The sequence below is a fragment of the Ruegeria atlantica genome, from assembly GCF_013032455.1.
Taxonomy (GTDB): Bacteria; Pseudomonadota; Alphaproteobacteria; order Rhodobacterales; family Rhodobacteraceae; genus Ruegeria; species Ruegeria atlantica_B.
Genome location: NZ_WQCF01000002.1, coordinates 340,496 through 395,870, shown reverse-complemented (window position 1 = coordinate 395,870; position 55,375 = coordinate 340,496). Strand labels below are relative to the sequence as shown.

Annotated in this window: 57 protein-coding genes, 2 tRNA genes, 1 pseudogene and 1 riboswitch (2 of these 61 cut by a window edge); of the genes and pseudogenes, 31 read left to right on the top strand and 29 right to left on the bottom strand. The window is 57.1% G+C overall.

Annotation, left to right across the window (positions count from 1 at the left end):
• The 3 genes from GOW93_RS05985 to GOW93_RS05975 form a co-directional block, all read right to left on the bottom strand.
• Positions 1-390: the 5' portion of a C40 family peptidase gene (locus tag GOW93_RS05985; RefSeq protein ID WP_170382212.1), read on the bottom strand. The gene continues 348 nt to the left of window position 1, outside the view; 390 of the gene's 738 nt are visible here — the first part of the coding sequence; the start codon lies at positions 388-390; its stop codon lies beyond the left edge, outside the window.
• Positions 387-1,769 carry a leucyl aminopeptidase family protein gene (locus GOW93_RS05980; RefSeq protein ID WP_170382211.1) on the bottom strand — a complete coding sequence of 461 codons (1,383 nt, stop codon included), beginning with the start codon at positions 1,767-1,769 and terminating at the stop codon, positions 387-389. The genes GOW93_RS05985 and GOW93_RS05980 overlap by 4 nt, the downstream gene beginning before the upstream one ends.
• Positions 1,770-1,832: 63 nt before the next feature.
• On the bottom strand, positions 1,833-2,222 hold the full coding sequence (locus GOW93_RS05975; RefSeq protein ID WP_170382210.1) for a hypothetical protein: 390 nt from the start codon (positions 2,220-2,222) through the stop codon (positions 1,833-1,835).
• Positions 2,223-2,366: 144 nt separating this feature from the next.
• Here GOW93_RS05975 and GOW93_RS05970 point away from each other — a divergent pair, with 144 nt between their 5' ends.
• A complete protein-coding gene (locus tag GOW93_RS05970) occupies positions 2,367-2,840 on the top strand; it encodes a phosphoribosyl-AMP cyclohydrolase (protein ID WP_170382209.1) in 474 nt (157 codons plus the stop codon).
• A 360-nt stretch (positions 2,841-3,200) separates the two neighbouring features.
• On the opposite strand, the gene GOW93_RS05965 is transcribed toward GOW93_RS05970, so the two are convergent.
• The 4 genes from GOW93_RS05965 to GOW93_RS05950 all read right to left on the bottom strand — a co-directional run bounded on the left by GOW93_RS05965 (position 3,201) and on the right by GOW93_RS05950 (position 8,313).
• Positions 3,201-4,820 carry a DUF4139 domain-containing protein gene (locus GOW93_RS05965; RefSeq protein ID WP_170382208.1) on the bottom strand — a complete coding sequence of 540 codons (1,620 nt, stop codon included), beginning with the start codon at positions 4,818-4,820 and terminating at the stop codon, positions 3,201-3,203.
• Positions 4,821-4,946: 126 nt separating this feature from the next.
• Positions 4,947-5,969, bottom strand: coding sequence for an aspartate-semialdehyde dehydrogenase (locus GOW93_RS05960; protein WP_170382207.1), 1,023 nt, complete (start codon positions 5,967-5,969; stop codon positions 4,947-4,949).
• A gap of 113 nt (positions 5,970-6,082) precedes the next feature.
• Positions 6,083-7,120, bottom strand: a complete 1,038-nt coding sequence (locus tag GOW93_RS05955) for a glycosyltransferase family 4 protein (RefSeq protein ID WP_170382206.1) — start codon at positions 7,118-7,120, stop codon at positions 6,083-6,085.
• Between the two features lie 20 nt (positions 7,121-7,140).
• Entirely contained in the window at positions 7,141-8,313 is a 1,173-nt protein-coding gene (locus tag GOW93_RS05950) for an MFS transporter (protein ID WP_170382520.1), read from the bottom strand.
• Between the two features lie 141 nt (positions 8,314-8,454).
• On the opposite strand from GOW93_RS05950, the gene GOW93_RS05945 reads away from it, so the two are divergent.
• Positions 8,455-9,597, top strand: coding sequence for a DUF3095 domain-containing protein (locus GOW93_RS05945; RefSeq protein ID WP_170382205.1), 1,143 nt, complete (start codon positions 8,455-8,457; stop codon positions 9,595-9,597).
• Positions 9,598-9,680: 83 nt separating this feature from the next.
• Here the strand turns inward: GOW93_RS05945 and GOW93_RS05940 are convergent, their stop codons facing one another.
• Positions 9,681-11,093, bottom strand: coding sequence for a pyridoxal phosphate-dependent decarboxylase family protein (locus GOW93_RS05940; RefSeq protein WP_170382204.1), 1,413 nt, complete (start codon positions 11,091-11,093; stop codon positions 9,681-9,683).
• Positions 11,094-11,302: 209 nt separating this feature from the next.
• On the opposite strand from GOW93_RS05940, the gene hpaR reads away from it, so the two are divergent.
• Together hpaR and GOW93_RS05930 are read left to right on the top strand one after the other, a co-directional pair.
• On the top strand, positions 11,303-11,737 hold the full coding sequence (gene hpaR / locus GOW93_RS05935; RefSeq protein WP_170382203.1) for a homoprotocatechuate degradation operon regulator HpaR: 435 nt from the start codon (positions 11,303-11,305) through the stop codon (positions 11,735-11,737).
• A 558-nt stretch (positions 11,738-12,295) separates the two neighbouring features.
• Positions 12,296-12,994, top strand: a pseudogene (locus tag GOW93_RS05930) (fumarylacetoacetate hydrolase family protein).
• A 3-nt stretch (positions 12,995-12,997) separates the two neighbouring features.
• Here GOW93_RS05930 and GOW93_RS05925 read toward each other — a convergent pair.
• Positions 12,998-14,206 (bottom strand): winged helix-turn-helix domain-containing protein, encoded by a 1,209-nt coding sequence (locus GOW93_RS05925; protein ID WP_170382202.1) that lies wholly within the window; start codon positions 14,204-14,206, stop codon positions 12,998-13,000.
• 4 nt (positions 14,207-14,210) lie between these two features.
• Complete coding sequence (locus tag GOW93_RS05920) at positions 14,211-15,236, bottom strand: LacI family DNA-binding transcriptional regulator (protein WP_170382201.1); 1,026 nt, start codon at positions 15,234-15,236, stop codon at positions 14,211-14,213.
• 115 nt (positions 15,237-15,351) lie between these two features.
• Between GOW93_RS05920 and GOW93_RS05915 the strand changes: the two genes are divergently transcribed.
• Positions 15,352-15,428: transfer RNA gene (locus tag GOW93_RS05915), tRNA-Arg, on the top strand.
• Between the two features lie 318 nt (positions 15,429-15,746).
• On the opposite strand, the gene GOW93_RS05910 is transcribed toward GOW93_RS05915, so the two are convergent.
• Both GOW93_RS05910 and GOW93_RS05905 read right to left on the bottom strand, forming a co-directional pair.
• Complete coding sequence (locus tag GOW93_RS05910) at positions 15,747-16,733, bottom strand: DUF3987 domain-containing protein (RefSeq protein ID WP_170382200.1); 987 nt, start codon at positions 16,731-16,733, stop codon at positions 15,747-15,749.
• Between the two features lie 23 nt (positions 16,734-16,756).
• Positions 16,757-17,008 (bottom strand): hypothetical protein, encoded by a 252-nt coding sequence (locus GOW93_RS05905; protein WP_170382199.1) that lies wholly within the window; start codon positions 17,006-17,008, stop codon positions 16,757-16,759.
• 717 nt (positions 17,009-17,725) lie between these two features.
• Here GOW93_RS05905 and GOW93_RS05900 point away from each other — a divergent pair.
• From GOW93_RS05900 to GOW93_RS20835, 4 genes are all read left to right on the top strand, one after another.
• Positions 17,726-19,318, top strand: coding sequence for an Eco57I restriction-modification methylase domain-containing protein (locus tag GOW93_RS05900; protein ID WP_170382198.1), 1,593 nt, complete (start codon positions 17,726-17,728; stop codon positions 19,316-19,318).
• Positions 19,315-20,253, top strand: a complete 939-nt coding sequence (locus tag GOW93_RS05895; protein WP_170382197.1) for a XamI family restriction endonuclease — start codon at positions 19,315-19,317, stop codon at positions 20,251-20,253. The genes GOW93_RS05900 and GOW93_RS05895 overlap by 4 nt, the downstream gene beginning before the upstream one ends.
• Before the next feature lie 302 nt (positions 20,254-20,555).
• Entirely contained in the window at positions 20,556-21,140 is a 585-nt protein-coding gene (locus tag GOW93_RS05890) for a hypothetical protein (RefSeq protein WP_170382196.1), read from the top strand.
• Between the two features lie 335 nt (positions 21,141-21,475).
• Positions 21,476-21,718, top strand: coding sequence for a glycine zipper 2TM domain-containing protein (locus GOW93_RS20835; RefSeq protein WP_170382195.1), 243 nt, complete (start codon positions 21,476-21,478; stop codon positions 21,716-21,718).
• 267 nt (positions 21,719-21,985) lie between these two features.
• Here the strand turns inward: GOW93_RS20835 and GOW93_RS05880 are convergent, their stop codons facing one another.
• Together GOW93_RS05880 and GOW93_RS05875 are read right to left on the bottom strand one after the other, a co-directional pair.
• The gene (locus tag GOW93_RS05880; RefSeq protein WP_170382194.1) at positions 21,986-23,866 is read right to left on the bottom strand and encodes a tetratricopeptide repeat protein; all 1,881 of its coding nucleotides are present in this window, start codon (positions 23,864-23,866) and stop codon (positions 21,986-21,988) included.
• Positions 23,867-24,438: 572 nt separating this feature from the next.
• Positions 24,439-24,514 (bottom strand) — tRNA-Lys (locus tag GOW93_RS05875).
• Positions 24,515-24,725: 211 nt separating this feature from the next.
• Here GOW93_RS05875 and dapF point away from each other — a divergent pair.
• Together dapF and mtaB are read left to right on the top strand one after the other, a co-directional pair.
• Positions 24,726-25,568 (top strand): diaminopimelate epimerase, encoded by an 843-nt coding sequence (gene dapF, locus GOW93_RS05870; RefSeq protein ID WP_170382193.1) that lies wholly within the window; start codon positions 24,726-24,728, stop codon positions 25,566-25,568.
• The gene (gene mtaB, locus GOW93_RS05865) at positions 25,565-26,821 is read left to right on the top strand and encodes a tRNA (N(6)-L-threonylcarbamoyladenosine(37)-C(2))-methylthiotransferase MtaB (RefSeq protein ID WP_170382192.1); all 1,257 of its coding nucleotides are present in this window, start codon (positions 25,565-25,567) and stop codon (positions 26,819-26,821) included. The genes dapF and mtaB overlap by 4 nt, the downstream gene beginning before the upstream one ends.
• 11 nt (positions 26,822-26,832) lie before the next feature.
• Here the strand turns inward: mtaB and GOW93_RS05860 are convergent, their stop codons facing one another.
• The 4 genes from GOW93_RS05860 to petA form a co-directional block, all read right to left on the bottom strand.
• Complete coding sequence (locus GOW93_RS05860) at positions 26,833-27,246, bottom strand: nuclear transport factor 2 family protein (protein WP_170382191.1); 414 nt, start codon at positions 27,244-27,246, stop codon at positions 26,833-26,835.
• A 144-nt stretch (positions 27,247-27,390) separates the two neighbouring features.
• Positions 27,391-28,176, bottom strand: a complete 786-nt coding sequence (locus GOW93_RS05855; protein WP_170382190.1) for a cytochrome c1 — start codon at positions 28,174-28,176, stop codon at positions 27,391-27,393.
• Between the two features lie 17 nt (positions 28,177-28,193).
• The gene (gene petB / locus GOW93_RS05850) at positions 28,194-29,525 is read right to left on the bottom strand and encodes a cytochrome b (RefSeq protein WP_170382189.1); all 1,332 of its coding nucleotides are present in this window, start codon (positions 29,523-29,525) and stop codon (positions 28,194-28,196) included.
• Between the two features lie 14 nt (positions 29,526-29,539).
• A complete protein-coding gene (gene petA / locus GOW93_RS05845; RefSeq protein WP_170382188.1) occupies positions 29,540-30,124 on the bottom strand; it encodes a ubiquinol-cytochrome c reductase iron-sulfur subunit in 585 nt (194 codons plus the stop codon).
• 488 nt (positions 30,125-30,612) lie between these two features.
• Here petA and GOW93_RS05840 point away from each other — a divergent pair, with 488 nt between their 5' ends.
• A complete protein-coding gene (locus GOW93_RS05840) occupies positions 30,613-31,059 on the top strand; it encodes a c-type cytochrome (RefSeq protein WP_170382187.1) in 447 nt (148 codons plus the stop codon).
• A 43-nt stretch (positions 31,060-31,102) separates the two neighbouring features.
• On the opposite strand, the gene GOW93_RS05835 is transcribed toward GOW93_RS05840, so the two are convergent.
• Positions 31,103-31,711 (bottom strand): glutathione S-transferase, encoded by a 609-nt coding sequence (locus GOW93_RS05835; protein WP_170382186.1) that lies wholly within the window; start codon positions 31,709-31,711, stop codon positions 31,103-31,105.
• Between the two features lie 110 nt (positions 31,712-31,821).
• Positions 31,822-32,021, top strand: a riboswitch (FMN riboswitch).
• A 125-nt stretch (positions 32,022-32,146) separates the two neighbouring features.
• Between GOW93_RS05835 and GOW93_RS05830 the strand changes: the two genes are divergently transcribed.
• The 5 genes from GOW93_RS05830 to cobO all read left to right on the top strand — a co-directional run bounded on the left by GOW93_RS05830 (position 32,147) and on the right by cobO (position 36,093).
• Positions 32,147-32,590, top strand: coding sequence for a 6,7-dimethyl-8-ribityllumazine synthase (locus tag GOW93_RS05830; RefSeq protein ID WP_302477000.1), 444 nt, complete (start codon positions 32,147-32,149; stop codon positions 32,588-32,590).
• A 125-nt stretch (positions 32,591-32,715) separates the two neighbouring features.
• The gene (gene aroC, locus GOW93_RS05825) at positions 32,716-33,816 is read left to right on the top strand and encodes a chorismate synthase (RefSeq protein WP_170382184.1); all 1,101 of its coding nucleotides are present in this window, start codon (positions 32,716-32,718) and stop codon (positions 33,814-33,816) included.
• On the top strand, positions 33,800-34,462 hold the full coding sequence (locus tag GOW93_RS05820) for an HD domain-containing protein (RefSeq protein ID WP_170382183.1): 663 nt from the start codon (positions 33,800-33,802) through the stop codon (positions 34,460-34,462). The genes aroC and GOW93_RS05820 overlap by 17 nt, the downstream gene beginning before the upstream one ends.
• A 38-nt stretch (positions 34,463-34,500) precedes the next feature.
• Entirely contained in the window at positions 34,501-35,436 is a 936-nt protein-coding gene (locus GOW93_RS05815; RefSeq protein ID WP_170382182.1) for a DMT family transporter, read from the top strand.
• A gap of 57 nt (positions 35,437-35,493) precedes the next feature.
• Positions 35,494-36,093, top strand: coding sequence for a cob(I)yrinic acid a,c-diamide adenosyltransferase (gene cobO, locus GOW93_RS05810; protein WP_170382181.1), 600 nt, complete (start codon positions 35,494-35,496; stop codon positions 36,091-36,093).
• Between the two features lie 147 nt (positions 36,094-36,240).
• Here cobO and GOW93_RS05805 read toward each other — a convergent pair whose 3' ends face one another.
• The 3 genes from GOW93_RS05805 to GOW93_RS05795 form a co-directional block, all read right to left on the bottom strand.
• Entirely contained in the window at positions 36,241-36,606 is a 366-nt protein-coding gene (locus GOW93_RS05805; RefSeq protein ID WP_170382180.1) for an SPW repeat domain-containing protein, read from the bottom strand.
• A gap of 109 nt (positions 36,607-36,715) precedes the next feature.
• On the bottom strand, positions 36,716-37,666 hold the full coding sequence (locus tag GOW93_RS05800; protein WP_170382179.1) for an AraC family transcriptional regulator: 951 nt from the start codon (positions 37,664-37,666) through the stop codon (positions 36,716-36,718).
• Positions 37,667-37,795: 129 nt separating this feature from the next.
• The gene (locus GOW93_RS05795; protein WP_170382178.1) at positions 37,796-38,662 is read right to left on the bottom strand and encodes a branched-chain amino acid aminotransferase; all 867 of its coding nucleotides are present in this window, start codon (positions 38,660-38,662) and stop codon (positions 37,796-37,798) included.
• A gap of 159 nt (positions 38,663-38,821) precedes the next feature.
• On the opposite strand from GOW93_RS05795, the gene GOW93_RS05790 reads away from it, so the two are divergent.
• From GOW93_RS05790 to GOW93_RS05735, 12 genes are all read left to right on the top strand, one after another.
• On the top strand, positions 38,822-39,334 hold the full coding sequence (locus GOW93_RS05790) for a MarR family winged helix-turn-helix transcriptional regulator (RefSeq protein WP_170382177.1): 513 nt from the start codon (positions 38,822-38,824) through the stop codon (positions 39,332-39,334).
• Positions 39,331-40,032, top strand: a complete 702-nt coding sequence (locus GOW93_RS05785) for a response regulator (RefSeq protein WP_170382176.1) — start codon at positions 39,331-39,333, stop codon at positions 40,030-40,032. The genes GOW93_RS05790 and GOW93_RS05785 overlap by 4 nt, the downstream gene beginning before the upstream one ends.
• Positions 40,033-40,102: 70 nt before the next feature.
• Positions 40,103-41,029, top strand: coding sequence for a histone deacetylase family protein (locus GOW93_RS05780; RefSeq protein WP_170382175.1), 927 nt, complete (start codon positions 40,103-40,105; stop codon positions 41,027-41,029).
• The gene (locus GOW93_RS05775; protein ID WP_170382174.1) at positions 41,026-41,268 is read left to right on the top strand and encodes an exodeoxyribonuclease VII small subunit; all 243 of its coding nucleotides are present in this window, start codon (positions 41,026-41,028) and stop codon (positions 41,266-41,268) included. Before GOW93_RS05780 ends, GOW93_RS05775 begins: the two co-directional genes overlap by 4 nt.
• On the top strand, positions 41,269-42,135 hold the full coding sequence (locus GOW93_RS05770; RefSeq protein WP_170382173.1) for a polyprenyl synthetase family protein: 867 nt from the start codon (positions 41,269-41,271) through the stop codon (positions 42,133-42,135). It begins immediately after the preceding gene.
• 14 nt (positions 42,136-42,149) lie between these two features.
• Entirely contained in the window at positions 42,150-44,078 is a 1,929-nt protein-coding gene (gene dxs, locus GOW93_RS05765; protein WP_170382172.1) for a 1-deoxy-D-xylulose-5-phosphate synthase, read from the top strand.
• A 237-nt stretch (positions 44,079-44,315) separates the two neighbouring features.
• Positions 44,316-44,675, top strand: a complete 360-nt coding sequence (locus tag GOW93_RS05760; RefSeq protein ID WP_170382171.1) for a hypothetical protein — start codon at positions 44,316-44,318, stop codon at positions 44,673-44,675.
• 77 nt (positions 44,676-44,752) lie between these two features.
• Complete coding sequence (locus tag GOW93_RS05755) at positions 44,753-45,184, top strand: hypothetical protein (protein WP_170382170.1); 432 nt, start codon at positions 44,753-44,755, stop codon at positions 45,182-45,184.
• Positions 45,181-45,846: a MotA/TolQ/ExbB proton channel family protein gene (locus tag GOW93_RS05750; protein WP_170382169.1), complete on the top strand. Its 666-nt coding sequence runs from the start codon at positions 45,181-45,183 to the stop codon at positions 45,844-45,846. Before GOW93_RS05755 ends, GOW93_RS05750 begins: the two co-directional genes overlap by 4 nt.
• 31 nt (positions 45,847-45,877) lie before the next feature.
• On the top strand, positions 45,878-46,204 hold the full coding sequence (locus GOW93_RS05745; RefSeq protein WP_170382168.1) for a biopolymer transporter ExbD: 327 nt from the start codon (positions 45,878-45,880) through the stop codon (positions 46,202-46,204).
• A complete protein-coding gene (locus GOW93_RS05740; RefSeq protein WP_170382167.1) occupies positions 46,201-46,578 on the top strand; it encodes an ExbD/TolR family protein in 378 nt (125 codons plus the stop codon). The genes GOW93_RS05745 and GOW93_RS05740 overlap by 4 nt, the downstream gene beginning before the upstream one ends.
• A complete protein-coding gene (locus GOW93_RS05735) occupies positions 46,575-47,744 on the top strand; it encodes an energy transducer TonB family protein (protein ID WP_170382166.1) in 1,170 nt (389 codons plus the stop codon). Before GOW93_RS05740 ends, GOW93_RS05735 begins: the two co-directional genes overlap by 4 nt.
• Before the next feature lie 24 nt (positions 47,745-47,768).
• Here GOW93_RS05735 and GOW93_RS05730 read toward each other — a convergent pair whose 3' ends face one another.
• The 5 genes from GOW93_RS05730 to GOW93_RS05710 are packed head-to-tail and all read right to left on the bottom strand — an operon-like array spanning position 47,769 to position 51,975.
• Positions 47,769-48,311: a DUF3833 domain-containing protein gene (locus GOW93_RS05730; protein ID WP_170382165.1), complete on the bottom strand. Its 543-nt coding sequence runs from the start codon at positions 48,309-48,311 to the stop codon at positions 47,769-47,771.
• Positions 48,308-48,925: a DUF3833 domain-containing protein gene (locus tag GOW93_RS05725; protein ID WP_170382164.1), complete on the bottom strand. Its 618-nt coding sequence runs from the start codon at positions 48,923-48,925 to the stop codon at positions 48,308-48,310. Before GOW93_RS05725 ends, GOW93_RS05730 begins: the two co-directional genes overlap by 4 nt.
• Positions 48,922-50,145: an MFS transporter gene (locus GOW93_RS05720; RefSeq protein ID WP_170382163.1), complete on the bottom strand. Its 1,224-nt coding sequence runs from the start codon at positions 50,143-50,145 to the stop codon at positions 48,922-48,924. Before GOW93_RS05720 ends, GOW93_RS05725 begins: the two co-directional genes overlap by 4 nt.
• Positions 50,145-50,690: a hypothetical protein gene (locus tag GOW93_RS05715; RefSeq protein ID WP_170382162.1), complete on the bottom strand. Its 546-nt coding sequence runs from the start codon at positions 50,688-50,690 to the stop codon at positions 50,145-50,147. Before GOW93_RS05715 ends, GOW93_RS05720 begins: the two co-directional genes overlap by 1 nt.
• Positions 50,641-51,975, bottom strand: coding sequence for an NAD(P)/FAD-dependent oxidoreductase (locus GOW93_RS05710; protein ID WP_170382161.1), 1,335 nt, complete (start codon positions 51,973-51,975; stop codon positions 50,641-50,643). The genes GOW93_RS05715 and GOW93_RS05710 overlap by 50 nt, the downstream gene beginning before the upstream one ends.
• Before the next feature lie 168 nt (positions 51,976-52,143).
• Here GOW93_RS05710 and GOW93_RS05705 point away from each other — a divergent pair, with 168 nt between their 5' ends.
• Positions 52,144-52,869 (top strand): SDR family NAD(P)-dependent oxidoreductase, encoded by a 726-nt coding sequence (locus GOW93_RS05705; RefSeq protein ID WP_170382160.1) that lies wholly within the window; start codon positions 52,144-52,146, stop codon positions 52,867-52,869.
• Between the two features lie 16 nt (positions 52,870-52,885).
• Here GOW93_RS05705 and GOW93_RS05700 read toward each other — a convergent pair whose 3' ends face one another.
• Together GOW93_RS05700 and GOW93_RS05695 are read right to left on the bottom strand one after the other, a co-directional pair.
• On the bottom strand, positions 52,886-54,538 hold the full coding sequence (locus tag GOW93_RS05700; RefSeq protein WP_170382159.1) for a DUF6504 family protein: 1,653 nt from the start codon (positions 54,536-54,538) through the stop codon (positions 52,886-52,888).
• Positions 54,539-54,599: 61 nt separating this feature from the next.
• On the bottom strand, positions 54,600-54,890 hold the full coding sequence (locus GOW93_RS05695; RefSeq protein WP_170382158.1) for an I78 family peptidase inhibitor: 291 nt from the start codon (positions 54,888-54,890) through the stop codon (positions 54,600-54,602).
• 129 nt (positions 54,891-55,019) lie between these two features.
• Here GOW93_RS05695 and GOW93_RS05690 point away from each other — a divergent pair, with 129 nt between their 5' ends.
• A protein-coding gene (locus GOW93_RS05690) for an S-(hydroxymethyl)glutathione dehydrogenase/class III alcohol dehydrogenase (protein WP_170382157.1) crosses the window boundary here: on the top strand, positions 55,020-55,375 show its beginning. Its footprint extends 757 nt past the window's final position; only the first 356 of its 1,113 coding nucleotides appear in the window; it begins with the start codon at positions 55,020-55,022; its stop codon lies beyond the right edge, outside the window.

Here is a 55,375-nt window from a genome sequence, read left to right as displayed (position 1 = left end):
AGCGACCGGGTCGGTCAGATGAGTGGCGGTGAGCTTGGCGTGGACCGAGGGGATGAACCCCAGTTCGGTCTCTAGGAACCTGCCCTGTTCGGACAGAACCTGCACCCGGCTGCCGAAACTTAGCGAAACCTGGTCCGGGCTTTTCATATCCGGTTGCGCGTAAGCATGGGTCGCGGGGGCTGAGACCCAGTGGGTGTCGGGGACCGGAGCCCCCAGTTGTTCCGACGCCACCCAGCCGGTGTAGCCATCCTTGTCAGCCGTCACGCGGCTCCAACCGTTCTGGGTATCGTCGACTGTGACGGTGTCACCGTACAAAAGCTGTCGATCCCGAGGACCATCGGGGTTGCGCAGCAAATCGGCAACGGGATTTATGACGCGTTGTCGGGTCATAGGCCCAGTATCTCGGGAAGAGCTGTCAAAAGCGCACGTGGACCTTGGCCGAGGCCACCTTTGCTGCGGCCCGGCGCTTTGCTAGGTTGCCAGGAGTATATGTCGAAATGCATGTAGCGACTATCGCCGACAAACCGGCGCAGGAAAAGTGCTGCGGTGATCGACCCGGCGAACCCACCTGAAGGCGCGTTGTCCAGATCGGCGATGCCGGGCTCGATCATCGCCTCATAGGGTTCATGGAAGGGCAGCCGCCAAACCGGATCGGCCGCCTGTCGGCCCGCCTGCGCCAAGGCATCGGCGGCGTTGTCATCATCGGTATAAAACGGTGCCAGATCGGGGCCGACAGCCACCCGTGCTGCTCCGGTTAGCGTCGCCATCGAGATGACCAGATCGGGGTCGCCCTCATCCGCCCGTGTCAGCGCATCGGCCAGTACCAACCGCCCTTCGGCATCAGTGTTGTTGATCTCGACCGTCAGTCCCTTGCGCGAAGTCAGGATGTCGCCGGGCCGAAATGCGTTTCCGGCCACCGAGTTTTCAACTGCCGGGATCAGAACCCTCAGTTGCAGCGGCAGCTTCAGCGCCATAATCATTTGCGCCAGACCCAACACATTGGCTGATCCGCCCATATCCTTTTTCATCAGTGCCATCGAATTTCCGGGCTTCAGGTTCAACCCGCCCGTGTCAAAGCAGACCCCTTTGCCAACCAACGTCAGCTTGGGGCCTGAACCACCCCAATTCAGTTCAATAAGGCGTGGTTCCTGCGCGGCGGCACGCCCAACGGCATGGATCATCGGGAAATTCTGATCCAGCAGGGCCTGCCCCTTGATCACATTGCACGTTGCGCCGAATTCCTGTGCCAGCGCTTCGGCAGCGGCCTGCAGCTGATCTGGCCCCATATCCGCAGCAGGGGTGTTGACCAGATCGCGAGTCAGGGCCTCGGCCCGCGCCAAAACCTCAACCCGTGCGGCATCGATACCCTCGGGCGCGACCAGACGGGCTTTGGCTGGAGATTGCTTGGCATAACGATCAAAAGCATAGCCCGCCAGCAGCCAGCCCAGACATTCGGTCGCCAGCACTTCATCGGGTATGCCCGACACGATGTGATAGGCACCGTCAGGCAGGGCCTCGGCAACGCTGGCCAGCGGAAACCTCTTGCGCGCGCGGCCTGCAGGCTTGCCGTAACCCGCCACTGCAAACTCTGGCACACCATCCGATCCAGGCAGCAGCGCCACCTGACCCAGTGCCGCGGTAAAGCCGCTGGCTTTTAGCCATTTCGCCACCAATTCCGGTTGGCCTTCCAGCCAATCATCCAGATCAGATTGCGCAATCACGTACAGCGGCAGCGACGGGTCTGAGGGCGAAGCGAAGGACAGGGTCATGGGCATCTCGGCTGGTTCGAATTGCGCACAGCCTAGCCTGCCAAGACTTGTCCGCAAGCCCTGTCAGACAGAAAGATCCTGCTGATCCCAAATCACCGTCAGCGATTTCTCACCGACCCGGATCAGGCGCGAAAGCGTTGAACCGGTTGCCACCGCATCGCCCGCATCCACCGAATTTGCCACATCCCCGGCCACGCGGGCCAGTGCGACCATGCCGATCTGCTCGGCAATTGCCACCAGGGACCGCGCGCATTTACGTAGACCTGTCCAATCGCGTGCCCGCCAGAAGCGTTCGCAGTTTGACAGGCGTACAGCCAGTTCCTCGATCGTGCGGCACAGTACATCCAATGCGTTTTTGTCACCCAGTTGCCGGTACAGCCCGTTTAACTGATCCGGGTCCAGACGGACGGTTTCTTTGTGTTCAAGTGTGAGTATCTTATCCACCACATTCACCCCAATTCATTACACCCCCACGGCGTAGACTGACTTAGACGGGGAATTCCTTTGCAAAACCTTGCATTCGCGCAGGAAAATCACTCGAATTTTCCGTGAATTCAGGCTAGAGCAGCCCCCAGCGAACAAATCAGGGAAACGACCATGCCAATTACCACCGATGACCTAGAAGCTGCCCGCAATGCCTGGGGTGAAGGGTTGATCGCCATCTCAAAAGCATTTGAAACGGGTGGTATCGATGCGGCCCGTACGGTTGCCGAAGATGTGCTGGACGCTGCCTATGGCTATAATTTGGGCCCGGTGCTTTTCAAGCCGACTATGGCCTCGGGGGACCAGACCTTTCGCCCGACGCGCCACGGCGCACTTGCCTATTTTGTTGGCCATGATGCCGAGTATCCGCTGGACGGCGGTTTCGGGATCAAAGGGTGGCGAGCGATGGAAAGCGTGACATCTGCCACTTTTGTCGAAGGTGATGTGGCCATGTGGATGGGCGCAGTCATACTCACGGACAAGGATGGCAACGTCACACAAGTCGACAAGAGCTTTGGCTACAAGCAAGACGCCGACGGTGTGCTGCGCATCGTGCTGCACCACTCATCCTTGCCCTATCAGCCGTAAGAATCGCTGCGTCTGCATAGGTTGTAGGCCGATATAGGTGAAGGCGGGCTGTAGTGATATGAGGCACAGGAAAATTTCGCTGTCATCTGAGCGACGTCAGAAATTCAATCGGTCAAAGGGCGGGGGATCAAGTCTCTGATTCCGCGCCCTTATTGGGTATAGTGGCCTGATCCGAGATTGCGCTAGGGGCGCAAATTGCGCGTTATTCAGAAACACAACTGTCCAAATGAGGACCTAGAGCCGGGGTGGACAATGCCCGTGAGTTGGAGTTCCGAACATCCGCAGGTCGGCAGCGGCATGCATGAGATCATTGAGAGCGCATTAGATAACCTCAAGGCGCTGGTTGAAGGAGATAGCTGATCACCTTAGTATCATTCCTTCGGGCCATTTGAGTGTTAGGTCGAGTTGAATTTTTTCGTTTTGCCCTGGGGTCAAATCCACGTCCCATGCCAGAATGCCACGTTTGTTTTCATAGTTTTCCTCGGTCGGGCGAGGTTGCGCACTCCAGGATATCTGAAGATCATCCTGCTCCGAATAAGGTATCTGGTCGATCACACGCAGTGCCCAGGTACGATTGGTCAGGTTTTTAATGAGCAATTCGGTTTGCTCCACTCGTTGATTCGAGCGGGAGATGATCCCGGAATCCCCGCTGCTGCGATTCAAGATGGCGCGCGACGTTGTTAGCCCATGAATTGGGCCAAAGCCCATCTCAACCTCCTCGCGCGGTCCAATTTCCGGCGACTCCCCTGCCGCGACCAAAACGCCATCCACGAACCATTTCGCCAGGCTGGATTCCATTAGGCTTTGATCTAGTGGGTTGGTGAATTTCACCGTCCGGAATGCATTGTCGTCCCGCATTGGTACGGCTAATGCGAACACTTCGGCTGACTGACTGAATGTGTCCAGCGCGACCTCGGTGAACTCATACCCGCTGGCAACTGAAATTGGCGTGGGTATCGAGTATGTCACTCCCGTTCCTTCAACGGATGCGGTCATTGGCAGACCGCCTTGAGTTTCTTCCACTACAACAGGAGCCTCAACCATAGGTTCTTCAAGATTGCCATAGGTGGTGGGTTCGTCTTGGATCAACCTGCGTTTTGGATGCAGTCGCGAGGCCGCATTTTGTCCGGAAGGCTCAATAGTTGAAACTTTTATGTTCACGCCATGCCAGTTTTCGCCGGTATGCTGAGTGATCAGTACACTGCGATCTATGCGAACTTGGGGCGCGTCCCCGGTTGCAAGGTGGAATTCGTACCCGGTTCCCCATTCAGCTGCATATGTATCGAGGTATGAGACCGTCAGAACCCCTTCAGTTGCAGTCTCTGCGGTGACATCAACGGCCACGAAAAGGCGTTCATCGATCTCAGGGGCCAATTTGGCCAGTTCGGCTTGTGCGACCTCAAGTTCTTGTGTCAAATTCGTCAGCCGTTCTTCAATTTTACGCGCTTCGATTTCGGCAGATTGTGCAACCTGCCCTGCGCGTAACGACTCGTCGCCAATCATCTGCGCCAGATCGCGCAATTCCTCGACACCTGACCCTACCAGCCCTTCGTTCTGACCGAGATTGCCCAGAAACTGTATGGTTTGATGCGCGGCTTCGGCCCGCAACCTAGTCGCGCTGGCTTCGTCCTCGACGGCTCTGATCCGGCGTTCGATATCCTTCACTCGGATTTCAACCTGACGCTCGGCATCGCTTTTGAGATCATAGTCGGGAACTTCGTCTATCCGCCGCACCAAGGCGGTCTGCTCCAATCCGTCGGCGACAACCTGAAGCGTTGAAAATTGAGTGCTAAGCTCTCCGGCCGGAATGCCCGGCAGAAGCAATCGATGGTTTCCAGGCGGAATACTGAAACTGCCGGTCCGGATAATTTCTGCTCCTTCAGGAAATATAGTTGCTTCGGATACTTTGGTTTTGATCGAGAATGTTTCGGCATTTGCAGCAATTGGCAGGAGGGCTAGCAGGGGAAAGAGTATTCGCATAATGGCTCGCATAAATCTGGTCGTCGTTCGCGGAAAGGTTGCAAACCACCGTCTGAAAGGCAAGCTAAATGCAAAAAGGGCCGCTTCAGAGGAAGCGGCCCAAATAAGATTTTCAGACTGAGCTGTTCAGCCCTTCTTCAGAACCTCACGGCCCAGCAATTCAGCGATTTGTACTGCGTTCAGGGCGGCACCCTTGCGCAGGTTGTCCGAGACGCACCACAGGTTGATGCCGTTTTCAATCGTCGAATCCTGACGGATGCGGCTGATGAACGTGGCAAAGTCGCCCGCGCATTCGACCGGCGAGACGTAGCCGCCGGGTTCGCGCTTGTCGATCACCATGATGCCCGGTGCCTCGCGCAGGATGTCGCGGGCCTCATCCTCGTCCAGGAATTCCTCGAACTCGATATTCACGGCCTCGGAGTGACCGACGAAGACCGGAACGCGGACGCAGGTCGCGGTGACCTTGATCGACGGATCAACGATCTTTTTGGTTTCCACAACCATCTTCCACTCTTCCTTGGTCGAGCCGTCTTCCATGAAGACGTCGATCTGCGGAATGACGTTGAAGGCGATCTGCTTCTGGAACTTGTTCGGCGGCACGTCCGTCGTGGGGTTATAGACCGCTTTGGTCTGATCCCACAGTTCGTCCATGCCTTCCTTACCGGCACCCGAAACCGACTGATAGGTCGACACGACAACGCGCTTGATCTTGGCGCGGTCATGCAGCGGCTTCAGCGCGACAACCATCTGCGCGGTCGAGCAGTTGGGGTTCGCAATGATGTTCTTGTTTTTATAGTCGTGGATTGCCTCTGGGTTACATTCCGGCACGATCAGCGGAATGTCCGGGTCATAGCGATACAGCGATGAGTTATCGATCACCACGCAGCCTGCGGCCGCCGCCTTCGGGGCATAAGTCTTGGTTGCGTCCGATCCGATGGCAAACAGCGCCATGTCCCAGCCGGTAAAGTCGAAAGTGTCGATGTCCTGGGTCGTCAGTGTCTTGTCGCCAAAGCTTACTTCGGTACCCAGCGAACGACGGCTTGCCAGCACGGCAAGTTCATCGACCGGGAACTGACGTTCCGCCAGGATGTTCAGCATTTCGCGGCCCACGTTACCCGTGGCGCCGGCGACAACGACGCGATAGCCCATTTTATGTCTCCAAAGTTAAGGACGCGCGTTCATAGCCGCGTTGCAGCAAAGAAAAAAGGGCTTTCGGTCCCAAATTCCAAGATTAACGACGAATTGACACGGATCAGTGTGCCTTAGGCCGGGGTCAGCAAGGACCGATAGACTTTTACTATGGCTTCGGCTTCGCCCTCGATTCGAAAATTCTGCTCGACATGGGCCCGGGCAGCCTTGCCCGCTGCTGCCAGTTGGGCAGGATCGTCCAGCATTTGGGCCAGCGCATCAGCCAGTGCAGCGGTGTTGTCCTTTTCGACGAGACGACCCGTCTCACCATCTTTGATCTGGGCGCTAAAGGCACCGACATTGTGGCAAGCAATCGCAGGCACGCCCGAGGCCATTGCTTCCAGCGGGGTAAGTCCAAAGCCTTCATGGCGCGCAGGGGCAACGAAGAGATCCAGCGCCCGATAGGTTTCGACAATCTCGTCCCAGGGCCGTTCTCCAAGAAAATGCACCCGATCCCCAAGACCGGCTGCTTGCAGCTTTTGTTCCTGTTCGCGCTGAAAGCTTTCGAATTCAGAAGCAGTGCGACCGGTGAACACGATGCTGGCTTCGGGATGGGATGGCAGCACTTCAATCGCGGCATCTACCAGCAGATCGACCCCTTTCTGCGGGCGGATACGGCCGAAACAGCCGATCAGAGTTCCACCGGGCAGGCCCAGCTTGTCGCGCAACGCTTGCTTGTCTTCGGCAGGGTGAAACAGTTCAGTGTTCACGCCATGCATAATGACGGTCGACGGGTGCTGCAGGAACGAGGCCGCTTGCGGCGTTGTGGCGATCAGCGCATCCATTTTCGAGATCAACCATTTCGTGAACCCGGAATGGTCCCTCTGTGCCGCTGAAGTGAACAGCAGTTTCAGGTTCCGGCGCAGGATGTGCCGAAGGAACAGGCCCATCAGCATTTCGGTATTGCGGCGCGCGTGCCAGACTCGCAGATTCCGGTTTGGCAGGAACGGTACGTTGATCAGTCTGATATGCGGCAGATCATCCGGCAGGCCGGGACCTGTGGCGACAATACCGATCATCTCTTTCTGGATCGGCAACAGGCGGATGACGGTCGTGGTTACCCCTGACAAGCTGTGTTTCAGGTTTGGCGCGATCACCTCGATATCCTGCACAGCGCTCTCCTCAGTTGATGTCAGTCCACGTTGTCTCGGCTGAATAGATAAATCAGGCAACCAATGGCAAGGGTGACCGCGAAAAAGCCGAATATCGCTGTGTAGGGTGCGGTTGGACCGTTGTCCACCGTGGCCGCGTGAATGCGACCGGTGACGAATTGCGCCAGCCCAACCCCACCCACGCCGAACAGGTTCAGAAGGGTCACTCCGCGCCCGACCAGATGCGGGGGAATGAAGGCGCGCCCATGGGCCATGATGACCGGGAAAGCCGCGCCGGTGAAGCCGATCACGGCCAGCAGCAGAACTGACAACCAGACTGCATTGTCGATCCAAAGGATCATCAACACCAGCGCCGCAAGGCTCAGCACATTGCCGCCGAATATGACCCATTTTCGGGTTCCCAGAATGCGATCCAACGGCCCATAGGCAAAGGTTCCTGCAATCATCGCAGCCCCCATCACAAGCGTCGCCTGCCCGATCTGCGCCGTGTCGAGCGTAAAGATGTCCTGCAAATAGGGTCCGGCCCATAGCCCCCGCAGCGCGCCTGAGGGTGCATAGGCCACCAACATCAGTGGCAGGATCGTCCACAGTGCGGGTTCTTTCATCAGGTCCAATACTGAACCTTTTTGCTCGGTCTCAACTCGTTTGGGGTCATGCAACGTTGCCAAGATACCCAGCGCAATCGCACCCGAAACCAAGGCCAGAACCCACATCGTCGCTCGCCAGCCAATCCACTCGACGGCCAGCGCCGTGGGATATGAGGCAACCAGATTGCCCACCGACCCGACCCCCAGCATCACGGCGGCCAGCGTTGCAAAGCGCGCAGGTGGGAATTCGCGTGCAAAAATGTAGTAGGACGCCATCAGGACCGGAGAGCACCCGATCCCGATCAGCGCCATCGCGATAGCGATGTGAAAAGGCGTGCTGGCCGCAGCAAACAGTGCCGCACCGCCAGCCCCGCCAACCAGTAGTAATACCGCCGCTGTCAGGCGCGGCCCGACCCGGTCCAGAGCCCATCCAACAGGCAACTGCATGGCGGCAAAGATCAGAAACCAAAGGCCCGAGGCAAAGGCCAAATCCTCGGGCGTGGCGCCGATATCGCGGCCCAGATCCACGCTAAGCACGGCCAGAAAAGCGCGAAAAAATTGGCTGAGCACATAGCCCAGACACAAAACCACCAGACCTGCTTTCATGAAACGCTCTTTCCCGTCAATCAGTGCTGAAAGGATTGGCACGGCGCGATGCCTCACACAAGCGCGTGTGTTATACTGTTTTTACCGGACAGCGTTCACATTCGAGCTATTTGAAAAGCTAACTATAATCCCGAGGTGCCGATGAAAGACGCCCAGGCCGCATTTTACGAAAGCCTGCCATTGCAGAAGGACTTCATCCGGCTGGCTGAGCCAGCCCGCTTTGCTGCCGTGCCTGATGACTGGGTTTTGGGTGTCGCTGATATTGTAAATTCCACCGGCGAGATCGCCAAAGGACGCTACAAGACTGTCAACATGGTTGGCGCGGCTGTGATCTCGGCCATGATCAACGCGTTGAAGGGGCAGGAATTTCCCTATGTCTTTGGCGGTGACGGTGCAGGGTTTGCTGTTCCTGCGAGTGCTGTAGATATCGCCCGCACCGTATTGGCTGAGCTGCGGCGTTGGGCGGACGAAGAGTTCTCGATCACGTTGCGCGTAGCTCTGGTGCCGGTGTCCGAAATTCGTCTGGCGGGCAAGGATCTGCGCGTGGCGCGCTATGCGCCCTCAGATGGGGTCGACTATGCCATGTTCTCGGGGGGCGGTCTTGCCTGGGCCGAAGCGCAGATGAAAGAAGGCCGGTTCGATGTCGCGCCCGCAGAACAAGGTGCGCAGCCTGACCTGACCGGGCTTTCTTGCCGTTGGTCCAACAGCAAGACGCGGCGTGGGAAGATCATTTCTCTTGTAGTGCAGCCGACGCCAAATGCGACCGAAAGCGATTTTGCCGATTTGGCACAATCCATCTTGTCCGCAGCCGAAAGGTTGGAACGCGCGGGTCACCCGGTGCCGGAAAACGGCCCGCCGATCAGTTGGCCGCCACCGGATGTGGCGCTTGATGCCCACGTATCGCGGGCCGGGGGCAATCTGCTTGCGCAGAAGTTGAAACTTTTGGGGCAGAACCTGCTGATTGCATTACTGTTCAAGACCGGCAAGCGGTTGGGGGAATTCGACCCCGGGCACTATAAGCAAATGGTCAGCCGTAACGCCGACTTCCGCAAATTTGATGATGGGTTAAAAATGACGCTGGATTGCGATTTGGCCACGTTGTCGCAGATAAAAATGTTGCTGGAACAGGCGCGGGGTCAAGGCAAGGTCCGATATGGCTTGCATGTACAGGACGAAGCCATGATGACGTGCTTCGTGCCTTCGGCCACCCGTGATGACCATGTTCATTTTGTTGACGGGGCCTCAGGCGGGTACGCTCAGGCCGCAGCCGTTATGCAGGGTTAGAGAACAAAGACACCAGCATCACCTCTAACATCGTTGTTCAGAGTCTGTTTGAGCCGCTTCCCTACACGGACATACCACTGCTTTTAACTAAGTGAGCGGGCGATGTCGGTTATGACGTCATAGGCCATGCGAACGTCATTTTCCGTGGTTTCAAATTGACCTGCCTGAAAACGGATCGCCAGATCTTCGTCGACGCGGGTTTGGGTCAGGTAGATGCGGCCGTCATCGTTGATGGCATTGACCAGCCGCAGGTTCAAATCATCCAGGTCAGGATTTCCTTCGGGTGCATAGCGAAAGGTCCACAGCGACCACATCGGTGGGGTGACAATCTGAAAGTCAGGTTCAGCCGCCAGCCGATCATGGAGACCGACGGACCAGTTCACGTGATTGCGAAGCCGTTCTCGCAACCCCTCCAGCCCGTAGGCGCGCATTACGAACCACAGTTTCAGCGCCCGAAAACGGCGGCCCAAGGGCACCGACCATTCCGAGTAATTGATGATCCCGTCCTTGCCATGGGTCTTTAGGAATTCCGGGCTGATCGCCAGCGTTTGAACCAGATCGTCAGGGTCTTTCAGGAAATGCGCGCAGCAGTCGAATTGTACGCCCAGCCACTTATGCGGGTTGAAAACGATACTGTCCGCCTGATCCACCCCGGACCAGTAATGGCGATATTCCGGACAGATCATTGCCGATCCCGCCCAAGCCGCATCTACGTGGGAATACAGCCCGTGTTTCTGTGCGATCTTCAGGCATTCGTTTACAGGGTCGGTCGCTCCGGTGCCTGTTCCACCAACGCATAGAATAACGCCCGCAGGATGACAATCAGAGTCTAAATCGGATTGTATTGCGCCTTCCAGTGCATCGGGGTCCATCCCGCGCCAGCCGCCTTTGATCGGGACACGAACCAGATTATCCTGTCCGATCCCAGCAATCCAGATTGCGCGGTCCACCGATGTATGAACCTCGGCCGAGCAATAAATGCGCAGCGGTTTCCGCCTGAACAACCCGTGTTGATTGCCCTGCCAGTTCAACGCTTTTTCCCGCATGGTCAGCACAGCCGCCAGTGTTGCGGAGGAAGCGGAATCCTGAATGACGCCTGCAAACCCCTGAGGCAGGCCCAACGCCTGTCGCAGCCAGTCCATCATCCGCGTCTCCATCTCGGTCGCGGCAGGTGATGTCTGCCAAAGCATGCACTGAGGCGCGAGGGCGCTGGCCAGAAATTCCCCCAGTACCGACGGGGCCGAGGCGTTCGAATTGAAATAGGCAAAAAACCGGGGGTGCTGCCAATGGGTGATGCCAGGCATCACGATCGCTTCGAAATCGCGGAAGATATCCTCCATCGCTTGGGGCTGTTCCGGCGGCTGTTCTGGTAAGGCGTCCAGAATATCACCCGGCTCGGTTTGGGCTCTCACGGGCTTGTCACCAACGGTCAGGTGATAATCCTGCGCCCATTCAGCAATCTTCTTGCCCCAATCCGAGAATTCATCCCATTTCATTTCGAACCTCAGTTAAGTTTAACCGGTTTGATTTTGTCCTGCTGACAGTGATGAATATCCAGTGCGTAAGGTCAATGTTCTTTCGTTCTCATACTTTTGCGAAGGCTGAGTGGGACAACAATAAGGCTCTAACAAAAGATAAAATGGCTGTAATTCCAGAAAAACACATGGCCCGTTGCAGTATCGCCGGATATGGGTGAGAATCCCTTATGACCAATGAAGTACCATTGACGTCACGTTCATTGCCCATTGCGTTACTGCGGGCTCGGGAACGGGTCATGGGGCCTATTCGCAAGATGCTGGCAGATGTTGGTATTACCGAGCAACAGTGGCGCGTGTTGCGTGTGCTGAACGAAGAAGGCCCGCAAGAGCCAACGCATATTGCGGACCGGGCCTGTTTGTTGTTGCCCAGCTTGACCCGCATTCTGCAAAAGCTTGAGCTTAAAGGTTTGATCCGGCGGCACGCCCACCCATGCGACAAACGCCGCCAGATTGTCGAGATCACCGAGACTGGAAAGCAGATCATTCGGGACAATATTCAGGTGACAGTTCATCTGGCTGAGGATTTGCGCACCAAGTTGGGCCCGGAACGGCACGAGGCCCTGCTGGACCTTTTGAACGAATTGCGTGAACTGGAAACGTGACGATCCGCGCCCGAAGCAGGCGTGGGAACCCCGCCAGAGAAAGGTGCTGCCTCTGGCGGGGTGGCCAGACGTATACTGGAAAAAGTGCCTGGCCCAGGGCCGGTTGCGTCGGCTAGATTTCGACGGTCCGGCCCGCGATCCAGAGAACACGCTAGTCTGAAATAAGACTGGCTTTCTGGTGCAAAGACATGTGGGGGCAGTATCTTTGGCCATAGTTCCCTGAAATTTTTACTCCCATCGTGCCAGTGCAGTGCACCGGCGCAACGGGCCGTGCTCGTGCTTCGGCGAATGCTTGGGTTTCCGCCGAACCTGTGAGCGGTGGCCAGAACGCGTGGCACCCCGATTTGCCAACGGTTTTGCGCTCTGCCACCTAAACAACTTAGGGCTGTTCTGGTTTATTCAAAGGTAAGCCATAATATTTATGAACGCAACATTAACAGGCTTTTTAATTTAAAGGCAAATTTCAGGGACACCTAAAAATACTCATATGGACTGGACGGCTTGTTCAGACGTACGTCTACACTAAGATGCGTGTTGCCTGACGTTTTGGGGGACGCGATGCCTGATTGCTTATTTTCTCTTCCTGACCTGCCAACAATCCCAGTGCAAGGTCAGGATGCGGTGTATCCGGTAGGCCGGATTTTTTGTGTCGGCCGCAACTATGCCGCCCATGCCGCTGAGATGGGACATGAGGTCGACCGAGAAGCGCCATTCTACTTTACCAAATCTGCGCCTAATGCGGTTCTGACCGGGGCAAGCATTCCATACCCTCCCGGGACCAACAATTTCCATCACGAGATGGAACTGGCCGTGGCGATCGGCAAACCCGTGTTCCGCGCGACCAGTGCGCAGGCTTGGGATTCGGTCTATGCTTACGGTTGCGCCCTGGACATGACTCGGCGGGATCTGCAGATTCGTGAACGTAACAAGCAGCGCCCCTGGGATCTGGGCAAGGATCTTGAGGCTGGCACTGTGTTTGCACCACTGACCCGGGCCTCGGATTGGGCACCTCTGGATGGTATCCGCATTCAACTAAGCGTCAATGGCGAAATTCGTTAGGACGCAACGTTGGGTGAATTGATCTGGAAGATAGACGAAATCATCAGTCATTTGTCTGAGTATTATCATCTGCGGCCAGGCGATCTTATCCTGACTGGAACACCTGCTGGCGTCGGTCCCGTGCAAGCCGGAGACGTGATCGATGGCGGAATAGACGGGTTGCAACCGATACAATTGATGCTGTGTGACGCAGAATAGACTCTATTTGGCGTCTTTTAACCAGTCATTTGAGAAGTCGACTCGGTCTAGGCCAGCGAACCGGCGGATCCGGTCCAATTCAGAGTGCAGCCGTTTGGTTCGGGCATCTGACCAGCGCACGGACCGCTCCGGCCACAGGGCGCTGACGTAAAGGACTCCTCGATCGCGGGTTGCCTTCATATCAATGCGACCGATCATCCGGTCACCCTCAAGCAATGGGAAAACATAGTACCCATAGGTCCTTTTGGCGGCGGGAACAAAAACCTCGATCCGATAATGAAATCCAAACAATCTCTCGGCTCGGTTGCGATCTCGCAGCATGGGATCAAATGGGCTGAGCACCCGAATTCGGCCCGGCGGGGGTGGTGTCTTGGCCTCGGTCATACCCGGCCGGGCCAGCAGTTTACGAAGCCGGCCATCGGCGCAAGTGACTTCGATTTCCTGTAATTTGCCCTGTGTTAGAGCCTTTTTTGACCATTCCTTGGCCTCAGTCACAGTGACTGTGTCCCAGAAAGAGGCCAGTTCACCGGGCGTCGCAAAGCACAACCTGTCCATCGCAGCGTTGCACAACCAATCCACCGTTTCCTCGGTTTCGCAGCTCATATTGCCCGGGCACAGGTGCGTTTCGATCACTCTTTCGGTTAAGTCATACCGTTTCTGAAACCCATTTCGGCCAATTACGGTCAGAGCGCCGGATCGCCACAGGAACTCCAGCGCTGTCTTTGACGGATGCCAGTCCCACCAGCCGCCTGACCCTTTCTTTTTATCCTTGCCTACATCCGATGACGACACTGGCCCATGGTCGCGAATATGTTGCAAGACCGTGGCAAACCGCTGCTCGAACCCATCTCGGCGCCAGTTTTTCCAACGGGATTTAAGCAACTCTGCGTCGCGCTGAAAGCGTAGGTGCCAGTGAGGGTAAAACTCCATTGGGATAACGGCGGCATCATGGGTCCAATGCTCAAACAGCGCCTTGTCTCTTTCGTAGAGACGCTTGAGGTTCGTCGCACGATAGGATGATCTGCGCGAAAACAGGATCATGTCATGGGCGCGGGCGACTGTATTGATACTGTCCAGCTGTACAAAACCCAACCGGTGAATCAGATTCAGCAGATCCCCATCCTTGGCCCCGCCCGAGGGCTGTTCGGCCAGAGCATGGCGGTCCATAAACAGGGCGCGGGCCGCCTTGTTGTTCAACCGCGGCAGCGCCATAGGTTTAGCGCCGTTTCAGTGTGTCGCCATAGCTGATTTTAGGGGTCAGGGTGACGCGTGTGTCCACCTCGGCATTTGGATCGGCCAGTTGTGCGGCGATGATTTCCGCCGCCTTGCGCCCGATTTCATGCCGGCAGGCATCCATTGTGGCCAGCTTGCGCGGCAGGCCCTGCAGCAGTTCGACGTTATTGAACCCGGCCAGACCGATTTGCCCCGGTATGTCGATTCCCTGTTCCAGAAGGTACAGCAATCCGCCCGCACCGATCATATCGTTGGAATAATACAGAAAATCCAGATCGGGAGAGCGTTCCAGCATGGCTTGGGTCATCTCACGGCCCTTGGCCAGAGCTGATCCTCCGGAATAGAACTCACGATCTTCGATCTCGATGCCGTTTTTGCCCAGAACCTCAGTGAAGCCTTCGAACCGTTTCCGCGCACGGTGGTCCAGCGGCATCTTGGTACCCATGAAACCGATATGCTGGTATCCGGCCTTTAGGATCGCCTCGGCCATCTCGCGCCCGGCGCGGCGGTGGGAAATCCCGACCATCGCATCAACCGGTTTGCCGTCGGTGTCCATGATCTCGACAACCGGAATGCCTGCTGAATCCAGCATGGCACGGGCTGCGTCCGTGTGTTCCAGCCCTGCGACAATCACACCCGATGGACGCCACGAGAGCATCTCGTACAGGACCTTTTCCTCTTTCTCGGGCAGGTAATCGGTGACACCGACCACCGGCTGCAACTCGGTATCTTCCAACACCTGATTGATGCCGGTCAGGACCTCGGGAAATACCATGTTTGACAATGACGGGATGATCACTGCGACCAAATTAACCCGGCTTGAGGCCAGCGCGCCCGCGATTTTGTTGGGTACATATCCCAGCTCTTTTGCGGCGGCCAGAACACGGGTTCGGGTGGCGTCGGACACGTCGCCCCGGTTCCTCAGAACCCGGCTGACCGTCATCTCGGATACTCCGGAAGCCTCAGACACGTCACGAAGGGTAAGCGGGCGTTTTGTTTCTGTGGTCACGGAGAGCACCTGCACTGTTGTTTTGCCCGATGGTAGCGTGAACAGGATGGGATTTACAACTGTTGTGCAAAGGTCATGACAACCCTGAAAAACCAAGGTACAGAGAGCCTTGCGCGGCCCCGTGGCTCAACTGGATAGAGCAGCCCCCTCCTAAGGGGCAGGTTGCAGGTTCGAATCCTGCCGGGGTCGCCATAAAATCCAATAACTTACATGAAGTTCATTGCATTGCGGAACGGTAGTTGGGACGAAACTCGGAACGAAATAACGTTGTTCTATAACGTGTTGGCTGTCGCTGTTCGAAGAAACGTGGGTCTTTCAACATGGAGATCATGGAAGCGATCTCATTGGGCTGGCCGACTGCCTTTTGAGGAAGCTCTCACACCAGCGCTCACTAAATCCCAAAACACTACTTGCAGACGGTTTGCTGACGATGAATAAGAGCCAAAAACACTTTATTTACAATGGTTTCAGGCTCTCTTGCTGACGCTGACGGAGGACCCCCTCGCTCGCTTACCTCATGAGCTCCGTAATTCCTCTTGCCTGGGCAGCATTTTTGATTTCACGAACACCAGAAACCAGAGCGCGGTTGTCAAACTTCTTTCCGCTATTTTCACAGTTGGCTTTGACCTTCTCAGCCTTCTGAATAGTCAGTTCCAGCTCTGAAAGACCGTAGTTCTTGAGCAAATCGCGGGCAGCCTCAAGGTGAAGGCCGATCATACGGATTGCCAATGACATACTGTCCTTCTCAACTTTTAATCCTGGCTTGGCGGCAAGCGTATGAAAAATAACTGCGTAGGAAAATGCGGAGAAGGCCGTGCGGCGATAGAAGCTCGTCGGAACCTCCTCTTCGTTGAACATTTCCTTGAAACTGTTCTTGTAGAAGCTGATTGCTTCCTGATCGAACTCGAAAACAGCATCGAATAAGTCAGGATGCCCCACGACCCTTTCCCACGCACTCCTGATACCGTCCTTGCGCTTTTTCATCTCTGGTGTGTCGTCATTTTCAAAACAGATCGGAAAGTCAGTCGTAGGTCGGGCGGGGTCTTTAGGTGCCAGGATGTAGTTAAATCTTTGGGCAAAGCCATCGACCAGGGAGGCCGCTCTGATTTGATCTGAGAATGTCTCACCAACGGTCAATCCAAGAATGTTGATTGCATGGTTCGAAATAGATATATCTGTTTCTTTGGTCTTCCGTTCAATCGGACTGCCGGAATAAGCGCGGAGCAGCACATCTTTGATTTCTTCCATATATTGTATGTTTTGAATCTGATGCAAAAACTGCCCGAACTCATCTCTCGAAAAGAGGCCGCGAGGCTTAGCTTCGATGTCTTCAACAAATCTTGCTGCTGATGATGCCGATTCAATGATAGGGGCAGGTTGCCCGTGTCGATCACCGGTCATGTATTCCGTAATTTTGTCAATCGCCAGCGTTTTGCCGACACCGGACGGTCCCAGGACCACCGACCAGAGTTTTACAGGGTGATCTTGTCCGCCCATCCGATACTTTGCTCCGGCTGCATTCAAATGCCCAGAATAGAAAGAAAAATAATCATCAACGGAAGTTCCAAGGGAATATCTGATTCCGACTTAAAAATATCAACGACCTCATCAGCAATGGAACCGGGAGGAACAACCTGCAGCCCCTTCCATGTTTTCTCCCCTTTGAAAGACAGCATCATCCTGACGGTCTTTTGACCCTCTTCACTCATGTCAGGATACGCTTCGAGAATGCTCGCAGAATCAAACTCTTTTGCTCGAATAGCTTTGGTCATTATTGTTCTCCTTCTTAGACCTTTCCCAACCGATTTTCGGCGGGCAAAAACCAGATAGGTCCCCGCTTACGGTTCCGAAAAAAATGTCAGCAAAATAATCTGACCTGACCGAGGGGAGACCCCCAGTCAGCGTCAGCAAAAGATCTTGAAGCCTTTATAAATAAAGTGTTTTCGGCTCTTTCCCGTTGTCAGCAGACCGTCTGCAGGTGGTGTATTCCCAAAATCGAGAACGACATGGGCCTCAACCAATGAGACTCAAGACAGCGCGCCTTGGTCTCCTCTACACCTTGACCAGGGCGCTGCCCTATCGCACCATCTGACCCCGCTCTCTGCGCTTCTGGCGTGGCTGTGGCTCTATCAGTGGCGCTGGCACATCGAATAGAACCGGCTGCGTTTTGCGACTTCTGTTTCAGGTTGAGGACAGCCAGGAGCCGGGGGCATGATACAGGAAATCAGAAACACACAGCCCAATCCATAGCTATCGCTGTTGCGGCCAGCGAACGAATATCAATTGACACTTGTCGACTCGTCGACAAAAAATCACATCATGAACAGGCAGAATTCCAAAACAAAACGCCAAATCGTCGGCTTTTCCTTGGCTCCGGCACTGGCCCGAGAAGTGAAGGCGGAAGCCGCGCAACGCGGTCTCTCGCTTCGTAAGCTATTCGAAGAAATCTGACAGCTATATTTGGCTGAAAAGAAACGCAGGAAAGAGCCATGATTGAGAGCGAAGATCAGCTCGCCGGTGTTGCTGCGGCTTTAATCGGACCAGACATGGTCTTGCCCAGATTGGAGCAAAGGCTTGTCGATCGCCGCGAGGCTGCCTCGCCTGAACTGGTTGCGACGTTCCGGCGCGGGATCGAAGCGGGTGGAGATCCTCTTGGCGATGTCTTCTGCGCCTTGCGCAGCCCGGAAGAACGGCGCGAGGATGGCGCCACCTATACGCCGCCCGCGATCGTGGCGTCGATGATTGCTTGGGCACAGCGTCAGTCAAAAACCCCGGTTCGCATCGTTGATCCAGGGGCAGGATCAGGGCGTTTTACGATTGCAGCAGCACGCGCCTTCCCGAATGCAGAATTGATTGCTGTTGAGATTGACCCTCTGGCCCGGCTCCTGCTCCGCGCCAATGCGGCGGTGATTGGTTTTGCCGATCGTCTTTTTGTCCGGGCGAGCGACTTCCGCCGGATATCTCTCCCTGCCACCAACGGCCCGACGCTTTTCATCGGCAACCCACCATATGTGCGACACCACCAGATCAGTGAGCGGTGGAAAGACTGGTTCGGAAAGACAGCGACTGCGCTGGGATTCCGGGCGAGCAAGCTTGCCGGTCTGCATATCCACTTCTTCCTGAAAACCAGGAGTATTGGGCGGCCTGGTGATTTTGGAGCTTTCATTACAGCGGCAGAATGGATCGACGTGAACTATGGATCGGTTCTACGACAGATGCTTGCCAACGGGCTTGGCGGTGCCTCGCTCCATGTCATTTCCCCAGATGCCCGTCCCTTCGCCGATGCACTGACTACGGGGGCGATCACAGCCTTCAATCTCGGGGAGCGCCCGGATCGGTTCCTTGTAGACTCCGTCGATTCTGTCGAGTCCCTGGCGGATTTGAGTTCAGGGTCGACGATCGAATGGGCGACTTTGGAAGAGGCTCCCCGGTGGTCTATTCATATCCGAAAGGGGGCAAAACCAGCGCCAGGCCATATCGAACTTGGCGATCTGTTTCGCGTTCATCGCGGCCAGGTTTCAGGCGCGAACGGCGTGTGGATCGCGGGACCGCAGGCAGAAAAGCTTCCAAAGCGGTATCTTCTGCCCTGCATCACGAAAGCCCGCGATCTCCTCGAAGCAGGAGCCACACTTGAAGACGCCAGTGGTCTGCGTCGCGTGGTCGACTTGCCGCGTGACCTCAATGATCTTGAAGACGCTGAACGCGATTCCGTCGAGCGTTTCCTGGTTTGGGCGCGAAAACAGGGCGCGCATGAGAGCTATGTCGCGCGCCACCGACGGGCCTGGTGGTCTGTTGGACTGAAAGATCCGGCACCAATCCTTTGCACTTACATGGCGCGGCGTGCCCCAGGATTCGTGCGCAACGCTTGCGGGGCGCGGCATCTTAACATTGCGCACGGCCTTTATCCGCGTGAGCCGCTGGATGACGCCACGCTTTCACGTCTTGTGGCATATCTCTCCAAGAACGTCTGTATCAATTCAGGCCGCATCTATGCCGGAGGGCTGGCAAAGTTCGAGCCAGGAGAGGTATCTCGACTACCCGTCCCCTCCCCCGATCGTCTTCCAGAATTTACTGTTCAATGAGTATTCCTAACGTGTCTCGACTACCTACCATATGGACCGACGCCGAGCTAGAGGAGCAAGCGCAGGCGTCCATTGACGCTTTCGTTGATCGCCGTTTGAAAGAACCGCGTGATCGATACCTTGCTCATATTTCTCTACGTCAAGCCGCAATCATGCGTCTCTTTAAGACGTTGATTGGAGTTGATCCCAAGAATCCTGATGTTGAAGTCGTCCGGGAGGTTCTCCTCGATTCCGACCTGCTGAATGCATTGCGCTATGTCGCTGGTCCACCTGTCTCCGAAAATGACCTGAATGTTTTGGTGACGCGCTCCACTGTACGGATTACCAAGACGCGGCTCAAGGTCGAGGATGACTTGGTTCAGGCGGTCCTGCGGTTGATTTGTAGCCTGTCGGACCCAATCAGGTTTCCCTGGATCAATGATCGTCGCACGCCCGCCCCGCATGAACTGAAACATGCAATCCGGGCCACGGCGGCGCTCCACGCTACGCAGACCTTGCAGACAGAGAGGCGTGGATTTGGTCGAGCTGTCGAGAAGGCCCTGAAGGATCGGCTTCTTGAGCTCGGCTATGAGCAGATGAAAGCACCGAACAAAATCGAATCGCCATCGCAGTGGCCAACGGCGAATACTTTCTATGGAGAATGCGCAGTCTATGGCCGCAAGGCCGATATTTTGATCGGGTTGGCCGATGGCCGGATCGTCGCTGTGGAGGCAAAGGATTCGGCGTCGGCGCTAAACTCGATCAAGCGCGTCCTCAACGATACAGCAGCGAAGGCTGGGCACTGGAACACAAAAGCGGGTGAGGGAATCGTTCCGGTTGCGCTGCTCTCAGGTGTGTTCGGTGTAGAAAACCTCAAGAGTGCTCAAGCGTCAGGTCTATACTTGGTCTGGACACACGAACTGGATAGTTTTGTGAGCTGGCTGTTAGCGCAGTAAGTGTGCGCGCCGACCTGTTTTCTAAGAAGCAGAAAGTCCCAGCAGTTTTCCTGCCGGGGCGTATTGCTCTCTTCCTGAGAAGAGTGATCAATCTTTCGGCAGTGGTAGCAGACCAATTGCGCGCCCACCCCTCAGTTTGAATGACACTTGACCCAGAAGCACTCAAATTTCCGGTGCGCGAACGCCGGATTTTTTTGCTTTTTTCAGTCTTTTTCCGCCTGATTTTTTACTGCGTTCGGAGTGTCGGACCTATCTTCTAGTTGAGGCAGAGAAGCCCCCGAAACAAGAGGAAAAACCGAGCTATGACTAACATTCAATTCGCCAAAATATCCCCAAAACTTTTTCGGAAGACACGAATCAGGAGCCTCCAGGGGTTTCAGTTTCATGCGAAGCTGATCGAGGAGATGAACGGTAGCCGCGTCTGGCGTGTTGAGGTACGAGCCGGGAAGGACTTGCTCAAGGATCGATGGCAGATCAGAAAGTGGCCCCAATTTGACGCCATGTTCGGTGATGTCATTGCCGAGGCACTAAAGAAGATACGGTACTGTGAACCTGATCCTGACGATGGAAACCGCGCCCGGTGGCAAAACCATGAAATCTGGGACTTGATTTCAGGATCGTCAGAAAATGATTTGCTGGAAATGCGAAGCTATGTCGATGCCACAAGCGTAAAGCACGTACATCGCACTGAGCAAATTCGGTTGATATCAGCGCAACTGGCCGGTCTTGGTATCACGCTGGCCGCACTGGAGGATGCTCAGGAAAGTGAGTTGAGTGATTTCATGGATAGCGTTGGAGGCAGGCTCGCAGAGAACATAAAGGCTGATCCTGAGCGCGCCGCAAACAAGCTGCAAGAAGCCAAGAACAGATATCGATTTATAGCGTAGCCCACTGACGCGCACCCGCCTTCCTTTGTGCTGTGCCCAATTGAGCATTTATCGATCCCATGGTCGCGGTTGATCATAATTTGATTACTTGTTCTCGCAGAAAGTCGAAAATGGTGGAATTAGGAGTTTGGGATTGCTGACCTTGAAAGTCAGGTCGGTAGTTTAATCTGCGGTTCACCTCAGAGCCATACGACGACATTGCTCAGCCGACGAACTAGCCCGCCTTGGGCGGGTTATTGCTTGTGGATCGACTGCGGGTTGGAGAGAGGTTCGGAAGAACCTACATGTCTGGAAACAAGAGCCTATGACGTACTAATGAACGTAAGGAATCCGACATGAAGAAGACAACAGTAGCTTGCCTGCTTGGTGGCGCATTGCTCTTGGCAGCATGTGGAGCCCCGACAACACCAACTCAGGCTCAAGCACAAAGCGACGCTCGGTGTGCTGCTGGTATTTTGGGGGGGGCAGCTCTTGGTGGCGTCCTAGGCAACCAGATTGGTGCAGGCTCGGGTAAAACCCTTGCTACGGCGGCTGGTGCTGGACTTGGAATGTATGCAGGCCAATCGGCATGTAATTGACGACAAGACCTAGACTGTAAAAGAGAGGCGCTAGCGCGCCGAATGAAATCCCGCACGGTTGCCAGCGGGCTGCGTCCTTGGGAGCCCTTACCGGACGTTGTTGAGCCGCCGAGGTGCTGCAAGTGCCTTCGACAGGTCGCAGCCCAGCCCAGACATTCATCAGCGAGCTTTGTTGATCCCGAGGAGCGGGCGGGCTCATTCAAGCAACTATGCTACAAAAAGTGGAGACTGCACGTCCTGACAGTATTCAGGGTTTCGAAAACCTAGCTACTCAGGCAACCCACCTGCAATCATCGCACCAAAATACCGGTCCTGGTCCTCTGAACGCAAAAAGGGCGTGTTTCTGTGTGTAGAAACACGAAAGTCCGGCCTGATTTCGAGTAATTTTTTTGCTTCAACCTGTGCATCTTCCAGACGTCCCATTTCTGCAAGGGTTGCGACCAAGATGCGGCGCGGAGGAAGCGACCTTGGATAAGTTGAGATACCGGTTTTTGCCAGCAGAATTGCCTGTTCGTAATCTCCGATTAGAAAATGAGAAAGGGCCGCGTTAAAATTATACCAGCCGGGATAACGCGGGTTGACCCTTTTTGCCTTGTTGTTCCATTCAATCGCTTCGGCTGGCTCACCCATGAGCGAGCGCAAAAAACCCATGTCATACAAGACCTCAGGATCATTCGGGTTCTCCCGAATTGCGCGCTGAAACGCTTGGTAAGCGAGTTGGTGATCGTGGTCGGCAAACAAGTGTAGCTGTCCTAAGCGATGTTGAACACGATAGTCAGATTGATCCAGTTCCAATGCGCGCTCTGCGTGTTGACGAGCTTTGTTCAGTGCAGTTTTCGGATCGTCCGACCCACCGAAACGCCAAAGGCTAAGATAGCGACCGCTCAGTTCAATATGTGCAGAAAGGTAGTCTGGATCGAGCACTATAGCTTGTTCTAGCAGGTCAATTGCCTCTTGCCGACTTGCAGTATTCAACAGCTTGCTTTTGGCAACGGCCCTCAGAAATAGCTCATATGCTTCAAGATCATCGGTCGGTCGTTTCTTCAGCGACGCGACTTCTTCTTCCTCAACTACTATTTTCAGGGTGGATGCGATTTCCCGAATAAGGTCGGCCTGAGCGGAAAACAATTCTTCGATCCCAATGTCATATTGTTCCGACCATAATGCGTGCCCCGTCTCCGTTTCTATAAGTGTCGAGTTAACTGAAATATTCTCGCCAACGCTCTGAACGCTACCTGACAGAACATATCGCACACCGAGCTCTCGACCTATTTCTCGCGGTTTGGCCAAGCTGTCCGCAAAGGTAATCGAAGTCGAACCAGCGATCACAAATAGCTGTGGAAACTTCGAAAGCTGCGTAGTGATCGCTGTTCCAAAGCCTTCCGCCAGATAGCCGACCTCTTCAACTGTTGAGCGGTTCTCAAAGGGCAAAACGACGATGGAAGGTTCGTCCGGGATGGCAAGCGCCAACTCCTCTTGTTCGGTCAGGGGGGCCACATCTCTGGATCGCCACCATATTACCGCAACCAGCACCAAGCAGATGCATACTGCACCGACCAGAGTTGGCACCCATTTGGATATGTGTGGTTTCGTATGCGCAACTGGCTCTGATACAGCCAAAGCCTTGGCCTTGTCATCCAGTACGACTTCAAAGGCTCGGACTGGTCTCTCTATGTTCTTGACTTCGGTCTCACCCAGATCCTCGAAATTCAGATCCAGTTTGTCCTGCACCTGATCCCGCACGCTGCGGTGAATGCAAATACCTCCGGGCTCAGCCAAGCCTTCAAGGCGGGCAGCGACATTAACACCATCACCATAAATGTCTCCGTCCTCGGCAATCACATCTCCGATATTTATGCCGATCCGAAACACAATTCTTTCGTTTTCTGGAACGTCCGAGTTTCGAGAAAGCATTTCGTTTTGTACAGAAACGGCAAATTTCATTGCCTGTACGGTGCTCTCAAACTCCAGCAGTGCACCATCACCCATCAACTTGATCGTCTTGCCACCAAAACTCGCTGCAAAGGGGTCAATGAGTTCCAACCGGTGCGACTTTAGTGCTGCCAAGGTCGCTGACTCGTCGCGTTCCATCAGCCGCGAGTAGCCCACGACGTCAATACTCAAGATGGTAGTAAGGCGACGTTCCACTCCCGTCCTCCCCTGCACGGAAGACTATCCATCCTGATCCATTGAATCCATAGTTCTGCTATTCGCCCTATTCCTATTCACTTTTGTGAGGCGTCGGTCTGGCGATGACAAAGTCAGATTTTTCGAAGTGGAGACCAAGCATGGTAACCACAAGACGCCGACATAATGTGGGCGATGATCAAAGTGAGGGACCAACGATGTCTAAGCGGCCTTAAAGCAATTATGGGTTTCGCATAGAGATTCTGTTGGAATGCTGCGAACGGCTAGTTTACCTGACGACACCCCAGCATGTTCGTCGTTTGGTTAAGGGCAATTTCGTGAGGTACTCGAAACTTTGCAAAGTCCGCTTTTGCGCAAAGCCGCCGCCCGTAATGGTCAGTGTTGCTAATACAGCGAAGGTCTGCTCGGTGGCCTTAGCAACCAAAATCAGAATAAGGCGCGCTTTGTCATTGTGGTCCTATAGGCACACTTCAATCTTTGCTACAGTGCTTCCGTATTGCTTCCGGCAAGCTACGCGGCACGAAACGATCTCCGCGCAAGCCTGCGTAACTTTTTGTTTTCATTGAAAAAAGTGGTGAGCCGTGCAGGATTCGAACCTGCGACCCACTGATTAAAAGTCAGTTGCTCTACCAACTGAGCTAACGGCCCACTCTTTTTATGGATCTCTTCGATCCGTGGCGCTCTCTAAGGCATTTTCCCATCCGGGTTCAAGCCTTTATTTTGCGCTTCGTTCCACCTTAACTTAACTTGTTTCCAGCGTCCCGATAGGCGGCCTACTTAGGCAGGTGGCTTAGGGGGGTCAACCCCTTTTTTCGGGAATCTTCACCGCAGGGTGGATTCCTTTCCTGACCATCGTTATATGCCCGCCATGCAACAGACACACGACACCGGTTTGCCCTTCATGAAGATGCACGGGCTAGGCAATGACTTTGTCATTGTGGATGCACGCGTGGATAACATTGAGGTCACCCCCGCTTTGGCACGGGGAATCGGGCACCGGCAATTCGGTGTGGGCTTTGACCAGTTGGCTGTGATTGAAAACGGTGAAGCGGATGCACACCTTGTGTTTTACAACGCGGACGGATCGACCTCGGCGGCTTGCGGGAACGCGACGCGCTGTATTGCTCGCTTTCTTATGGCAGAATCCGGAAAATCCGAACTGACGCTGACCACTGAACGCGGCACGCTTTATGCGCGCGACGCTGGAGGCGACCTGACCTCAGTTAACATGGGGCAACCGCAGCTGAACTGGCACGAGATTCCGCTGGCCGAAGAGGTCGACACGCTGGAACTGCCGATTGAGGGCGGCCCAAGTGCCACTGGCATGGGCAACCCGCATTGCACATTCTTTGTTGAAGATGCCGAAGCGATTCCGCTGACCGAATTTGGTTCGCGTTATGAGCATCATCCGCTCTACCCCGAGCGTACCAACGTACAAGTGGCGCAGGTCATAGGGCCGGATCACATTCGTATGCGCGTGTGGGAGCGGGGCGTGGGCATTACGCTGGCGTCGGGTTCGTCTTCCTGTGCAACGGCCGTTGCAGCCGCACGGCGCGGCCTGACCGGGCGCAAGGTGCAGATCGATCTGGATGGCGGCACCATCTGGATTGACTGGCGCGAGGATGGCGTCTGGATGACTGGGCCGACGTGCCATGTTTTCTCAGGCACGTTGACGCCTGAATTCCTGGGGTCTTTGGGATGAATCCCCCCAAGTTCACCACGCTGGGCTGCCGCCTGAACGCCTATGAGACCGAGGCGATGAAGGAGCTGTCGCAACAGGCGGGGCTGACCGACGCGGTGGTAGTGAACACTTGCGCGGTCACGGCCGAGGCGGTGCGCAAGGCACGGCAGGAGATTCGTAAGCTGCGCCGCGAGAACCCGAACGCGCGACTGATCGTAACCGGCTGTGCCGCTCAGACCGAACCCGAGACGTTCTCTCGGATGGAAGAGGTCGATGCGGTCATCGGCAATACCGAGAAGATGCAGCCCAACACCTGGAAGGGAATGGCGGCGGACTTCATCGGCCAAACCGAGGCCGTGCAGGTCGATGACATCATGTCGGTCACCGAAACCGCCGGGCACCTGATCGACGGGTTCGGAACACGCTCACGCGCGTATGTGCAGGTGCAGAATGGCTGTGATCACCGCTGCACCTTTTGCATCATCCCTTATGGTCGAGGCAACTCTCGCAGCGTCCCGGCTGGTGTCGTGGTGGATCAGATCAAACGGCTGGTGGACCGGGGGTATAACGAGGTTGTTCTGACCGGCGTTGACCTGACTTCATGGGGCGCAGACCTGCCCGCACAGCCCAAACTGGGCGATCTGGTGATGCGCATCCTGAAACTGGTGCCCGACCTGCCGCGCCTGCGGATCAGCTCGATCGACTCGATCGAGGTGGATGAAAACCTGATGCAGGCCATCGCGACGGAACCGCGCCTGATGCCGCATCTGCACCTGTCGCTGCAGCACGGGGATGACCTGATCCTGAAACGGATGAAGCGCCGCCACCTCCGCGAGGATGCCATCCGCTTTACCGAAGAAGCCCGCAAACTGCGCCCTGAAATGACCTTTGGCGCCGACATCATTGCAGGCTTCCCGACCGAGTCTGATGCCCATTTCGAGAATTCACTGAAGCTGGTCACAGACTGCGATCTGACTTGGCTGCACGTCTTCCCCTATTCCAAGCGCGACGGCACCCCAGCGGCCCGGATACCGCAGCAGATCAACGGGAATATCATCAAAGACCGTGCAGCCCGCTTGCGCGCTGCAGGTGAGGCTCAGGTCACCAAACACCTGAGCGCCCAGATCGGCAAAACCCATCACATCCTGATGGAGAACCCCCATATGGGCCGGACCGAGCAATTCACCGAAGTCACATTCGATACCCCACAAACCGAGGGACAGATTGTGACTGCGAAAGTGCTGGGGTGTACCGTGACTCAGTTGGTCGCCTGAGGCACGCGCACTTAGCTGGTCACGGCAGATACCGCAGCAGTGTCGTAGAATTCTTCATATTCGCAGACAAGCCCATCGCGGAATCGGCATATGATAACGATTGGCGTCTCCACTGTTTTGCCGGTGCCTTTATGCGTCCAGGCACAAACGCCAATACCTACTACCCTGTCGTCCTGGGCAATGGTATCTTTCAGCGTCCAATGCTGCATTTCGAACGCCTTGGTCAGGTCTTCCAGATATTCCTGCATTTCGGCCCGACCATCGCGTCCGCAGCTGAAATCCAGCCCGTATTGCCCCCTGCCCAGCGAGCGCATGCACAAATCTTCGGTTGTGTACTTTTTCCACATACCGACATCAGAGGCTTTGCAGTCATTCCATTCCTTGAAAGCCTTGCGCATCTTTTCGACGTTGCGCTGCGTGTCCATAATCCGTTCTCCCAAATGATATCCGGTAAAAATGCACTGCCCCGAAACAAAAGGGGACGGGTCGAGTATAGCACCCGAATGGTTGCAAACAAAAAAGGCCCGGCGTCGTGCGCCGGGCCTTTCTAAATCCTTGTGGAAGTCCGATCAGACAGTCTTTTTGCCCTTCACAGCGGCCCACAGGCGCTTGTTGACCAGGTACAGCAGCACCGACAGCACCGACAGAAAGATAACGCCAACGAAGCCGGAGTACTTGCGCTCCATCATCTTCGGTTCAGCGGTCCACATCAGGAAGGCGGCGATGTCTTCGGACATGGCCTCAACCGTGGCCGGGTGACCATCGGCAAATTCCACCTGATCGTCGGACAGCGGCGGTGCCATCGAAATCCAGCCGCCGGGGAAGGCTTTGTTCTCATAGAGAACGGCGCCTGCCTCTTCCTTTTCCTCACCGGTATAGCCGTCCAGCAGCGAGGCGATGTATTCCGCGCCACCCATGCCTTTAAACAGCTGGTTGATACCCAGACCGTAAGGGCCGTGGAAGCCGGCACGGGCCTTAGCCATCAGGCTGAGGTCCGGTGCGCCAACACCGTTATTGGCCGGGAAGTGATCGGTTGGGATCGCCGGGCGAAAATCGTCCAGCTCGGGGTCGAACACTTCGAAGTTGCCCGCAGCGTAGGCGATGACTTCTTCTTCCGAATACCCCAGCGCTTCGAGATCACGCAGAGGCACATATTGCAGGCCGTGGCAGGCTGCGCAAACCTCGGTATAGATCTGAAGACCGCGCTGCAGCTGGTTTTGATCCCAGGTGCCAAAAGGCCCTTCGAACGAGAAGTGGAAATCCTCGATATGCTGCTCGCCGCCACCTGCCGCGAAGGACGCAGCAGGGGTAAGAGCCAGAGCAAACGCGGCACCGATTGCAAGTTTCTTGAACATGTTTCCGGTCCCTCTTCTTACTCGGCCGGCGTGGCGTCGGCGTCAGCCTTGCCATAATGCGCGTTGAAGTCTTCTTCGATGGTCTCGGGCTGGGCCAGAGGTTTCTCGATCACGCCGAGGATCGGCAGGATCACGAAGAAATAGGCGAACCAGTAGGCGGACGCGATCAGCGAGAAGGTCGCATAGGGCTCTTCCGCGGGCATCGCACCCAGCCACATCAGGGCAAAGAAGTCGATGATCAGCAGGTAGAACCACCATTTGAACATCGGACGGTACTTGCCCGAACGCACGGTCGACGTGTCCAGCCAGGGCGCCAGAGCCATGGCCAAGATCGCACCGAACATCGCGATCACACCAAAGAACTTGGCGTCGATGATGCCGCCGGTGATGAAGCTGGCGAACTGAACGACCCAGACCTCACCGGTGAACGCGCGCAGGATCGCGTAGAACGGCAGGAAGTACCATTCGGGAACGATGTGTGCAGGCGTGACCAGCGGGTTGGCCTCGATGTAGTTGTCCGGGTGACCCAGATAGTTCGGCATGAAACCGACGATGGCCCAGAACACGACCAGGATCACGGCCAGCGCGAACAGGTCCTTGATCACGAAGTAGGGCCAGAAGGGCAGGGTGTCTTTTTCTGCTTCGGCTTTCGAACCGCGACGTACTTCAACACCTGTGGGGTTGTTGTTGCCCGTGGTGTGGAAGGCCCAGATATGCACGATCACCAGCGCCGCAATTACGAACGGCAGCAGGTAGTGCAGCGAGAAGAAGCGGTTCAGCGTGGCGTTGTCCACCGCGGGTCCGCCCAGAAGCCAGGTCTGAATTGCTTCACCCACAAACGGGATCGCGCCAAACAGGCCGGTGATCACGGTCGCACCCCAGAAGGACATCTGACCCCAGGGCAGAACGTAGCCCATGAAGGCGGTGCCCATCATCATCAGGTAAATCAGCATCCCGATGATCCACGTGATTTCACGCGGAGCTTTGTAGGAGCCATAGAACAGGCCACGGAAGATGTGGATATAGACCGCAACAAAGAACAGCGACGCGCCGTTCATGTGCAGGTAGCGCAGCATATAGCCGCCATTCACGTTGCGCATGATGTGTTCGATGCTGGCAAAGGCCAGATCAACATGCGGGGTGTAGTGCATCACCAGAACAATACCGGTGACGATTTGCAGCGCCAGGCAGAACGCCAGGACGATGCCCCAGATCCACCACCAGTTCAGGTTCTTCGGGGTGGGAATCATCAGGGTGTCATACAGCAGGCCGACGATGGGCAGGCGGCTGTTCAGCCACTTCTCGCCGTTTGTCTTCGGCTCGTAATGATCGTGGGGAATTCCGGACATAAGTTAGGTCTCCCTTAGCCGAGTCTGATTGTGCTGTTGTCCACCCATTCCGCAGGCGGGACAGGCAGGTTTTCAGGCGCGGGGCCTTTGCGGATACGACCGGCAAGGTCGTAGTGCGAGCCGTGGCAGGGGCAGAACCAGCCGCCAAAGTCACCAGCATCACCCAGAGGCACACAACCCAGGTGGGTACACACGCCCATCTGAACCAGCCAAGCACCCGGTGCTTCGCCTTCGGGCGAGGGCATCACGCGGTTGGCATCGGTCGCAGGTGCATCCGCTGGCTGGTTGAAGTTACGCGCCAGCGGGTCGGGCAATGCGCCAACGCCTTCGGCGTCCTGCGCTTGCGCTTCCTGAATCTCGGCACCAGTGCGGTGACGGATGAACACGGGTTTACCCAGCCATTTCACGGTCAGCTGCGTACCCGGCTCAACGCCGCTCACATCCACGCGGATCGAGGACAGCGCCTGAACGTCTGCCGAGGGATTCATTTGGTTGATCAGGGGCCATACGGCTGCACCCGTCGCAACGACACCTGCGCCGCCAGCGACGTAGTAGAGGAAATCTCTGCGGGTGCCTTCGTTGTCTTCTGCGTGGGACACGAGGTTTTCTCCGATTCCGGCGCCCGCGGTTGCGGGCAAACATGCATCAGCACCGCATCAAATACGGCGTCTCATCGCGGCTATCTAGCGGGGAGAAATCGGTTCGTCCAGCGGTCATAGGCGCGCACTACGCCGCATCTGGGCATTCATGTCACAACGAGGCGGCATTTTTTCAAGATGCAAGCGGGTTTAAGTGAAGAAACCCGCCCTACGCCCTGGATTCGGGGTCTATGTGATTCGGGCTAGAAAATCGCCTAACGGAAGGTTGTGGTTGGGGCGTCCCAAATCCTTTCGAAGAGCAGATGGCGGGCAAGATTCTGACCAGATTTTGCCACGCAATTTCCCACTTTTCTGGAATGTGTGGCTGGATAAAAACTGAGTTAAAAATAGATATTTTATAACGGCTTACATGTGCTCGATTTCGATTGCACTTTTTACGGGAATCCACGAAGGCGCGGTAAATTTCGAACCTCAGCAGGACGTCTCCCATGTCAAAGCTTATCGCCCCCACATTGATCCTTGTTCTGACCCTTGCGTCTCAAGCCGCAGCGGCCGGTGACCCGGCGAAAGGCGAAAAACTCTTTAATCGTTGCTCCTCTTGCCATGCGATCATCAAAGATGGAGAGTTTTTGGTCAAAGGAGGCATCACTGGACCGAATCTTTACGGAGTTGTGGGGCGTGTTGCCGGATCTGAGAGTGATTACCGCTTTGGTAGCGAGCGTCTGCCCATAGGCATGTTCACTGACGACATGATCCGCGCAGGTGACGAAGGTTTAATCTGGACCGAAGACAACATCGCTGCCTATTCCCAAGATCCTATCGGTTTCATTCGGGAATATCTGAATGATGAGACGGCCCGCCCGAACATGAGCGTAAAGCTGAAAAAAGGCGCCGAGGATATCGCCGCCTATCTCGCCACCTTCAATGCCCAATGAGCATAAGCGCCTTGCCCCTCGCTCAAGGCGCGGGGCGTCATTTTTAACTCGGCGGGCGTGTGGCAGCCATGCTGGGGCGCTTGCTGAACTCGGCATACCAAGCAGCAAGCGCGTCGTTTCCCTTGCGCCAGCCGCGCGCATCGTGGCGAAGGTCTAGATAGCCCAGCGCGCAAGCTACGGCGATCTGCCCCATGTCCAGTGAGCCCGACAAATGTGCCATCCAGCGCTGGTTTAGCGCCGCGCAGGCACGTTCGATCTTGACCCATTGTGCTTCGCACCAGTCGTCCCATTTCTTGTCCTCGGGGCGCAGGCGGACTTCGTAGGTCATCAACAACGCGGCATCCAGGATACCGTCGGCCAATGCCTCGAGCGTCAGAACGTCCCAGCGTGTGGCACCTTCAGGATAGAGCCCGGCCTTTGCGCGCGTGTCCAGAAAGGCGCAAATCACTCGGCTGTCAAACAAGGTAGGGCCGTCCGGGCGCTCTAACGCCGGAACCTTGGTCAGCGGCGCTTTGCTCAGCAAGGGCGCAGCGGGTGAAACCGGTGTATTTGCGACCGTCTCAAGCTCAACATCTTGCAACTGTTCGGTTTCGTGCAGCAACACCATGACCTTGCGCACATAAGGTGACGTCGGACTGTGATAGAGTTTCATTCGCGATCTCCCTGCTTGCGCCGACCTTACATTACAGGGCCTGAATCGAAACCTTCAATTCTTGGGTGGCGACACCCCTTGCGTAACTGCGTATGGCTTGGCAAGGTTCGCTTCGTTCTCAGGGCGGGGCGAAATTCCCCACCGGCGGTATGCGGGCAATGACCCGTAAGCCCGCGAGCGGCCTCGCAGTGTCCACGATCCGAAAAGTGGGAACCGGTTTTCGGACAAATTGTGGAACCACCAAAGGGTGTCAGCAGATTTGGTGAGAGGCCAGAGCCGACGGTTACAGTCCGGATGAAAGAGAACGTGCAGCGTGCCGGTGATACGGTGCGTCTGCTCGTGATCGCCTTGGGTGACGTGTCATGCCAGGCTGGCAGCGAAAAGTGGGAACCGGTTTTCGCGACCGCCAGCAGGCCACCAAACCGAAAGGAGATCATGATGACACACACCCGCTTTGCTTTTATCAAAGCCAACTGGCATTCCGATATCGTTGACCGCGCACTGGATGGGTTTCTGGACCTCATCCCCGCAGAGCAGGTCGATGTCTTTGACGTTCCAGGCGCGTTCGAGATGCCCTTGCTGGCGCGTGACCTAGCCCAAACCGGCCAGTATGCCGCCGTCGCCTGCGCCGCCTTTGTGGTGGATGGCGGCATCTACCGGCACGATTTCGTGGCACAGGCTGTGGTTGACGGGCTGATGCGCGTAGGCATGGATACTGGTGTTCCTGTCCTGTCTATCTCCTTGACCCCGCACCAATATCAGGAAACCGACCACCACAATGCCATCTATAGCGCGCATTTCGTTGAAAAAGGCCGCGAGGCTGCGCAGGCCGCGCTCAAGATCACGAAAACCCGTGCCGAAATCGCGAAAGCGGCCTGATCTTCAGCTTTTCAGAAATACTCAAACGCGCTGCCCATCGGGCAGTGCAACCCGCTCTCAACAGCAAATCCGCTTGAGGCCGCGGCCCTTGCCCGCTAATCACGACGCGCAAAGGAGCACGCCCCATGTCGATGAACAGCTTTGGACACCTCTTCCGCGTCACCACCTGGGGCGAAAGCCACGGGCCCGCTTTGGGCGCGACTGTGGACGGTTGCCCACCTGGCGTTGCAATCGACGAGAGCATGATCCAGCACTGGCTGGACAAGCGCAAACCGGGGCAGAACAAGTTCACCACGCAACGGCGCGAGCCCGATCAAGTGAAGATTCTGTCCGGCGTCTTCGAAGGTCAGACTACCGGCACGCCTGTTCAACTGATGATCGAAAACACCGATCAGCGCTCAAAAGATTACGGCGACATCATGGACAAGTTCCGTCCGGGACATGCCGATATCACCTATTGGCAGAAATACGGTATCCGCGACTATCGCGGTGGCGGGCGCAGTTCAGCCCGCGAAACTGCGTCGCGTGTGGCCGCAGGTGGGTTGGCGCGCGAAGCCATCAAGCAGATCGCGCCGAATGTGCAGATCACCGGCTATATGACCCAGATCGGACCGCACAAGATCGACCGGGACAATTTCGACTGGTCACAGATTGAGCAGAATCCGTTCTGGACGCCCGATGCTCAGGCGGCTGAGGATTGGGCGACCTACCTTGACGACCTTCGCAAGTCCGGCAACTCGGTTGGTGCGGTGGTCGAAGTGGTCGCGCGCGGTGTCCCCTCCGGGATCGGAGCGCCCGTTTACGCCAAGTTAGACACTGATCTGGCCGCCGCGATGATGTCGATCAACGCTGTCAAAGGCGTTGAGATCGGCGAAGGCATGGCCGCAGCTGAACTGACCGGCGAGGCCAATGCCGATGAGATTTTCATGGGCCAGAACGGCCCGCAATACAGCTCGAACCACGCAGGCGGCATTTTGGGCGGTATCTCGACCGGGCAGGACCTTGTTGTGCGCTTTGCGGTGAAACCAACCTCGTCGATCCTGACCACCCGCAAGACCATCACCAAATCCGGTGAGGAAACCGAGATCATCACCAAGGGCCGCCACGACCCCTGCGTCGGCATCCGCGCGGTGCCGGTGGGTGAGGCAATGATGGCCTGCGTGATCCTTGACCACCTGCTGCTGCATCGCGGACAGATCGGAGAGAACCGTGGACGGATCGGCTGATCTGCGCACGCGCCTGCGCGCAGTCGTCGCGCAGCGGATGGAGACTGATCCGGCGCATGATCTGGCCCATCTGGACCGCGTCTGGGTGAACGCGCAGGCCATCGCGGACGAGCAGACTGATATGCCTGTCCTGTTAGCCGCCAGCTATCTGCACGATCTGGTGAATCTGTCCAAAGACGCCCCCGACCGCCATCTGGCATCACGTCGGTCCGCTGAGGAATCAGAGCCTATTCTGGGGAAACTCGGCTATGATCCGGCTCAAATTCTTGCAATTCAGCATGCGATCGAGGCGCACAGCTTCTCTGCCAATATTACGCCGGTATCACCCGAAGCGTGCATTTTGCGCGACGCAGATCGTCTGGACGCGCTGGGCGCGATTGGCATTGCGCGGAATTTTTCCGTCTCTGGCGCTTTGGGCCGGTCGCTTTATGATCCGGCAGACCCATTTGCAGCCAAGCGCCCGTTGGACGATCTGACTTATTCTCTCGACCATTGGAAGGTGAAGCTGTTGGCGCTGCCATCTGACATGCTGACCGAAGGCGGCAGGGCTGTCGCACAGGTACGTGTGCAGCGCATGATCCGCTTTCTTGAAGAATTCTCGGAAGAAATCGGTAGCGTACTTCCACCAGACTGGGTTCCTGGCTGACGTTGATCTTTCCGAACTAAGAGCGCAGGGTCGCGCGCATGGCTGAATCGTTAACATCGCATCGACCGCTTCTGGCTGTCGCTCTGAAACTGAGCGCGGTGTTTCTGTTCACCGCCATGTCAGCCTTGGTCAAGGCCCTGTCGGACACGTTTCCACCGGGCGAAATGGTGTTCTTTCGGTCTCTGTTTGCCATTCCGGTTATCGTCATCTGGCTAATCGCACGTGGAGAACTGGCGCAGGGTTTTGTCGCGCGAAAACCCATGGGCCATTTCTGGCGCGGCGTTCTGGGCACCACGGCAATGGGGCTGACGTTCACGGGCCTTGGCCTGATCCCTCTGCCCGAGGCTACAGCGATTGGCTATGCCACCCCGATTTTCACGCTAATTCTGGCTGCGCTCATGCTGGGTGAACGTATTCGCAAGATTCGAATCGCCGCCGTCGCCATCGGCCTGTTGGGTGTTCTGGTCATGATCTGGCCCCGGTTGGGCGGTAACGATTTAGAGACTGCTGCCACTATTGGTGCTCTGTGCATTCTGGGGGCGACCATCGCCCGCGCCTTTGTGCAAATTCACATCCGCCAATTGGTACAGGTCGATCACCCAGCGGCCATCGTGTTTTATTTCTCGATGACTGCGACGTTCCTGTCCGGGCTGACTGTCTTCTGGGGCTGGGTAGTGCCTACATGGGATCAAGCAGCCCTGTTGATCCTAGCTGGTCTGATCGGTGGTGTGGCACAGATTCTGGTGACGTCTTCTTATCGCTTTGGACAAGCGTCGATGCTGGCACCTTACGATTATACGTCGATGCTGTTTGCCATCGTCATCGGCTATGTCTGGTTCAGTGAATTGCCCACGATGGTTATGCTGGCTGGTGCAGCGCTGGTGATTGCGGGCAATATCGTGGTGATCTGGCGCGAGCATCAGTTGGGTCTGGAACGCGGCAAGGCCCGCGCCGCTACCGATCCCAAAGCCTGACCTTTACCTTTGCCGAACTTCCCCTAGGGTGTGCCCGACACAAATTGAGGGTTCCCCATGAGCGACGCACAGGATCACAAGGAAAAGATGCAGAAGGTGCAAGCCCAGCACCGCAAGAAAGTCTCAGAAGCAGTTGATCCCGGCCGCGGGCTGGTGCTGATCAACACCGGTAAGGGCAAGGGCAAGTCCTCGGCCGCGTTTGGTGTGGTGATCCGTGCGCTGGGCTGGGGTCAGAAGGTTGCCGTGGTGCAGTTCATCAAGGGCAAGTGGAAAACTGGTGAGCGGCGATTTTTCGAAGAACGCGATCTGGTCACTTGGCACACGATGGGTGAGGGATTCACCTGGGACACTCAGGACAAAGAGCGTGATATCGCCGCCGCCAACGCCGCCTTTGACAAAGCCTGCGTGCTGATGGCCAGTGGTGAGTATGATCTGGTGGTTCTGGACGAGATCAACATCGCCCTGCGTTACGAATATCTCTCGGTCGATCAGGTGATTGATGGGCTGAAGGCAAGGTCGGACAAGACCAGCGTTTTCCTGACTGGTCGTGACGCGCCGCAGGCGCTGCGTGACTATGCTGATCTGGTCACAGAAATGACCGAGGAGAAACACCCGTTTCAGGCTGGCATCAAGGCTCAGCGCGGGGTGGATTTCTAATACTAGAGTCTAAACCGTGCCAAAAAGACGATTTTACTCAATCGGGAATACTTTTGGAGGTCGCAATGAACCGCTTGTCCGTTAGACAAGCGGTTCACGATTCCTAGCAGCCCCATGATGGGACAATGCAATCTGAGAATAAGCCGCTCAGGTGGTCACACCCTCTTCCGGCGTGCTGAGCGAGATGACCGCGACCACTGCCGCCCCGTTCAGCCAGTAGAATATTGCGTCCAAGCCCGAGAACCCAAACAGGCTGGGCGCGGCCAGAAAAACGACGCCGACCAGCAAATCGACAGCCAGATGAAACCTGTAAGGCAGCACCCGCCAAATCCCCAGATGGTGATCGGTTAGCACGGTCAGTACAAAGGCCGCCGCTCCGGTTACAACTGACAGCCACAAGGCCATCGGGTTTGATTGCCCCAGCCCCAAGACGAAAGGCAGCCCCATCAGTGCGAAGGCGACCGGGTAGTCTAAATAGGCGTGTACGGTTCGGGTAACAAAACGAACAGACATTGAAATATCCTTTCCTTGTTTGGTCTGACCCCAAACTAGGCAAGAGCGCCCGGACGTTTAATTCTGGATCGTCCTTGAAAAATTGCAGATCGTTCAGAAGTGGATCGGATCAGTGCATCGACCGGTAAGCTGCCGGTGACAGGCCGATCTGTTTTTTAAATACGCGGGAAAACGCAGCCTCAGAGGCATAACCGACCTCAGCCGCCGCATCCGCTACGTTCCAACGGTTCTCGGTCAAGCCGTGGCAGGCGATCTGCATGCGCCAGTCGGTCAGGTACTGCATGGGCGTGGTCCCCATTTTCTCTGCGAACAGCTGTGCAAAGGCAGTGCGGGACATTCCGGATTCACGCGCCAGCGACTCGACGCTCCATTCTTGCGCGGGGGCCTGATGAAAGGCGGTCAACGCGCGCGAGATTCGGGGATCAGCAAATCCCGAAAGGGCGGAATCGGTTGGGCTTTGATGTTCCAGATGTGCGCGAATGGCTTGTGCGAACAGCACTTCGGACAGTTTCAGGGCGATCAGATCGCCACCGATCCGAGCGCCGCTGATCTCGGAGCCGATCATGCGAAGGGTGGCTTCGATCCAGGCCCCAGCCTCTTCGCCGTAGCTTTCAATCAGGATGTAGGGTGGCAGCCGGTCGATCAGCATATGCCCGGTACCCTGTCGCCCCGGCGGAGCGGTGAACGAGAAATGACCACAGATCAGCTGCGTGTCGCGGCTTTTATCTTCGCCGCCATAGACCAGCACGCCGTCGCCCTGGTATCCGGCCTCGTCCAGAACCTGTTCCAATGGCAATGCATCGAGCGGTTTGACCTCGTTGCACAGCAGCGCATGGGCTGACCCGTGCGGGATCAGGATCAGGTCACCTTGCTTCAGACGCAATGTATCCCCTGTGTTAGAGACGTAAACCTTTAGTTCTCCGCGTTGAACGAAATGAAATCGGGCCACGTTTTGAAAGGCCGGAACCTGAATACCGAAGGGCGGGGTAAAGGAAGTGCGGAAATAGAATGTCCCCCTTAGGGACAGGCGGGTGAGGATATCGCTGAGCAGGTCCAACATGAGGGTAACCTACACCCGACTACGCATTCGTCCAGCCAGCTGAACGATCTGCACAAAAACTTGAACTTCAGGCAAAGAAAAACCCCGCCAAAAGGCGGGGATTTCAAAATTTTGACCTGATTTGGAAGATCAGGCGCGCACCAGTGCCTCGTAATCGGCAGCAATCTCACGGGTTAGGTCGCCAACCTCGAACGTGTAATCACCGATTTGACCTACTGGCGTTACTTCGGCTGCGGTACCGGTCAGCCAGCATTGTTCGAAACCAGCCATCTCTTCGGGCTTGATGCGGCGTTCGTGGACGGTAATGCCCTTGTCTTTCAGCATCTGGATCACCGTCTGGCGGGTGATGCCGTTCAGGAAGCAATCCGCCAGCGGGGTGTGCACCTCACCATCCTTGACGAAAAACACATTGGCCCCTGTTGCCTCGGCCACATAGCCGCGCCAATCCATGAACAGCGCGTCCGAGCAACCCTTGGCCTCGGCCTTATGCTTGGAAATGGTGCAGATCATGTAAAGGCCCGCCGCTTTGGCGTGGACCGGGATGGTTTCCGGGCTGGGGCGTTTCCATTCCGCGATATCCAGCTTGGCGCCCTGCATCTTGGCGTCACCGTAATAGGCACCCCACGGCCAGACGGCTACGGCCATCCGTACCGGGTTCCGGGCGGAAGCCACGCCCATGTCTTCGCCGGATCCGCGCCACACCAGCACTCGGATATAGGCGTCCTGCAGGCCGCTGGCTTTCAGCGTTTCTTCCTTGGCTGCCTCGATATCGTCGACCGAATAGGACATGGGCATGTCCAGTGCCTTGGCCGAGGCGATCAGACGTTCGGAATGTTCGCGGCTTTTGAAGACCTTGCCGTTATATGCGCGCTCGCCCTCAAAGACCGAGGATGCATAGTGCATCGCATGGGTCAGGATGTGCACATTGGCGTCGCGCCAGGGCACCAACTTTCCATCCATCCAGATCACGCCGTCACGATCATCATACCCCGCCATGCGAATCCTCCTGAACTGGGTTGAATTTTTCGATGGTTGAACCACCTAAGTCCGAAGCGGACATAAATGGCACAGAAACTGCGGATCGATACCTGTCCACTCTTGGAATGTCAATAACACTGACATAAAGTCGACACTGAGTAATGAATGAGGCATGCCATGTCGGATACGCGTCCCGCTCAAGTCTTTGGCGGCGAAAGCCTTTTGTTTTTGACTGACGAACAGCTGAGGCAGGGGATCGAGGCGATGTTTTTTGCCTATCGGGGCTTTACTGCCGATCCCGATCGAATTCTGGCACAGTTGGCCTATGGCCGAGCGCATCATCGCGCCGTTCATTTCATAAACCGTGCACCGGGGACGACGGTAAACAATCTGCTGGCCATTCTCGGGGTGACGAAACAATCGCTGAACCGAGTGCTGCGGACTTTGATCGAAGATGGTCTGGTTGAAAGCCGTGTTGGCACCGTAGACAAGCGTGAACGTCACTTGTTTTTGACCGACAAAGGTAAGGCGCTGGAGGCGAAACTGTCCGAAGCCCAGCGCGTGCGCATGCGCGCAGCTTACAAGGATGCGGGCCCCGAGGCCGTGTCTGGATTTCGTAAAGTGCTTGAAGCGATGATGGATACTGATATGCGTCATGCCTATACGAAACTGCGGGATACTACCTCATGAGCGATATGGATGCCCATCTGCTGATTGTTGACGACGATGAGCGTATTCGTGACCTGCTCAAGAAGTTCCTGATGCGGAACGGATTTCTGGTCACGGCGGCCCGTGATGCGGCCCATGCCCGCCGGGTGTTGTCGGGACTGGACTTCGACATGATCGTTCTGGACGTGATGATGCCGGGCGAAGATGGCGTGAGCCTGACCAGAACACTGCGCGAAACCCATTCGACCCCGATCCTGCTGTTGACCGCGCGGGGCGAGACCGAACACCGGATTGCCGGGCTTGAGGCGGGTGCGGATGACTATTTGGCCAAACCGTTTGAGCCAAAGGAGCTGTTGCTGCGGATCAACGCAATTCTGCGGCGCATGCCGGAAACGCCAGTGCAGGATACAGCAACCAAGATTTTGAATCTTGGACCGATCCGCTATGACGTGGAACGTGGAGAGATGTGGCAGGGCGAAGAACCCGTTCGTCTGACAGCCACCGAGAGCCAGTTGATGAAAATTTTCTCGGCCCAGCCGGGCGAGCCTATCAGCCGAGCCAAGCTGGTCGAAGATCTGGGTCGCGACAAGGGGCAGGCGCAGGAACGCGCGGTGGACGTGCAGATCACGCGTCTGCGCCGCAAGATCGAGCAGGATCCGAAGCAGCCGCGCTATTTGCAGACGGTGCGCGGTGCAGGGTATATGTTGGCGCCGGATTGATTTCAGCCGCTGCGCGGCGTTTTTATGCCTTCGGCGAGGATATTTTTGGCCAGATGAACAGGGGATCGTGATGAAAACCGCCCTTTTGACTCATGCGGATTGCCTTGGGCATGTGACACCGGGCGGACATCCGGAACGGGTGGCGCGGCTGGAGCATATTCTGCACGCGTTGGAGTCATTGGACCTGAACCGTGTCACGGCACCCTTGGCAGCGGATGATGATCTGTTGCGGGTGCATCCAGAGAGCTACATCCGGGATATTCGAAAAACGCGCCCGGCAGACGGGTTCGCCCAGATCGACGGGGATACGTTCATTTCTCCGGGCTCGGTCGATGCGGCCTATCGCGCCGCCGGAGCCGTGGTGCGGGCGGTGGATATGGTGCTTGGCGGAGAGGCCCCGAACGCGTTTTGTGCCATCCGTCCGCCGGGGCATCATGCGGAAACAGACACTGCTATGGGGTTCTGCTTGTTCGGGAATGCGGCGCTTGCGGCGAAACACGCGCTGGATCACCATGGGCTGAGCCGGGTTGCCGTCGTTGATTTCGACGTGCATCATGGCAATGGCACGCAGGATTTGCTGTGGAACGAGAAGCGCGCGCTGGTGATCACCAGTCAGCAGATGCCTTTGTGGCCTGGATCGGGGCGTCCGGATGAGACCGGCGCGTATGAGACTGTTTTGAACATCCCTCTGGCGCCCGGCACTGGTGGCGCCGAGATGCGCGCGGCTTATGAAGCGCAGGCTTTCCCGCGTTTGCGTACCTTCAAGCCGGAACTGATCATCATTTCAGCCGGCTTTGATGCGCATCAGGACGATCCGCTGGCCAATCTGAACTGGTCCACTGGCGATTTCGCCTGGGTCACCGCCGAGCTGTGCAAGATCGCCGATGAGCTATGCGAAGGACGTATCGTCTCGACTCTGGAAGGCGGGTATGATCTGAACGCACTGGCCGAGGCCACACGCGCCCATGTGGAAGAATTGATGAAGGCAGCCCGATGACCGATACTCCCGTTGATCAGATGACATTCGAACAGGCGATGAAAGAGCTTGAGGCCGTGGTCGGCCAGCTGGAACGCGGCGACGTGGCGCTGGACCAGTCCATCGCGTTGTACGAACGCGGGGCAGCGTTGAAAAAGCGCTGTGAGGATGAGCTGAAACGGGCCGAGGAAAAGGTCCACGCCATCACATTGAATGCGGACGGTGATCCGACCGGGACGACGCCTGTCGAAGGTCAGTAAATGTTTCGCGGAAAGCTGGCGCAGGATGCGGCGCGGATTCAGGGCCATTTCGATCTGGTTCTGGGGGCGTTGGACGATCTGGATGTGACCCGTGCGATGGCCTATGCCACCGAAGGCGGCAAGCGGTTGCGCGGGTTTCTGGTGTTGGAAAGCGCGCGCCTGCACGGTGTGGGCGAAGATCGGGCAATCTGGCCTGCTGTGGGAATCGAGGCGCTGCACGCTTATTCATTGGTGCATGATGATCTGCCCTGCATGGATGACGATGATCTGCGTCGCGGGCGTCCGACCGTGCATGTGAAATGGGATCAAGGCACCGCTGTTCTGGCTGGGGACGCACTTCAAACGCTAGCGTTTGAATTGTGCGTTCGGGCTGAGGTTGGGACGGCAGAGATTCGCGCTGAATTGGCTCTAACATTAGCTAAGGCCAGCGGAGCACAGGGCATGGTGCTGGGTCAGGCCTTGGACATTGCGGCGGAAACGGCGGCAGTTCCACTGACATTGAACGAGATTACGCACCTTCAAGCGGGAAAGACCGGCGCCCTTATCGAATGGTCCGCCTGCGCGGGAGCGCGGCTGGCGCAGGTGGACCCCGAGCCGTTGCGCCAATATGCCCAAGCCTTAGGGCTTGCCTTTCAGATCGCTGACGACATCTTGGACGTAGAAGGTGATGCGGAAAAGGCCGGTAAACGTCTACAAAAGGATGCTCAGGCCGGTAAGGCTACATTTGTATCGCTATTGGGGCTGGACGCGGCAAAGGACCGTGCTGCAGAGCTGATTGATCAGGCCTGCACCGCACTGGATGGGTACGGACCCTCGGCTGAAACCTTGAAGGACGCCGCCCGCTTCGTTATTGCCCGGGACAGATAAGCCAGGAACGCCAAATGTCTGATCGTCCGAAAACGCCCTTGCTGGACCTTGTGAACCGCCCTGCGGATCTCAAGCAGTTCTCGGATACCCAGTTGCATCAGGTGGCGCAGGAATTGCGGGCCGAAACGATCTCGGCCGTGTCGGTAACCGGTGGGCATCTAGGCGCGGGTCTGGGCGTGGTCGAGCTGACCACCGCGCTGCATGCCGTGTTCGATACACCTCGCGACAAGATCATTTGGGACGTGGGGCATCAGTGCTACCCGCATAAAATCCTGACTGAACGCCGCGACCGCATCCGTACCCTGCGGATGAAGGACGGCCTCAGCGGGTTCACCAAACGCAGCGAAAGCCCCTATGACCCGTTTGGCGCGGCCCATAGCTCAACCTCGATCAGCGCGGCGCTGGGATTTGCCGTGGCCCGCGATTTAGGCGGCGTCACACCCGAAGGTCTAGGCGATGCGATTGCGGTAATTGGCGATGGCTCGATGTCCGCGGGTATGGCCTTTGAGGCGATGAACAATGCAGGTCACCTGCGGAAACGCCTGATCGTGATCCTGAACGACAATGAGATGAGCATCGCCCCGCCCGTCGGCGCTCTGTCCAGCTATCTGTCGCGAATTTATACCGAGGCTCCATTCCACGACCTGAAAGCCGCTGCCAAGGGCGCAGTTTCGTTGTTGCCGGAACCCTTCCGCGAAGGTGCAAAGCGCGCCAAGGAAATGCTGAAAGGCATGGCCGTTGGGGGCACACTGTTCGAAGAGTTGGGTTTTTCCTATATCGGTCCGATCGACGGACACGATATGGATCAGCTGCTGCCTGTGCTGCGCACGGTCAAGGCGCGGGCAACCGGGCCAATCCTGATCCATGTGCTGACGAAAAAGGGCAAGGGCTATGCCCCCGCTGAGCAGGCCCGCGACAAGGGCCACGCCACCGCCAAATTCGATGTGGTAACGGGTGAGCAGAAAAAAGCCCCCTCAAACGCGCCTTCGTATACATCGGTCTTTGGCAAGGCGTTGGTGGATGAGGCCGGGCGGGATGACAAGATTGTCGCCGTTACTGCGGCAATGCCGGATGGCACCGGGCTGAACCTGTTTGCCGAGCGCTATCCGTCTCGTTGTTTCGACGTGGCTATTGCCGAACAGCATGGCGTGACTTTTGCGGCTGCGCTGGCTGCGGGGGGAATGAAGCCCTTCTGCGCGATGTATTCGACCTTTTTGCAGCGTGGCTATGACCAAGTGGTACATGACGTGGCCATTCAACGCCTGCCTGTGCGTTTTGCCATCGACCGCGCTGGCCTGGTGGGCGCGGATGGCGCGACACATGCGGGGTCGTTTGATATTGCCTATCTCGCCAACTTGCCGGGCATGACCGTCATGGCCGCAGCGGATGAGGCGGAGCTGATGCACATGGTCGCCACTGCCGCTGCTCATGATGACGGCCCTATCGCCTTCCGTTACCCGCGTGGTGAGGGCGTGGGTGTCGAACTGCCCGAGCGCGGCGAAGTGTTGGAGATTGGCAAGGGCCGTATGATCCAGAAAGGGGCGCGTGTGGCGTTGCTTTCCTTCGGTACCCGTCTGGCCGAGGTTCAAAAGGCAGCCGAGGTCCTCTCGGCAAGAGGAATTACCCCAACAATCGCCGATGCCCGCTTTGCCAAACCTCTGGATCGCGAATTGATCCTTGATCTGGCTGCCAACCACGAAGCCTTGATCACGATTGAAGAAGGAGCCGTTGGCGGTTTCGGCAGCCATGTGGCGCAGCTTTTGGCGGATGAGGGTGTATTCGATCACGGATTGAAATACCGTTCGATGGTGCTGCCGGATATCTTTATCGATCAGGCGAGCCCTGCGGATATGTACGCGGTTGCAGGCATGAATGCCGAACAGATCGAAGCCAAGGTGCTATCGGTTCTGGGTGTGACAACTATCGGCGAAAAACGCGCCTGATCTACCGGCCTGTGCATGGGCCGGTAAAGAGAGATCCCTTTTGGGGTTCAAGGTGCTTGGTCGGCGCAAGTCGATCACAGATTGAGGGTCCCGTCGCATAGGTGGCAGGGTTGAACGGGCTGAAGATCGCCCTTTATCACAATGATGTCGGCAACTCTTTCGCGGCGTAACGGTCTTGGATAAGACAGGATGACGTAGTCAGAGCCCCGTCTGCCTTGAACAACTGGGAGCAAAGAGTTGGCTGATACTAGAGCAATAAATGTGCTTTTGCTTCTACCTGCGTTGATTGCAATGGCAGGATGCCACGGTGAGAGTTCTCAGGCACAAATAGAATCTAGTTTAGGTATCGTCGCATTAGCCGAGCCCATATCGATACCTGAAAAGCCTGTTTCTGCCGGTATGACGAGGGCTGAAGTTCTAGAGATTCTTGGGCCTCCCAAAGAAACCGAAAAGGCAACCATCCGCCCAGCCAGATGCGATTTTTTTGAAATTAGAGACGTCGGTTCCGAAAGGCATCTGATAGTTTTCTATTTAGACGAAGTGGCGAAGAGAGTGGTCTGGACATCTCCCGAGGGCTGTTACCTCACTATAGAGTGAGCACCACTGAAAATTTAAGTTCTGCTTCCAAGTATTGGCACTTGGGAAGTCTGTAGATGGCAAATAGGAGCGCAATCATGAAGTTTCACCATTCGGTCATTGTCGCCATCCTCTGTGCGTTGCCTATCTCGGCTCAGGCTCAGTCTGCAAACGAGGCTGAGCCCGGATTGATGGTCGAGTTAAACGCGGTTCAGGACGTCGAAGGCGCCTGTCGGCTGACCTTTCTGGTTGAAAACGAAACCCAAGCGTCGATTGACTCTGCCAGCTATCAGGTGGTGATTTTCGATGCCTCTGGCGTATTCGAACGCCTTACCCTCTTCGGGTTTCGGGAATTGCCCGCCGGACGCCCTCGGGTGCGTCAATTCGATGTCCGAAACATCACTTGTGACAACTTGGGGCGTGTTCTGATCAATGGTGTGAGCAGCTGTATTGTCGACGGGTCCGAAAGCAATATATGCGATCAGACACCAACCCTGCGCAGCCGGACAGAAGTGGAGCTTTTGGGATGAGTTTTCTTGATGCACTCCGTGAGATCTTGGCCCTTGGCGGGCCGGTCGTGGCCATCCTGATCGCCATGTCCGTGGTGACACTGGCTGTGGCGCTGTACAAGCTCTGGCAGTTCGCCGTTTCAGGTGTCGGACGGCACCGGGTGCTATCACAGGCGTTAGAGGCCTGGGATGCGGGTAACAAACAGGAGGCCCGCGCACGGTTGGCGAAAAGTCATAGCTATCTCGCGCCACTGGTGGGTGTGGCAATGGACGCGCCGGATGCGCCCGGTCTGGATCAACGATTGGACGCCGAAGCCGGATTGGCGCTGGCCGGGCTCGAACGAGGGTTCCGCCTGTTGGATACTGTGGCGCAGCTGGCACCTCTGCTGGGGCTGTTCGGCACCGTTCTGGGTATGATCGAAGCGTTCCGCAGCCTGCAATCGGCCGGGTCGTCGGTTGATCCATCGTTACTGGCGGGCGGCATTTGGGTGGCGCTTGTGACCACGGCTGTGGGTCTGGCCGTGGCGATGCCGACCTCGATGGTGTTGTCTTGGTTCGAAAGCCGCACGGCGCGTGAACGCGTGTTCGCCGACAAGGCGCTGCGCACGGTTCTTATGCCGGGGCAGGCGATACCTTTGGCCGAGGATGCACAGACCATGGCGGCCACGCCCGGACATGCGTAATCGGGCACCCTTTGTCAGACGACCACTGGCGATGACACCGCTCATCGACGTGATCTTTCTGCTGTTGCTGTTTTTCATGCTGACCTCGACCTTCTCGAAATACGGTGAGATCGAGCTGAGTAACGCCACATCCGGAGGCGCACCTTCGGACGCTTCGCAAGATCGCTCCTTTGTTCAGTTGGGGGCGGATCGTTTGGTTTTGAATGGCGCGGCGATCACGCTGGAGGAACTGGCAGAACAGGTGAAAACCGGACAGGTGTTGATCACCCTTGATCCTGATACAACAGCGCAGCGATTGGTAGATCTGCTGGTGTTGCTGCGGGGGCGTGAGGGTCTCAGCGTATTGGTGCTGGAATGATCCGTGCCAGCCGCCCTCGCCGCAAACGCGACTCGACCATTGCACTGATCAATGTCGTGTTCCTGATGCTGATCTTCTTTCTGATCGCCGGCACAGTAGCCGCGCCATTGGACCCCGATCTGAATTTGGTCGACACGTCCGAGTTGGATGGGCGCGAGCCGCCCGACGCATTGGTGTTGCATCAGGACGGTACACTCAGTTTTCGCGGTGCGCCGATGGATCCGGAAACCTATATGAACGGGCGAGAGCCGGGGGCGGTACGTATCGTACCCGATCGCGAAGTGTCGGGCGCGCGGCTGATCGAAGTAACCGGACAGCTGCGCCGTATGGGCGCGCAGTCGGTATTTGTCGTGACCGAAAAGGCGCTGGAATGATCCGGGGTTCGGTCGTCATCGCGGTTCTGGCCGTGCTGCTGTCCTTGTTCTTGCACCTGATGGGGTTGAGCTTGACCGCGCCGCGATTGGCCGAACAACCCAGTCAGACGGGCACATCGGATGCGGTCGAGCTAAGCAACAGCTTCGAAGATCTGGTCGACTCCGTTGCAGAGCCGGTTGAACCCGAGCCCGAGGCGGCCCCGGAACCACCGGCTGAGGAATCGCCCGAACCGGCACCGGAACCGGCGGAGATTCCGACCAGTGAGGTGCATGTGGCCTCGGACGACCCAAAGCAGACTTTCGCGCCCGATACAGGTACGTCCGAAATCTTGCAACCGGTCGCGCCCGAGCCCGTTGAGGCCGAAGCGCCCGAGACCGAAGACACCACCGATGGTGACGCAAACGCCAGTGACGAAGTGGATGAGACCCCGCCCACCGAAACGGCAGAGGTTGTTGAGGCGCCCGAAGGCAACCCCGATGCGACAGGGCCGGTTGATGAAACCCCTGCTGCGCCCGAACCAGCCGAGACTGAGGAACTAGCCGCGCTGCCCGTGCCAGCCGAAGAGCCTGTTCCGTCAGTTGTCCCGGTCGTTCCATCCGAAAGCGAGGTAGTTGAGGCCGATATTCCCGCTGAGAATGAAGCCGAGAGTGAACAAGTGGCGGATAACGAAGACAGCAGTGAGAGCTCGGAACAGGCGGTGACATCTTCGATCCGGCCTAAGTTGCCGGATCGACGCCCACAACCTGAACCGCAAGGTACGTTGAACAGGGCGCGGGATTTCAGCGCTTTGCGGTTTCCGACCCGCGAGATCGAGTCGCCGTTGACGACTTATAGGCGCAGGGGCGTTGATGCTTTCACCTCGGGCGACAGTGGCACGCGTTCGGGCGGGCGAAACCCCGGAAACTCGGACCGGACCAACTATGCAGGGCGCGTTCTGGTCCACCTGAACCGCGCGCCGATCGTTTACACGGCCGCGCGTGGATTTGCGAAAGTGTTCTTTGAGATCAATCCGGATGGTACCCTGGCCTGGGTCGATGTGGTGGATAGCAACGGAACTCCTGATGTCGAGCGTGCTGCCAAGGCTCAGGTCCGTGCGGCGTCTCCCTTCCCTAAACCGCCCGGAGGGGTCAGCCGCAAGCTGTCTTTTGTCTATTCCAGCAACTGAGATCGCCCTGCTTTGCCGTATCTCTCATCGCTTCTCAAAAAACAGAATAACTTCACCCAACCGGACGCCATAGCGTGAGACATAGGCACGGTTCAGCAGTCGGTCATCGCTCAGCAACCACATCCAGTCATCAAAATTCACCCGCATCGTGCCGTCCTTCACAGGCAGGTCGATCTTGTATTTCCAGTTGAACGTATCACCACGCTCGACCCCGCTGGCAGAACCCAGAACGCCGGGCGCGGTGCCGGTCCAAATATCCTCGCCCGTTTTGGTCAGGGTCCAGATACGTTGCTCGGTCGCGCCGTCGTCATAGACGAAATCTTCGACTAGGGTCAGGATTTTACCGTCCCATGTGCCCTCGATATCGACGGTAAAGCGACGGGGAATATTCCCCAACACGTCTTGAAATTGACCGTAGGCAACAGTCCTGCCCTCAAAGAACTCTTCAAGGTTCAGTTGCCTGTCAGACAGAAAGCTCTTGGGCACACGCGGTTTTGCGGAACAGGCCGCCAACATGGCCAGCCCCATGATGGCAAGCGCCCAGATCAGAACACGGCGGGCGTTCATTGCAATGTCCTCGTCTCGGTCGCTGAGTCAAAGCCGTTTGAACCGCTGACATAAGCGGCGTTAACTTCTGGCGCCGGACGCATAGTGGCGACGAGTTCCGCGACCTTGATGCCGAATTTTCGCATCTCGGACCGGTTCATGATCACGCCGTTTTCAGCCAGGTACATCCAGTCGGTGACATCCAATGTGTACCCGCCCGCGTCCTCGGGCAGGATGATGCGGTAGGTTAGCTTGACGGTCGAGCCTGAGATGGTGCCTTTGCCTTCGCCGACGATATCATCAGCCGTGGCGGTGAATGTGTTGCCGGTGCCCAGCGTCAGATACCATTTGCGGGTCATCTGCTTGCCGTTGGAATAGGTGAAATACTCGGCCAGCGTGCCGGTATTGCCCTCCCATTCGCCAACCATTCGGGCAACAAAGCTGTTCGACATCTTGCCAATGGGGCCATAGATCAGCCCTTCGGACAGGATCTCTCCGTTCAGGTTTTCCTTAATGTTGAACGCAGGCCCGGTGCCGGTGTAGTCCGATGGCGCTTGCGACCGGAAACTCAGAAATTGGCGCTGAGCGATGACTAGGGCGAGGATGGCAAGAAGAAGGATAGCAACGACAGTCATTTGGCTGAGGCCTCCGTAGGCAGCGTCAGTACCAGCCCGAACGCGCCGAGTTTCAGGATGCAGGGCAGTACGGCATAGGCGAGGGTGAGAGTCCTCAATGCTTCCGTCGAATTGGGTTGCCCCGGTGAGAACCCACTGCGTTCCAGCAGCGGCAGTGTGAAAAAAGCAGCAAGAGCGAGGCCCAGCTTGCCTGCAAAGGACCAAATGCCGAATGCCGCCGAAGCATTGAGCCCCGCGCGTGTCAGCACGACAGAAAACATGGCAGGCAGCACCACCATATCCGCGCCCAGCGCCGCGCCTGAGGTTAGGCAGATCAGGGCGAAGCCGGTCAGGTTTCCAGCCGACAACATGGCAGCACCAATAAAGCCCGCAATCGACAATGGCATGGCAATGATCAGAGTCTGTTTCGGGCCAATTCGATTGCTGAGCTTGGCCCAAAACGGCACTGTAGCCCCTGCACTGAGGAAAAACAGGATCAACAGCGGCCCGGCTTTTCCAGGCAATTGCAGGCGATCTTCGACAAAGAATAGAAACAGAGTCGAAGTAATCGCCACAGGTAAGCTGTTGACCAGCGCCAACAAAAGTAGCCGGAGAGCACCAGCCTGACCCAACCCGGCAACAGACAGGCCCTCACCGGTTATTGGCGCGCGCCGCCACATGGGCAGGGTCAGGATCAGGGTCAGGAAGGCGAGCAACCCCAGAAACAGGCCGAATGCCGGATAGCCCTGCGCGCTCGCCCCAGAAGCCACGAACAGAGCAGGGGCGCTGGCGGCGACGACCACTCCGGTCAGTTGCCCGCCTTCGCGCCACGCGGCTAGAGTCATCAATTCTTTCGCCTCGGGTTTTGTCGCCAAAGTCGCACTGCGGCCGTAGAGCAAGATGGTGCCAAGGCTGTAGGCGGAAAATAAAAGTATCAGAACAGATACTAATACGGGGAGATTGATGTCTTCGGGCAGACCAAACAGTAAGGGAAACCCAACTGCCAGCCCTAGCGCAGCCGCAGCAGCGAACAGCATTTGCGCTTGTGGCCAGCGATCGATGGCCCAGCCAATCAGCGGGTCCTGCACCAGATCAACAATGCGGATCACCAGCAGAACGGTACCGATCACCCCCAACCCGACACCCAAATTGACGGCGGCAAAGCGCGGCAGGTGGATATAAAGCGGGATACCCGCCGCAGCCAGCATCAGCGCATAGAGACTGACCCTCGGGTACAGCATCACTGCCCGCGCAATTTCTGCGTAAACGCAGCGGATCGGGTGTTTTCACCAAGGAAAACCGACATGAAGCTGCGTTTGATGCCCGGATATGTCATCGTGCAAGTCTTTCGCCCGTTCAGCCAGAACGAGACAGCGTCCGGCCCGTCCGAGACTGCCAGATAGCGATCACCCTTGTTCACGGCCTTGAAGCAGGTTTGAAGCTGATCTCGCACCGGGGCCGGGCGGCCAATGCGCGCCATCTCGTCCAATGTCGAGTTAACCAGCGCCTTTTGAGTCAGGTTGCGGCGATATTTCAGTTCCAACCCGAAATCCTGTGACCAGCTGAAAGCCGTGCCACCTGAGGTGAACAATCGCGCATCGTATAGCGGGAAGCCCAGATACCGGAATGTCGCGGTGCCGCGCAGCTGCGCGTCGTCAAGCGTGTTCAGGCCGGAAGACGCTACTAACCCGGACGGGGTCAGCAGGGCAAGCGACAGACATGCCGCGCGAAGAGGGTTAAATATCGGCCGGGGCAGGGATGGTCGGGTCTTTTGCAAGAAAGCCATTGTCAGCTCCGAGTGTATGCGGGGTGCCGTTCAGGCGCTCGACAACATGCATCGCGCTGGCAATCCCGTCTTCGTGAAAGCCATGCCGGTTATACGCACCAGCAAACCAAGTGTGGTTCTGTCCCTGCATCTCGCGGATTTGCCCTTGTGCTTTCAGGGCCGCCTTGTCGAACACCGGATGGGCAAATTCGACCTGATCATAGATTTTGTCCGCGGGAATTTCTGATGATGCGTTCAGCGTCACGAACAGCGGATCGCTGTCCGGAATGTTCTGAAGCCGGTTCATCCAATAGGTAACCCCCACATTTCCCGCCTGAGAGCGATAGGTCCAACTGGACCAGCAGGCCCGACGCCGGGGCATCTGGCTTGGGTCACAATGCAGGATGGCGGTGTTAGGTTGGTATTTAATAGACCCTAATGCTGACTTTTCGGCATCTGTGGCTGACTCACCGAGTATTGCAAGCGATTGATCGGAATGGGTGGCCAGAATGATCTCATCAAACAAATCTGCCTGACCCTGACTGTGAACGGTTATGCCTGCATCATTGCGTTGGATGTGATCGACGGCTGAGGCCAATCGTATTTCGCTCCCCCGCGCGCGTAGAGCAGCGTCGATGCGGCGGACATATTCGATGCTGCCGCCTTTTACCGTGTACCACTGGTGCTGTTTGGCGCGACCACTGGCCAGCAGGGCGTGGTTGCGGAAGAATTGGACCAGCGAACGCGCTGGGAACTGATCCACGAACTCGACCGGCGTGGACCAGATCGCACCACACATGGGCATTAGGTAGTTATGGCGAAACCAGTAACCGAGGCGGAGCTGATCGACCAGTTCCCCGATTGTTGTGTCGTCGTCCTGTGCGGCCTCGGGAGCTTCTTTGCTGAACCGCAGGATATCGGCGATCATCTTGTAATAAGCGGGGCGGGCGAGGTTGCGTTTCTGTGCCGTCAGCGTGCGTAGGTTGTTCAACCCGTATTCGATGCGGCCATTGTCGATAGTTGCGCCAAAGCTCATCTCGGACTTGATGACCGGTACGTTCAACTCATCGAATAGGCGCGTCAGATAAGGGTAGGTAACATAGTTGAATACAATGAATCCGGTATCGACGGGCTGATCCCCGTTCTTGCCGGCCATCACGGTACGGGCGTGTCCGCCCAACCGGGGTTCGGCCTCAAACACTGTCACATCGTTGGTTTTGGAAAGATAATAAGCAGCCGATAGACCTGAGATCCCTGCACCTACTACTGCGATTTTCTTGCGTACGCCTCGGGTTTCGTCGAACATGCCATCCTCTTTATACGACATTTTACAATAGGATACGCAGCAGATGCGGGGGTGGATCAATCGAATTAGAAGTTTTTCGCAAATGACCTATGTTGTGCCGTCTGGCGATGTGATCCAGCCATGTGCTTCGGCCGTAAAAACCCGCATCACAACTGGAATGGCCGGGGCATGAGCAGATTTGAGGGAAAAACCTACTGGATCATCGGTGCCAGCGAAGGGCTGGGCCGGGCGTTGGCCGAGGCGCTAAGCCGCCAGGGCGCGCATCTGATCCTGTCTGCCCGTAATGCCGACCGCTTGGTCGAGATATGTGCCACGCTACCAAACGCTCAGGCTGTACCTTGTGACGTGACCGATCTGGACACAGTGCGCCGCGCCGTGAGTGAAGTCGGTGAAATCGATGGGCTTGTTTATAACGCCGGGGCCTATGAGCCGATGCGTACGGGGGATTGGGATACCGAGGCCGTTTTGGCAATGGCCGACGTGAACTATACCGGCGCGCTGCGGGTTCTGGGCGAAACGGTGCCGGGCTTTGTCCGTGAGGGCCGGGGGGATATCACGCTGATCGGGTCACTGTCCGGTTATCGTGGACTGCCAGCAGCGGTGGGGTATGCGTCCAGCAAGGCGGCGCTGGTTTCACTGGCGGAAACCATGCGGTTCGATCTGGCTGGCACGGGGGTGACGGTGCGGATCGTCAATCCGGGTTTCATTAAGACTCGTCTGACCGATAAGAACAATTTCAAGATGCCGATGCTGATGACACCCGAAGACGCGGCGGATCGGGTGGTCAAAGCAATGTTACGCCGCCGCTTCCGCACTAATTTCCCGGCGCCGTTTTCCTGGGTGATCTGGTTGCTGGATTACCTGCCGGACTGGTTAGTCTACCGCGGAAAATAGATCCTAAAGGCTCAATTCAGCCAAATTGCCCCTGACAAAACCAGCCCGCCGACATGGTGCCACCATGGCCGTAGAACAGCCACAGCCGTTCCCCCTGTTCGGTCACCACCACCCAGTAATCGCGCACGCCGCTGCGCCAGTTGGGGTCGTCCAGCCACCATTCCGGGGCGATGCGTTCGGGGCCGGTGGCCTGCGCCAGCTGCCAGTCGCGCCCGCGCCAGCGAAAGGCGCTGGGTACATCCGGGGTTTCCGGGGCTATCACCGGTTCGGGCTGCCACATCTGCAGGGGGCGCGGGCGCGGCGGGGCGGGCCAGTCACGGGCCGGTTCCGACCAGGCCGCCGCCAGTATCTGCGCGGTTTTCTCGGGGATATGTGATGCCGCCGGGTGTAGCCTTGTAATCGCCTCCAGCCCCACCCGGGCACCCAGCTTGCCGATCAGATCGTCCACGCCTGTATTGCCCTCCAACCGCTCGCGGCCAACGCGGCGGGCCTCGGCATGGCCAGCCATCGTGCGGGCGTGGATAGGTTCGGTCTGGGTCGCCTCAAGCCGCAGCATGTCGATGCCATAGCCGGCATCGATCTGGTTGATTTTCATCTCTAACAAAGGCCGAATACGGTGTTTGTCATAAGTCGGGCGGGCCAACCCGACCTCAATGATCTCGGCGGCCTGATCGGCGCGATGCGCCTCGAGCCGCAGGGTGCGGACGCCGCGGCCTTTCTCTTCCAGTTTGGCGCAGAGCGTCGGCAGAATCCGGTCGATCGCGGCCATCACATCTTCGATCAGGCCGATCGGGTTGGGCAGGGTCATCCGCACCGCAAAGTGATGCGGCGGGCGGGCGGGTGAGACCGGCTCGGGCGCGCTGCCCATCGCCTGATCCAGCCGTAGCACCAGCCCCCGCCCGAAGCGCCGTGCCAGAGAGGCACGCGGTTGGCCTAGCAGATCGCCGATCCGGCGCAGACCCAGCCGGTTCAGCTGCGCCACCACCTGATCCTCCAGCCGCAGCGCCGCAATGGGCAGGGGGCTGAGTGCGCCATAAGACTGCCCCGGCGCTGCAATCCGTGCGCCGCCGCCCAAGGCCATCACCTGCGGCGCGGCGCCACCTTTGGTCCAGTGCCGCCGCTTGGTGGCGCGGGCACGGGTGGCGCGAGCCTCTTGGCTGATGGCGTCGCCGTTGCGATCCGATGTGGCCTCTTGCCCGGCATAGCGCGCCAGTGCCCAGGCCGCGCCCAGCGTGTCGGCAATGCCCATCTGCACGCTCAACCCCATATCGGCGCAGTCGGTCTCAAGCACGCTCAACAAGGCCTCTTCCCCGCCGAACAGATGCGCGCAGCCCGACAGGTCGACGATCAAACCATCGGGGACTTCTTCGGCCACCCACGGGCTGAACTTCCCCGCCCAGCGGCGCAAAGCGGTCAGGAACGCGGCCTCGGCCGGGGCGTTGCGGGGGCGCGTTACCAGCGCCGCACACATGGCATGGGCGTCACGCACCGGTTGACCGACGCGCAAACCGGCAGCGTGGGCCTCGGTATTCAGAGAGGTGATGACCTGCATGTTCGACTGTTCGGCCACCACGGCCAAAGGTCCATCCTGCAGGCCCCGCGCAGCGCGGACCAGCCGTTCAGCCCCCAGACGGGGGAACCACAGTGAGAGTATTCGGCGTTTGGGCATCGGCAGACATCAAAATGTTCCCATTTTGTTCTTACCGTAGAATCATGCCCTGAGTCCACGCTTACCCGCAGGTCAGGCGCTGAATGATCCCGGCGTCATCGACGTAAACGTTCAGCCGGTCGATGCGGTAATCCTGCGTGGCAATATCGTCCGGCCCGAGAACCCGTGACCGCTCGGGCAGCGCAGCCTGAATGGCCGACACCGGCTGACCGATGGAATCGGCAAACGGATCGCCAAGGCAAACGGCCAGATCAACCGGTGCCGCTTCGGGCGCAAGACGGGTATCATCGGGCGTGGGCGGCGTCTCGGCACAGGCGGTCAGCAGGATCAAAACTGGGATAAAACGGCGCATTGGCGTTCCTCTTTGCGGCAATGTCGTTTCTGCAATATCAAATCATTAGCCAATCTGTCACCAAAGCGCAGTTGAAAATACCCTGCGTTTGACGCAGGGTCAGGTCAAAGAAGACAGGGAGACAAAGATATGCGTACCCGTGCCGCCGTCGCCATTCAGGCGGGCAAACCTTTGGAAGTGATGGATGTGAACCTCGAAGGCCCTAAGGCGGGCGAGGTTCTGGTGGAAATCAAAGCCACCGGTATCTGCCACACCGATGAATTCACCCTGTCGGGTGCAGATCCCGAGGGCTTGTTTCCCGCGATTCTGGGCCATGAAGGTGCAGGCGTCGTAGTTGAGGTCGGCCCGGGCGTAACCAGCCTGAAGCCCGGCGATCACGTGATCCCGCTTTACACTCCGGAATGCCGTGAGTGTGAGTACTGTCTGCATCCCAAAACCAACCTGTGTCAGGCGATCCGCTCAACGCAGGGTCAGGGTCTGATGCC

What these genes read in the sequence shown, in the direction of transcription:
- GOW93_RS05980 (WP_170382211.1), bottom strand. Translation starts at nt 1,769, where the DNA reads ATGACCCTGTCCTTCGCTTCGCCCTCAGACCCGTCGCTGCCGCTGTAC.
- GOW93_RS05970 (WP_170382209.1), top strand. Translation starts at nt 2,367, where the DNA reads ATGCCAATTACCACCGATGACCTAGAAGCTGCCCGCAATGCCTGGGGT.
- GOW93_RS05965 (WP_170382208.1), bottom strand. Translation starts at nt 4,820, where the DNA reads ATGCGAATACTCTTTCCCCTGCTAGCCCTCCTGCCAATTGCTGCAAAT.
- GOW93_RS05960 (WP_170382207.1), bottom strand. Translation starts at nt 5,969, where the DNA reads ATGGGCTATCGCGTCGTTGTCGCCGGCGCCACGGGTAACGTGGGCCGC.
- GOW93_RS05950 (WP_170382520.1), bottom strand. Translation starts at nt 8,313, where the DNA reads ATGAAAGCAGGTCTGGTGGTTTTGTGTCTGGGCTATGTGCTCAGCCAA.
- GOW93_RS05945 (WP_170382205.1), top strand. Translation starts at nt 8,455, where the DNA reads ATGAAAGACGCCCAGGCCGCATTTTACGAAAGCCTGCCATTGCAGAAG.
- GOW93_RS05940 (WP_170382204.1), bottom strand. Translation starts at nt 11,093, where the DNA reads ATGAAATGGGATGAATTCTCGGATTGGGGCAAGAAGATTGCTGAATGG.
- hpaR (WP_170382203.1), top strand. Translation starts at nt 11,303, where the DNA reads ATGACCAATGAAGTACCATTGACGTCACGTTCATTGCCCATTGCGTTA.
- GOW93_RS05925 (WP_170382202.1), bottom strand. Translation starts at nt 14,206, where the DNA reads ATGGCGCTGCCGCGGTTGAACAACAAGGCGGCCCGCGCCCTGTTTATG.
- GOW93_RS05910 (WP_170382200.1), bottom strand. Translation starts at nt 16,733, where the DNA reads ATGGGCGGACAAGATCACCCTGTAAAACTCTGGTCGGTGGTCCTGGGA.
- GOW93_RS05905 (WP_170382199.1), bottom strand. Translation starts at nt 17,008, where the DNA reads ATGACCAAAGCTATTCGAGCAAAAGAGTTTGATTCTGCGAGCATTCTC.
- GOW93_RS05900 (WP_170382198.1), top strand. Translation starts at nt 17,726, where the DNA reads ATGATTGAGAGCGAAGATCAGCTCGCCGGTGTTGCTGCGGCTTTAATC.
- GOW93_RS05895 (WP_170382197.1), top strand. Translation starts at nt 19,315, where the DNA reads ATGAGTATTCCTAACGTGTCTCGACTACCTACCATATGGACCGACGCC.
- GOW93_RS05890 (WP_170382196.1), top strand. Translation starts at nt 20,556, where the DNA reads ATGACTAACATTCAATTCGCCAAAATATCCCCAAAACTTTTTCGGAAG.
- GOW93_RS20835 (WP_170382195.1), top strand. Translation starts at nt 21,476, where the DNA reads ATGAAGAAGACAACAGTAGCTTGCCTGCTTGGTGGCGCATTGCTCTTG.
- dapF (WP_170382193.1), top strand. Translation starts at nt 24,726, where the DNA reads ATGCCCGCCATGCAACAGACACACGACACCGGTTTGCCCTTCATGAAG.
- mtaB (WP_170382192.1), top strand. Translation starts at nt 25,565, where the DNA reads ATGAATCCCCCCAAGTTCACCACGCTGGGCTGCCGCCTGAACGCCTAT.
- GOW93_RS05860 (WP_170382191.1), bottom strand. Translation starts at nt 27,246, where the DNA reads ATGGACACGCAGCGCAACGTCGAAAAGATGCGCAAGGCTTTCAAGGAA.
- GOW93_RS05855 (WP_170382190.1), bottom strand. Translation starts at nt 28,176, where the DNA reads ATGTTCAAGAAACTTGCAATCGGTGCCGCGTTTGCTCTGGCTCTTACC.
- petB (WP_170382189.1), bottom strand. Translation starts at nt 29,525, where the DNA reads ATGTCCGGAATTCCCCACGATCATTACGAGCCGAAGACAAACGGCGAG.
- GOW93_RS05840 (WP_170382187.1), top strand. Translation starts at nt 30,613, where the DNA reads ATGTCAAAGCTTATCGCCCCCACATTGATCCTTGTTCTGACCCTTGCG.
- GOW93_RS05835 (WP_170382186.1), bottom strand. Translation starts at nt 31,711, where the DNA reads ATGAAACTCTATCACAGTCCGACGTCACCTTATGTGCGCAAGGTCATG.
- GOW93_RS05830 (WP_302477000.1), top strand. Translation starts at nt 32,147, where the DNA reads ATGATGACACACACCCGCTTTGCTTTTATCAAAGCCAACTGGCATTCC.
- aroC (WP_170382184.1), top strand. Translation starts at nt 32,716, where the DNA reads ATGTCGATGAACAGCTTTGGACACCTCTTCCGCGTCACCACCTGGGGC.
- GOW93_RS05815 (WP_170382182.1), top strand. Translation starts at nt 34,501, where the DNA reads ATGGCTGAATCGTTAACATCGCATCGACCGCTTCTGGCTGTCGCTCTG.
- cobO (WP_170382181.1), top strand. Translation starts at nt 35,494, where the DNA reads ATGAGCGACGCACAGGATCACAAGGAAAAGATGCAGAAGGTGCAAGCC.
- GOW93_RS05805 (WP_170382180.1), bottom strand. Translation starts at nt 36,606, where the DNA reads ATGTCTGTTCGTTTTGTTACCCGAACCGTACACGCCTATTTAGACTAC.
- GOW93_RS05800 (WP_170382179.1), bottom strand. Translation starts at nt 37,666, where the DNA reads ATGTTGGACCTGCTCAGCGATATCCTCACCCGCCTGTCCCTAAGGGGG.
- GOW93_RS05795 (WP_170382178.1), bottom strand. Translation starts at nt 38,662, where the DNA reads ATGGCGGGGTATGATGATCGTGACGGCGTGATCTGGATGGATGGAAAG.
- GOW93_RS05790 (WP_170382177.1), top strand. Translation starts at nt 38,822, where the DNA reads ATGTCGGATACGCGTCCCGCTCAAGTCTTTGGCGGCGAAAGCCTTTTG.
- GOW93_RS05785 (WP_170382176.1), top strand. Translation starts at nt 39,331, where the DNA reads ATGAGCGATATGGATGCCCATCTGCTGATTGTTGACGACGATGAGCGT.
- GOW93_RS05780 (WP_170382175.1), top strand. Translation starts at nt 40,103, where the DNA reads ATGAAAACCGCCCTTTTGACTCATGCGGATTGCCTTGGGCATGTGACA.
- GOW93_RS05775 (WP_170382174.1), top strand. Translation starts at nt 41,026, where the DNA reads ATGACCGATACTCCCGTTGATCAGATGACATTCGAACAGGCGATGAAA.
- GOW93_RS05770 (WP_170382173.1), top strand. Translation starts at nt 41,269, where the DNA reads ATGTTTCGCGGAAAGCTGGCGCAGGATGCGGCGCGGATTCAGGGCCAT.
- dxs (WP_170382172.1), top strand. Translation starts at nt 42,150, where the DNA reads ATGTCTGATCGTCCGAAAACGCCCTTGCTGGACCTTGTGAACCGCCCT.
- GOW93_RS05755 (WP_170382170.1), top strand. Translation starts at nt 44,753, where the DNA reads ATGAAGTTTCACCATTCGGTCATTGTCGCCATCCTCTGTGCGTTGCCT.
- GOW93_RS05750 (WP_170382169.1), top strand. Translation starts at nt 45,181, where the DNA reads ATGAGTTTTCTTGATGCACTCCGTGAGATCTTGGCCCTTGGCGGGCCG.
- GOW93_RS05745 (WP_170382168.1), top strand. Translation starts at nt 45,878, where the DNA reads ATGACACCGCTCATCGACGTGATCTTTCTGCTGTTGCTGTTTTTCATG.
- GOW93_RS05740 (WP_170382167.1), top strand. Translation starts at nt 46,201, where the DNA reads ATGATCCGTGCCAGCCGCCCTCGCCGCAAACGCGACTCGACCATTGCA.
- GOW93_RS05735 (WP_170382166.1), top strand. Translation starts at nt 46,575, where the DNA reads ATGATCCGGGGTTCGGTCGTCATCGCGGTTCTGGCCGTGCTGCTGTCC.
- GOW93_RS05730 (WP_170382165.1), bottom strand. Translation starts at nt 48,311, where the DNA reads ATGAACGCCCGCCGTGTTCTGATCTGGGCGCTTGCCATCATGGGGCTG.
- GOW93_RS05725 (WP_170382164.1), bottom strand. Translation starts at nt 48,925, where the DNA reads ATGACTGTCGTTGCTATCCTTCTTCTTGCCATCCTCGCCCTAGTCATC.
- GOW93_RS05720 (WP_170382163.1), bottom strand. Translation starts at nt 50,145, where the DNA reads ATGCTGTACCCGAGGGTCAGTCTCTATGCGCTGATGCTGGCTGCGGCG.
- GOW93_RS05715 (WP_170382162.1), bottom strand. Translation starts at nt 50,690, where the DNA reads ATGGCTTTCTTGCAAAAGACCCGACCATCCCTGCCCCGGCCGATATTT.
- GOW93_RS05710 (WP_170382161.1), bottom strand. Translation starts at nt 51,975, where the DNA reads ATGTTCGACGAAACCCGAGGCGTACGCAAGAAAATCGCAGTAGTAGGT.
- GOW93_RS05705 (WP_170382160.1), top strand. Translation starts at nt 52,144, where the DNA reads ATGAGCAGATTTGAGGGAAAAACCTACTGGATCATCGGTGCCAGCGAA.
- GOW93_RS05700 (WP_170382159.1), bottom strand. Translation starts at nt 54,538, where the DNA reads ATGCCCAAACGCCGAATACTCTCACTGTGGTTCCCCCGTCTGGGGGCT.
- GOW93_RS05695 (WP_170382158.1), bottom strand. Translation starts at nt 54,890, where the DNA reads ATGCGCCGTTTTATCCCAGTTTTGATCCTGCTGACCGCCTGTGCCGAG.